Origin of the sequence: Arthrobacter sp. SLBN-122, assembly GCF_006715165.1 — a bacterium.
Taxonomy (GTDB): Bacteria; Actinomycetota; Actinomycetes; order Actinomycetales; family Micrococcaceae; genus Arthrobacter.
In genome coordinates, this window is sequence record NZ_VFMS01000001.1 from 2,158,415 (window position 1) to 2,215,456 (window position 57,042).

51 protein-coding genes and 1 pseudogene (1 of these 52 running past the window's edge) are annotated in these 57,042 nt (G+C 67.0%); 37 read left to right on the plus strand and 15 right to left on the minus strand.

Going from position 1 to position 57,042, the window contains the following annotated elements; translation table 11 throughout:
* The 3 genes in view from FBY36_RS10090 to FBY36_RS10100 are tightly spaced (at most 54 nt apart) and all read left to right on the plus strand, a layout consistent with a single transcriptional unit that may run on beyond the window.
* Positions 1-1,092 carry the 3' portion of an SLC13 family permease gene (locus FBY36_RS10090; RefSeq protein WP_142119047.1) on the plus strand. Its footprint begins 276 nt before the window's first position, so the window shows 1,092 of its 1,368 coding nt (coding positions 277-1,368); its start codon lies off the left edge, out of view; it ends in the stop codon at positions 1,090-1,092.
* A 54-nt stretch (positions 1,093-1,146) separates the two neighbouring features.
* A complete protein-coding gene (locus FBY36_RS10095; protein WP_142119049.1) occupies positions 1,147-2,355 on the plus strand; it encodes a CaiB/BaiF CoA transferase family protein in 1,209 nt (402 codons plus the stop codon).
* A 1-nt stretch (position 2,356) separates the two neighbouring features.
* A complete protein-coding gene (locus tag FBY36_RS10100) occupies positions 2,357-3,877 on the plus strand; it encodes a carboxyl transferase domain-containing protein (protein ID WP_142119051.1) in 1,521 nt (506 codons plus the stop codon).
* Between the two features lie 59 nt (positions 3,878-3,936).
* Here FBY36_RS10100 and FBY36_RS10105 read toward each other — a convergent pair whose 3' ends face one another.
* The 4 genes from FBY36_RS10105 to FBY36_RS10120 all read right to left on the minus strand — a co-directional run bounded on the left by FBY36_RS10105 (position 3,937) and on the right by FBY36_RS10120 (position 6,761).
* A complete protein-coding gene (locus tag FBY36_RS10105; protein WP_142119053.1) occupies positions 3,937-4,410 on the minus strand; it encodes a LapA family protein in 474 nt (157 codons plus the stop codon).
* Positions 4,411-4,636: 226 nt separating this feature from the next.
* On the minus strand, positions 4,637-4,840 hold the full coding sequence (locus tag FBY36_RS10110) for a hypothetical protein (protein WP_142119055.1): 204 nt from the start codon (positions 4,838-4,840) through the stop codon (positions 4,637-4,639).
* Positions 4,841-4,972: 132 nt separating this feature from the next.
* Positions 4,973-5,197, minus strand: coding sequence for a hypothetical protein (locus tag FBY36_RS10115; RefSeq protein ID WP_142029746.1), 225 nt, complete (start codon positions 5,195-5,197; stop codon positions 4,973-4,975).
* 154 nt (positions 5,198-5,351) lie between these two features.
* Entirely contained in the window at positions 5,352-6,761 is a 1,410-nt protein-coding gene (locus FBY36_RS10120; protein ID WP_142119057.1) for an amidase, read from the minus strand.
* A 213-nt stretch (positions 6,762-6,974) separates the two neighbouring features.
* On the opposite strand from FBY36_RS10120, the gene FBY36_RS10125 reads away from it, so the two are divergent.
* The 3 genes from FBY36_RS10125 (at position 6,975) to FBY36_RS10135 (ending at position 8,579) form a co-directional block, all read left to right on the plus strand.
* Positions 6,975-7,301, plus strand: coding sequence for a rhodanese-like domain-containing protein (locus FBY36_RS10125; protein WP_142119059.1), 327 nt, complete (start codon positions 6,975-6,977; stop codon positions 7,299-7,301).
* Positions 7,301-8,281, plus strand: a complete 981-nt coding sequence (pheA, locus tag FBY36_RS10130) for a prephenate dehydratase (RefSeq protein ID WP_142119060.1) — start codon at positions 7,301-7,303, stop codon at positions 8,279-8,281. Before FBY36_RS10125 ends, pheA begins: the two co-directional genes overlap by 1 nt.
* 94 nt (positions 8,282-8,375) lie before the next feature.
* Positions 8,376-8,579: a hypothetical protein gene (locus FBY36_RS10135; protein WP_056330619.1), complete on the plus strand. Its 204-nt coding sequence runs from the start codon at positions 8,376-8,378 to the stop codon at positions 8,577-8,579.
* A gap of 40 nt (positions 8,580-8,619) precedes the next feature.
* Here the strand turns inward: FBY36_RS10135 and FBY36_RS10140 are convergent, their stop codons facing one another.
* Positions 8,620-9,702: a diacylglycerol/lipid kinase family protein gene (locus tag FBY36_RS10140; protein WP_142119062.1), complete on the minus strand. Its 1,083-nt coding sequence runs from the start codon at positions 9,700-9,702 to the stop codon at positions 8,620-8,622.
* An 88-nt stretch (positions 9,703-9,790) separates the two neighbouring features.
* On the opposite strand from FBY36_RS10140, the gene serS reads away from it, so the two are divergent.
* The 3 genes from serS (at position 9,791) to FBY36_RS10155 (ending at position 12,884) form a co-directional block, all read left to right on the plus strand.
* A complete protein-coding gene (gene serS / locus FBY36_RS10145; RefSeq protein ID WP_142119064.1) occupies positions 9,791-11,071 on the plus strand; it encodes a serine--tRNA ligase in 1,281 nt (426 codons plus the stop codon).
* Between the two features lie 231 nt (positions 11,072-11,302).
* The gene (locus tag FBY36_RS10150) at positions 11,303-12,184 is read left to right on the plus strand and encodes an HAD family hydrolase (protein WP_142119065.1); all 882 of its coding nucleotides are present in this window, start codon (positions 11,303-11,305) and stop codon (positions 12,182-12,184) included.
* A 115-nt stretch (positions 12,185-12,299) separates the two neighbouring features.
* Positions 12,300-12,884, plus strand: a complete 585-nt coding sequence (locus FBY36_RS10155; RefSeq protein WP_142119067.1) for a histidine phosphatase family protein — start codon at positions 12,300-12,302, stop codon at positions 12,882-12,884.
* 58 nt (positions 12,885-12,942) lie between these two features.
* Here FBY36_RS10155 and FBY36_RS10160 read toward each other — a convergent pair whose 3' ends face one another.
* Together FBY36_RS10160 and FBY36_RS10165 are read right to left on the minus strand one after the other, a co-directional pair.
* A complete protein-coding gene (locus tag FBY36_RS10160) occupies positions 12,943-13,542 on the minus strand; it encodes a hypothetical protein (protein ID WP_142119069.1) in 600 nt (199 codons plus the stop codon).
* 146 nt (positions 13,543-13,688) lie between these two features.
* Positions 13,689-15,917: a catalase gene (locus FBY36_RS10165; protein WP_142119071.1), complete on the minus strand. Its 2,229-nt coding sequence runs from the start codon at positions 15,915-15,917 to the stop codon at positions 13,689-13,691.
* A 192-nt stretch (positions 15,918-16,109) separates the two neighbouring features.
* On the opposite strand from FBY36_RS10165, the gene FBY36_RS10170 reads away from it, so the two are divergent.
* Positions 16,110-18,548: a phosphoketolase family protein gene (locus FBY36_RS10170; RefSeq protein ID WP_142119073.1), complete on the plus strand. Its 2,439-nt coding sequence runs from the start codon at positions 16,110-16,112 to the stop codon at positions 18,546-18,548.
* An 8-nt stretch (positions 18,549-18,556) separates the two neighbouring features.
* Here the strand turns inward: FBY36_RS10170 and FBY36_RS10175 are convergent, their stop codons facing one another.
* The 3 genes from FBY36_RS10175 to FBY36_RS10185 all read right to left on the minus strand — a co-directional run bounded on the left by FBY36_RS10175 (position 18,557) and on the right by FBY36_RS10185 (position 21,307).
* The gene (locus tag FBY36_RS10175; RefSeq protein ID WP_142119075.1) at positions 18,557-19,309 is read right to left on the minus strand and encodes a DUF429 domain-containing protein; all 753 of its coding nucleotides are present in this window, start codon (positions 19,307-19,309) and stop codon (positions 18,557-18,559) included.
* Between the two features lie 6 nt (positions 19,310-19,315).
* Positions 19,316-20,641 (minus strand): carboxylesterase family protein, encoded by a 1,326-nt coding sequence (locus FBY36_RS10180; RefSeq protein WP_142119077.1) that lies wholly within the window; start codon positions 20,639-20,641, stop codon positions 19,316-19,318.
* 177 nt (positions 20,642-20,818) lie between these two features.
* Positions 20,819-21,307: an inorganic diphosphatase gene (locus FBY36_RS10185; protein WP_018762663.1), complete on the minus strand. Its 489-nt coding sequence runs from the start codon at positions 21,305-21,307 to the stop codon at positions 20,819-20,821.
* A 155-nt stretch (positions 21,308-21,462) separates the two neighbouring features.
* Here FBY36_RS10185 and dacB point away from each other — a divergent pair, with 155 nt between their 5' ends.
* The 15 genes from dacB (at position 21,463) to FBY36_RS10255 (ending at position 35,578) form a co-directional block, all read left to right on the plus strand.
* A complete protein-coding gene (gene dacB, locus FBY36_RS10190; protein ID WP_142119079.1) occupies positions 21,463-22,971 on the plus strand; it encodes a D-alanyl-D-alanine carboxypeptidase/D-alanyl-D-alanine endopeptidase in 1,509 nt (502 codons plus the stop codon).
* Positions 22,972-23,119: 148 nt separating this feature from the next.
* A complete protein-coding gene (locus tag FBY36_RS20560) occupies positions 23,120-23,266 on the plus strand; it encodes a hypothetical protein (RefSeq protein WP_160141886.1) in 147 nt (48 codons plus the stop codon).
* Between the two features lie 8 nt (positions 23,267-23,274).
* Positions 23,275-24,405 carry a zinc-dependent metalloprotease gene (locus FBY36_RS10195; RefSeq protein WP_142119081.1) on the plus strand — a complete coding sequence of 377 codons (1,131 nt, stop codon included), beginning with the start codon at positions 23,275-23,277 and terminating at the stop codon, positions 24,403-24,405.
* Between the two features lie 123 nt (positions 24,406-24,528).
* Positions 24,529-25,602 (plus strand): tRNA lysidine(34) synthetase TilS, encoded by a 1,074-nt coding sequence (gene tilS / locus FBY36_RS10200; RefSeq protein ID WP_200830573.1) that lies wholly within the window; start codon positions 24,529-24,531, stop codon positions 25,600-25,602.
* 30 nt (positions 25,603-25,632) lie between these two features.
* On the plus strand, positions 25,633-26,184 hold the full coding sequence (gene hpt, locus FBY36_RS10205) for a hypoxanthine phosphoribosyltransferase (RefSeq protein ID WP_056330651.1): 552 nt from the start codon (positions 25,633-25,635) through the stop codon (positions 26,182-26,184).
* 223 nt (positions 26,185-26,407) lie between these two features.
* A complete protein-coding gene (ftsH, locus tag FBY36_RS10210) occupies positions 26,408-28,471 on the plus strand; it encodes an ATP-dependent zinc metalloprotease FtsH (RefSeq protein WP_142119083.1) in 2,064 nt (687 codons plus the stop codon).
* A 9-nt stretch (positions 28,472-28,480) separates the two neighbouring features.
* Complete coding sequence (gene folE, locus FBY36_RS10215; RefSeq protein WP_142119085.1) at positions 28,481-29,122, plus strand: GTP cyclohydrolase I FolE; 642 nt, start codon at positions 28,481-28,483, stop codon at positions 29,120-29,122.
* A gap of 9 nt (positions 29,123-29,131) precedes the next feature.
* Complete coding sequence (folP, locus tag FBY36_RS10220; protein ID WP_142119087.1) at positions 29,132-30,070, plus strand: dihydropteroate synthase; 939 nt, start codon at positions 29,132-29,134, stop codon at positions 30,068-30,070.
* A 13-nt stretch (positions 30,071-30,083) separates the two neighbouring features.
* The gene (gene folB, locus FBY36_RS10225) at positions 30,084-30,476 is read left to right on the plus strand and encodes a dihydroneopterin aldolase (protein ID WP_142119089.1); all 393 of its coding nucleotides are present in this window, start codon (positions 30,084-30,086) and stop codon (positions 30,474-30,476) included.
* Positions 30,473-31,018 carry a 2-amino-4-hydroxy-6-hydroxymethyldihydropteridine diphosphokinase gene (gene folK, locus FBY36_RS10230; RefSeq protein ID WP_142119091.1) on the plus strand — a complete coding sequence of 182 codons (546 nt, stop codon included), beginning with the start codon at positions 30,473-30,475 and terminating at the stop codon, positions 31,016-31,018. The genes folB and folK overlap by 4 nt, the downstream gene beginning before the upstream one ends.
* Positions 31,015-31,563 carry a DUF3180 domain-containing protein gene (locus FBY36_RS10235; RefSeq protein ID WP_142119093.1) on the plus strand — a complete coding sequence of 183 codons (549 nt, stop codon included), beginning with the start codon at positions 31,015-31,017 and terminating at the stop codon, positions 31,561-31,563. Before folK ends, FBY36_RS10235 begins: the two co-directional genes overlap by 4 nt.
* The gene (locus FBY36_RS10240) at positions 31,544-32,056 is read left to right on the plus strand and encodes a PH domain-containing protein (protein WP_142119095.1); all 513 of its coding nucleotides are present in this window, start codon (positions 31,544-31,546) and stop codon (positions 32,054-32,056) included. Before FBY36_RS10235 ends, FBY36_RS10240 begins: the two co-directional genes overlap by 20 nt.
* Positions 32,053-33,762 carry a PH domain-containing protein gene (locus tag FBY36_RS10245; RefSeq protein ID WP_142119097.1) on the plus strand — a complete coding sequence of 570 codons (1,710 nt, stop codon included), beginning with the start codon at positions 32,053-32,055 and terminating at the stop codon, positions 33,760-33,762. Before FBY36_RS10240 ends, FBY36_RS10245 begins: the two co-directional genes overlap by 4 nt.
* Positions 33,755-34,648, plus strand: a complete 894-nt coding sequence (locus FBY36_RS10250) for a Rossmann-like and DUF2520 domain-containing protein (RefSeq protein WP_142119099.1) — start codon at positions 33,755-33,757, stop codon at positions 34,646-34,648. Before FBY36_RS10245 ends, FBY36_RS10250 begins: the two co-directional genes overlap by 8 nt.
* Entirely contained in the window at positions 34,649-35,578 is a 930-nt protein-coding gene (locus FBY36_RS10255) for a 4-phosphopantoate--beta-alanine ligase (protein WP_142119101.1), read from the plus strand.
* A gap of 69 nt (positions 35,579-35,647) precedes the next feature.
* Here FBY36_RS10255 and FBY36_RS10260 read toward each other — a convergent pair whose 3' ends face one another.
* The gene (locus FBY36_RS10260; protein ID WP_142119103.1) at positions 35,648-35,914 is read right to left on the minus strand and encodes a hypothetical protein; all 267 of its coding nucleotides are present in this window, start codon (positions 35,912-35,914) and stop codon (positions 35,648-35,650) included.
* Between the two features lie 35 nt (positions 35,915-35,949).
* Between FBY36_RS10260 and FBY36_RS10265 the strand changes: the two are divergent.
* Positions 35,950-36,300: pseudogene (locus tag FBY36_RS10265) on the plus strand (TetR/AcrR family transcriptional regulator); the annotation flags it as partial.
* 42 nt (positions 36,301-36,342) lie between these two features.
* Here FBY36_RS10265 and FBY36_RS10270 read toward each other — a convergent pair.
* The gene (locus FBY36_RS10270) at positions 36,343-37,917 is read right to left on the minus strand and encodes an HNH endonuclease signature motif containing protein (RefSeq protein ID WP_142119105.1); all 1,575 of its coding nucleotides are present in this window, start codon (positions 37,915-37,917) and stop codon (positions 36,343-36,345) included.
* A gap of 286 nt (positions 37,918-38,203) precedes the next feature.
* On the opposite strand from FBY36_RS10270, the gene FBY36_RS10275 reads away from it, so the two are divergent.
* Positions 38,204-38,770, plus strand: coding sequence for a type 1 glutamine amidotransferase domain-containing protein (locus FBY36_RS10275; protein ID WP_142119107.1), 567 nt, complete (start codon positions 38,204-38,206; stop codon positions 38,768-38,770).
* Positions 38,771-38,891: 121 nt separating this feature from the next.
* Positions 38,892-40,373 carry a DHA2 family efflux MFS transporter permease subunit gene (locus FBY36_RS10280; protein WP_142119109.1) on the plus strand — a complete coding sequence of 494 codons (1,482 nt, stop codon included), beginning with the start codon at positions 38,892-38,894 and terminating at the stop codon, positions 40,371-40,373.
* Positions 40,374-40,392: 19 nt separating this feature from the next.
* Here FBY36_RS10280 and FBY36_RS10285 read toward each other — a convergent pair whose 3' ends face one another.
* Positions 40,393-41,229, minus strand: coding sequence for an alpha/beta fold hydrolase (locus tag FBY36_RS10285; protein ID WP_142119111.1), 837 nt, complete (start codon positions 41,227-41,229; stop codon positions 40,393-40,395).
* A 60-nt stretch (positions 41,230-41,289) separates the two neighbouring features.
* Positions 41,290-41,961, minus strand: coding sequence for a TetR/AcrR family transcriptional regulator (locus FBY36_RS10290; protein WP_142119113.1), 672 nt, complete (start codon positions 41,959-41,961; stop codon positions 41,290-41,292).
* A 229-nt stretch (positions 41,962-42,190) separates the two neighbouring features.
* On the opposite strand from FBY36_RS10290, the gene FBY36_RS10295 reads away from it, so the two are divergent.
* The 5 genes from FBY36_RS10295 to atzF all read left to right on the plus strand — a co-directional run bounded on the left by FBY36_RS10295 (position 42,191) and on the right by atzF (position 50,879).
* A complete protein-coding gene (locus tag FBY36_RS10295) occupies positions 42,191-43,693 on the plus strand; it encodes an amino acid permease (RefSeq protein WP_142119115.1) in 1,503 nt (500 codons plus the stop codon).
* A gap of 70 nt (positions 43,694-43,763) precedes the next feature.
* Positions 43,764-44,639 (plus strand): urea amidolyase associated protein UAAP1, encoded by an 876-nt coding sequence (locus tag FBY36_RS10300; protein ID WP_142119118.1) that lies wholly within the window; start codon positions 43,764-43,766, stop codon positions 44,637-44,639.
* A complete protein-coding gene (locus FBY36_RS10305; RefSeq protein WP_142119120.1) occupies positions 44,636-45,313 on the plus strand; it encodes an urea amidolyase associated protein UAAP2 in 678 nt (225 codons plus the stop codon). The genes FBY36_RS10300 and FBY36_RS10305 overlap by 4 nt, the downstream gene beginning before the upstream one ends.
* The gene (uca, locus tag FBY36_RS10310; RefSeq protein ID WP_142119122.1) at positions 45,310-49,035 is read left to right on the plus strand and encodes an urea carboxylase; all 3,726 of its coding nucleotides are present in this window, start codon (positions 45,310-45,312) and stop codon (positions 49,033-49,035) included. Before FBY36_RS10305 ends, uca begins: the two co-directional genes overlap by 4 nt.
* Entirely contained in the window at positions 49,032-50,879 is a 1,848-nt protein-coding gene (atzF, locus tag FBY36_RS10315) for an allophanate hydrolase (protein ID WP_142119124.1), read from the plus strand. Before uca ends, atzF begins: the two co-directional genes overlap by 4 nt.
* Here the strand turns inward: atzF and FBY36_RS10320 are convergent.
* On the minus strand, positions 50,857-51,771 hold the full coding sequence (locus tag FBY36_RS10320; protein WP_142119126.1) for an alpha/beta fold hydrolase: 915 nt from the start codon (positions 51,769-51,771) through the stop codon (positions 50,857-50,859). The two genes, atzF and FBY36_RS10320, sit on opposite strands and share 23 nt — an antisense overlap.
* Positions 51,772-51,845: 74 nt before the next feature.
* Between FBY36_RS10320 and lysS the strand changes: the two genes are divergently transcribed.
* From lysS to FBY36_RS10335, 4 genes are all read left to right on the plus strand, one after another.
* Positions 51,846-53,378 (plus strand): lysine--tRNA ligase, encoded by a 1,533-nt coding sequence (gene lysS / locus FBY36_RS10325; RefSeq protein ID WP_142119128.1) that lies wholly within the window; start codon positions 51,846-51,848, stop codon positions 53,376-53,378.
* Positions 53,379-53,389: 11 nt separating this feature from the next.
* Positions 53,390-53,557, plus strand: a complete 168-nt coding sequence (locus FBY36_RS20695; protein WP_200830598.1) for a hypothetical protein — start codon at positions 53,390-53,392, stop codon at positions 53,555-53,557.
* A 129-nt stretch (positions 53,558-53,686) separates the two neighbouring features.
* Complete coding sequence (locus tag FBY36_RS10330; protein WP_056337539.1) at positions 53,687-54,019, plus strand: histone-like nucleoid-structuring protein Lsr2; 333 nt, start codon at positions 53,687-53,689, stop codon at positions 54,017-54,019.
* Positions 54,020-54,364: 345 nt separating this feature from the next.
* Entirely contained in the window at positions 54,365-56,857 is a 2,493-nt protein-coding gene (locus tag FBY36_RS10335; RefSeq protein WP_026266017.1) for an ATP-dependent Clp protease ATP-binding subunit, read from the plus strand.
* Positions 56,858-57,042 lie beyond the last annotated feature (185 nt).

Below are 57,042 nucleotides of genomic sequence, written 5' to 3' on the forward strand. Positions count from 1 at the left end.
CTCATCCCGTGGGTCATGTTCGCCATCACCGCCGTCATCACGGCCGTGGGCGCCCTGTCTCCCGCCGCCGTCGCCATTATTGCCCCCATCGCCCTGAGCTTCGCCGGCAAGTACAAGATCAGCCCGCTGCTGATGGGCATGATGGTGATCCACGGGGCGCAGGCGGGCGGCTTCTCGCCCATTGCCGTCTACGGCGTCACTGTCAACGGCATCCTGGCCAAGACCAACCTTGCCTTCAGCCCCACCGCGCTCTTCCTCTCGAGCTTCATCTTCAACCTGGTCATTGCCTTGGTGCTCTTCGTGGTCCTGGGCGGACGGAACCTCCTGTCCTCCAAGGTGGGCCACTTCGTGGAGCAGGCCGCCGAGGCCAGGATGGCCGTCAGCGTCGGCGCCAAGGCCGGCACCGATGTCCCCTTCAAGGGCTTCGGCTCCGGCATGTACGGTCCCCGGGACCCTGCGGGCGACGGCGTCGAAGCCACCAGGGAACGCAAGGAGCGGATTCCCCAGCTGGTCACCATCGCCGGCTTGATTGCCCTGGCCGTCGTGGCACTTGGCTTCAAGATGGACGTCGGCTTCGTGTCCATCACCATCGCCATCGTGCTGGCCCTGGTGTCACCCGCAGCCCAGAAGGGCGCCATCAACAAGATCAGCTGGTCCACCGTGCTGCTGATCTGCGGCATGCTGACCTTCGTGGGCGTGCTGGAGGAAGCCGGCACCATCGAATTCGTCTCCAACGGCGTGGCCGGCATGGGCATGCCGCTGCTGGCAGCCCTCCTCATCTGCTTCATCGGTGCCGTGGTATCCGCTTTTGCCTCCTCCACCGCCATCCTGGCCGCCCTCATCCCCTTGGCCGTTCCGTTCCTCTCCACCGGCGAGATCGGTGCCGTCGGCGTCATCTGCGCACTGGCGGTGTCCGCCACCATCGTGGACGTCTCACCGTTCTCCACCAACGGTGCCCTGGTCCTGGCCAACGCCCCGGAGGGCGTGGACAAGGACCAGTTCTACAAGCGGATCCTCGGGTACAGCGGCATCGTCATCGTGGCCGGCCCCGTCCTGGCATGGCTGGCGCTGGTAGTGCCCGGCTGGCTCTAGCCGCAGCTGCACCCGCCGGCGTTCCGCCACCCGTTCCAGAAAGGAAACCCAACCATGAGCACCGAAAACCGCCAAGGCCCGCTGGCCGGGCACACCGTCGTCGACCTCAGCCGCGCACTGGCCGGACCCCACGCAGGCATGATGCTGGCGGACCTCGGCGCCCGCGTCATCAAGGTGGAAAACCCGGGAACCGGTGACGACACCCGCGGGTGGGGGCCGCCCTTCGTCGGTCCCGAAGACGACCTCCAGTCCACCTACTTCATGTCCTGCAACCGCAACAAGGAGTCCATCAGCCTGGACCTGAAGAGCGGCGACGGGCAGGCGGTGCTCCGCGGCCTGCTGGAGCGGGCGGACGTGGTGATCGAGAACTTCCGCCCCGGGGTCATGGACCGGCTGGGCTTCTCCACCGCGGCCATGCATGAGCTCAACCCGCGGCTGGTGATCCTGTCCATCACGGGCTTTGGCCACGACGGGCCCGAGTCCCAGCGCAGCGGCTACGACCAGATCCTGCAGGGCGAGGCGGGCCTCATGTCCCTCACTGGGTCCGGCCCTGATGACCCCCAGCGCGTCGGTGTTCCGATTGCCGACCTGCTCTCCGGCATGAACGGCGCCTTCGGTGTGCTGGCCGCGCTGGTTGAACGCGAGCGGACCGGCCAGGGCAAGGTGGTGCGCACCTCGCTGCTGGCGTCGCTGATCGGAGTCCATGCGTTCCAGGGCACCAGGACCACGGTTGCCCGCGAGGTTCCGCAGGCCCAGGGCAACCACCACCCCTCGATCGCACCCTACGGCCTGTTCAACTGCAAGGACGGGAGCGTGCAGATCAGCGTGGGCAGTGAGAAGCTGTGGCAGTCATTTGCATCGGCCTTCGGCCTGGAACCCGCTGCGCCCGGCTTTGCCAGCAACGCCGAAAGGGTGCGGAACCGCGCAGGGGTGATTGCCGCCGTCGAACGTGCCTTCGCCGGCTACGGCGCGGTGGAACTGCTGGAAAAACTGAACGACGCCGGGATCCCGGCAGGCAAGGTCCGCTCGCTTGATGAGGTGTACGCCTGGGAACAGGTGGCGTCCCAGGGGCTCGTGGTGGATGTGGATCACCCGCTGCTCGGAAAAGTGAGCCTGCCCGGGCCGCCGCTGCGGTTTTTCGCCCCCGGGGATACGGCTGAAACCACCCTGACTGAGCACAATGCGCCGCCGCTGCTGGACGAGGACGGGCCGGCAATCCGCGAGTGGCTGGGCCTGGCTTCTGCAACGGCCGGGGCGAAATAGGATGCCGGTGAAGGAAAAGGTGCGGCACCTGAACGCAGCCGAACTCCTGGAGGCCGTGGTGGATGCGGGGTCGTTCGTCTCCTGGGACACGGAACCGGAACAGCCCGAGGTATCCGAGGAGTACGCCCAGGACCTGGCCAAGGCGCGCGAACGCAGTGGCGTCGATGAGTCGGTGATCACCGGCGCCGGCCTCATTCGCGGCCGACGCGTGGCCCTGATCGTCAGCGAATTCTCCTTCCTGGCCGGTTCCATCGGCCACGCCGCGGCACAACGGATCGTTGCCGCCGTCGAACGTGCCACCGCCGAGGGGCTGCCCCTGCTGGCCGGGCCTGCATCCGGGGGAACCCGGATGCAGGAAGGGACGCTCGCGTTCCTGTCCATGGTGAAGATCACCGGCGCTGTCCGGGCGCACCGCCAGACCGGCCTGCCGTACCTCGTCTACCTGCGGCACCCCACCACCGGCGGCGTCATGGCCTCCTGGGGTTCTTTGGGGCATGTCAACGTGGCGGAGCCGGGAGCACTGCTGGGATTCCTCGGTCCCCGGGTTTATGAGGCGCTGTACGGGGAGGCGTTCCCCGAAAATGTGCAGGTGGCGGAAAACCTCTTCAACAAGGGGCTCATCGACGGCGTGGTGGAACCGGGCCAGTTGGCCGACCTGGTGGGGCGGGCGTTGGACATCCTGTCCTCGGAGAATTCGGTGGCTGAAGGGGCACTGCCGGCTCCACCCGCAACCCTGGGCGTCCGGCCCTCAACCGTTGACGCCTGGACGTCCATCGGGATTTCCCGGCGGCCGAGGCGGCCGGACCTGCGCCAGCTGCTGAAGTTCGGCGCCACGGATGCCCTCCCCCTGAACGGGACCGGACAGGGGGAGAAGGACCCCGGGTTGCTCCTGGCGCTGGCACGCTTTGGCACCCAATCATGCATCGTGCTGGGCCACGCCCGCCCGCTGCGGAAGGAGGCCGCGGGAATGGGGCCGGGTTCACTGCGTGAGGCGCGCCGCGGCATGAAGCTGGCGGAGGAACTGCGGCTGCCGCTGCTCACCGTCATTGACACCGCCGGGGCCGCGTTGTCGCAGGAGGCGGAGGAGGGCGGACTTGCCGGGGAAATTGCCCGCTCCCTGCATGAGCTGATCGGCCTGGAATCGCCTTCGGTTTCCGTGCTGCTTGGCCAGGGCGCCGGCGGGGGAGCGCTTGCGCTGCTGCCTGCGGACAGGACTATTGCTGCCCAGCACAGCTGGCTCTCGCCGCTGCCTCCCGAGGGTGCCAGTGCCATTGTGCACCGGACCACCGGGTTCGCCCCGGCCATGGCCCAGGCGCAGGGCGTGAACGTCGCCGCGCTGTATGCGCACGGCCTGGTGGACCACATAGTGGATGAGCGTGATGATGCTTCGCTGGAGCCGCGCGAATTCTGCACCCGGATGGCCCGGGCCATTGAGTATGAACTCGGCTCGGTGGCCGGCATTCCGGTGCCGGAACTCGTGGTTGCCAGGGCCCGGAAGTTCGCAAGCCTCGGCGGCAGCTGACCGTGCCGAGCCCGGCTTCGGGACCGCGGCCAGGAACCTGGGGTGCCCGGCCGCCTGGCCTACCTCCGCTGCTGGGTGCGTGTCCGGTGGGCGTTCCTGCGAAGTTGCAGGATGCGTGCCCCGCCTGCTGCGGCCACCAGTACGCCACCTGTCACGGCGGCAATGAACAGTGCCATGCCCAGCGGGACTGCGCCCTCGAAGCCCAGGAATTTCACCAAGGCCTGTTCCTGGTTCTGCAGGATGAAGACGATCAGCAGAATGAGCAGCACCAAGGCAGCAACCACGGCTGCCCAGATGACGCCGGCGCGGGTGACCTTGCGATCGGCAGTGCCGCCGGCGGCGGGCCCGGGGGCCGTTGCGGTGCCGGATGTTCCGGTTGTTCCTCCCGTTCCCGGCACATCCGGTGCGTAGGACGGGGCGCCGCTGTAGCTTGCTGCCCGGTCTCCTGCCGGCTGGGCAGCGTTCGATGGCGTGGTGTTGAGGTCCGGTTCCGGCCGGCGGTCCGGTCCTGGCGTGTACTGTCCTGCGCTCATGTTCGTCCCCTTTCGCAGAATGCTAAGCATGCTTATTGTGCAACCATAGCCGTCCGCGTTGCTGTGGCACAACGAACGGTACAGCGGCCTGCCGTCAATTGGCCGTCCGCGATTGGACGGCTAGGGCCGCTTTCATGACGAAGGGGTCCTCATGTGAGAACCCCTCCTTTGGCACCTGCTGGGCCGGTGGCGCGGTCAATTTGCCCGCGTCATTCGGGCCCCGGTATCAGACCCTCTCCCTGCTCCGTTCGCCGGAGGGGGTGCTGGACGCAGATGTCCTGTGCCAGCTGGGGAAGGCCCAGAACGTAAATTCCTGTTCCTTGGCCGGCTTCTCCGGAGTTTCCGCAGGGGTTTCCGTTTCCGCTTCAGGCCGGCGCTGGGTTTCTTTCCTGGCGCCCCACCCGAAGTCCTTGCTCGATGCGTAGCACATCACAGACCTCCTTATGGTGACTGCCCTTTAATCGTCCTCCTGAATGGCGGGGGAGTCGATAATGCCAGCAAAGTTTAGAAGGGCGCCTTGAGCATGCAGAGAGAACGGCAGCCGGGGATCCTTTTCGGTCTGTCAGCCGCCGTCCACCATGTCCTGGGCCTCCTGCGGGCGGTGGAACTCGCAGGGCCCGGGATGCCGCAGGGGGAGGAGGCAGGTCCGGCCCGTAGGGAGGTGGACCAGTGCACACCGGCCGGTCATCGCCAGGTCTTCCCTGACGTTCGAGTTGCTCATGTCCGGACGTCCGTCGTCTGCCGTCATGGTGGTTTCGATGCTTGGGGCAGGGTGTTCAACGTTCATGGTGGGGCAACTCCTCATCGGGTGGAGGGCGAATGGAGGGCGCTGAAAAGGTGCTTTTCCAGTGTGCTCCACCGGGGTTACCAGTGGATTAAGCAGACGTTAGGAACAGGTCAACAACTTCCCTGGCCAACAAGTGCACCGGGCCCCCGTCCCTCTAGCAGCCCAACTGGTGCGCAACCTGCAGGAGGAGGGCTTCGGAGCCCATGGGGCCCACCAGTTGGATTCCCATGGGAAGTCCGCTGCCTGGCGCGCCGCCGGTCCAGTGCACGGGAAGGGCGATGGCCGGCAGGCCGCACACATTCACCATTGAGGACCAGGGGGCAAATTCGCACTGTTTCCGGTAGTCGCCGTCGGCATCCCCGGGCCACTGGGCCGACGGCCAGCGCTCAGTGCCGTGCGCAGTGCCGGTAAACCACCCCACCGGCCGCGGCGTCTGCGCCAGCGCAGACATCAGCATCAGGTCCCACTGTCCGTACTGCACCAGGGTGTCGTGCTGGAACTGCCGCAGGAATGCCAGAGCCTCGGCGAGTTTGGAGGGGCTGCGCTGCTGGGCCCGGCGCCTAAAGGTCCGGGTCAGGGGTGCCAGCAACGCTTCACGCGATGGGGTGATCCGGGCCGCGCCGACGCCGGCGGTCCAGGCTGTGGTGAAGGCATCCGGGTAGCGGTTGTCGTAGCGGATGGCAGCATCACTCAAGCTGTGGCCCGCATGTTCCAGGAGGGCTTCGCCGGCATGGAGGGCGTCCAGGGCGTCCCGTTCGGGCGTGAAGGGGAATGCGGCGGACCACGGGCTTTCCAGGGTGACGCCAATCCGCAGCCGCGGCGGCTTTCCTTGTTGCACTGCCCGCAGGTACTGGTTTCCCGGCACCAGGACGTCCATCATCAGTGCGGCGTCTTCCGCGTTGCGGGCGAGAGGGCCGGGTACCACCAGCCGCGCAGGATCGCCTGCACTTTCCCCGGCTGCCACCAGCCCCCGGCCCGGTTTGAGTCCCACCAGGCCGCATGCGGCTGCCGGGATGCGGACTGAGCCGCCGCCGTCGGTCCCCGGGGCGAAAGGCAGCAGGCCCGCCGCCACGGCAGCGGCACTGCCGCCGGAGGAACCTCCCGAGCTCCGGCTGGGTGCGTGCGGATTGCGCGACGGCGGCGCCACGCGGTTTTCGCTGTACGCCGTCAGCCCGAATTCAGGCACCTGGGTCTTGCCCAGCGAAACCACGCCGGCCTCCTTGAAGAGGGAGACCAGCGGAGCGTCCGTGGGGGCAGGTTTGTGGTCGAGGGCGGCGCTGCCGTGCGTGGTCACCACGCCGGCAACATCGGTCAGGTCCTTGAAGGCAAGTGGCATGCCGTGCAGCGGCGGAAGATGGCCGCTGCCGGCGCGCGCATGCAGGGCATCGGCCGCCCGCGCCTGCTCCATGGCCTGTTCCGCAGTCACGGTGATGAAGGCGCCGAGAAGGGGATTCTGCCGATCGATCCGGGCCAGGAAATGGGCGGCGGCATCCGTGGCGGACACGGTTCCATTCCGTAGGAGGTCCCGCAGGGCCAGCGCGGAGAGCTCATGGAGTTCAGCCACGGAACCGGGATTCCGTGTGGGCTCCGGCGTACCGTTCCGTGTCCGGATCCGCAAGGACCGGGCATGCGGGGACGGCGGCGGGCTGCTGGGACATGGAAACCTCCTTGGGCTTCACCAGCCTAACCCGTTGCTTTTGACGCAGCTGTTCCTGGCGTAAGGGGGCGGAAGGGCTAGGCTTAAACCTGACTCTGATCCCGCCAAGACAGGACTCCGATGAGTGACTTCGATACCGTCCCCGTGCATGACATTCCCGCTGATGCGATGATCCTGGACGTCCGTGAGGACTACGAGTGGGTTGCCGGACATGCTGACGGCGCACTTCACATCCCCATGGACCAGATCCCGGCCCGGCTGGACGAGCTCGATCCGGACGAGGACATCTACGTCATCTGCCGGACAGGCGGCCGGTCCTTCCGCGCCGCCCAGTGGCTCACCGGCCAGGGGTATACCGCCATCAACGTCTCCGGCGGGATGGATCAGTGGCTGGAATCCGGCAAGCCTTTGGTTTCGGACAACGGACTCAAGCCGTTGGTGCTTTAGTGCCCGGTACTTCCCGCACCTACACCTTCCTGGGGCCGGAAGGTACCTTTACCGAGGCTGCCCTCCTGCAGGTGCCTGACGCCCTCCAGGCAGTCCGCATCCCGGCGTCCAGCGTCCCCGCCGCCCTTGGCAAAGTACGTGACGGGGAGGCCGACGGGGCCATGGTCCCCATCGAGAACTCGGTGGAGGGCGGGGTCTCTGCCACCCTGGACGCCATAGCCACCGGCCAGGAACTGCGGATCATCCGCGAGGTCCTGGTCCCCATCAGCTTTGTTCTGGTGGCCCGGCCTGGGGTGCGGGTGGAGGACATCCGGTATGTTTCCACCCACGGCCACGCCTGGGCGCAGTGCAGGTTGTGGATGGACCAGCACATGCCCCATGCGGAATACGTTCCGGGTTCGTCAACCGCTGCTGCGGCCCTGGGGCTGCTGGAAGAGGACTGCCACTACGACGCGGCCATCTGCGCGCCACTGGTGGCCAGCACGCATGCGGGGCTGTCCGTGCTGGCGGAGAACATCGGTGACAACCCCGGCGCCGTGACCCGTTTCATCCTGGTCAGTCGGCCGGACGCCCTGCCGATCCGCACCGGCGCGGACAAAACCACAGTGGTTGTCCCGCTGCCCGAGGACCGTCCCGGGGCGCTGATGGAGATCCTGGACCAGTTCGCCAGCCGCGGGGTGAACCTCAGCCGGATTGAGTCACGGCCCACCGGGCAGTACCTGGGCCACTACTTTTTCAGTATCGACGCCGAAGGCCACGCGGGCGAGGCGAGGGTGGCGGACGCGCTGGCAGGCCTGCACCGGATCAGCCCGGGAACCCGCTTCCTGGGCTCATATGCCAGGGCTGACAAGCAGGAGACACCGGTGCCGGTGCACACCTCGGATGCAGCATTCGCGGCCGCCCAGTCCTGGGTTGAATCCATCCTTGCGGTCGGATCCTTCGCAGGTGAAACCGGTTCCGGAGCTTCGCCCAGAGCGTAGGTAAATGCCTGTTGAAGTACTTCCGTGGGTTGTGGACAATGCGTATGCTTGCTTGATCCACATGGGGTATGGCCCCTGACGAAGGGAGAGGGTCATGACCAGCAGCACTGACAACGACGGCCAGGGGATGATCGTCAACCCCAAGCCGACGGCCGACAACCAGGACTGGGACGGGGATGATGCGGACCGCGCGGACCGCCTGCGCTTCGAAGAGGAGCAGGCCATGATCCGGGAGCAGTCTGAAGCCCACGCTGCCGCCAAGGCCGCCGCGGACGCGAAGAAGCAAGCCAGCGCCTGACCCACGCGGCGCACCCTGCTTTTGTCACCTCACAGCCCTATCAGCGCGCTGCTTTGGCGCTGCTGCCGTGGACCTCTCGCCTGACCCGGACCACGAGTGACCGCGGCAAAACCTGGACGGTGAGCTGCGTGGCCTCGCCCGACGTGTCGCCGTCGAGCTGCGTGGGCATGGGTTCGGGGCACTTGATGACCACCCTGCCTGACCGGTAAACGGTCATAATGGGCAGCTTGCCGCTGTGCTTGAACATGATTTTCACGTACATCAGCAGCCAGCCCAGTGCGCTGCGGGGGCTCATCACCACCACGTCGAGCATGCCATCGTCGATCATGGCCTGCGGGATGAAGTCGATGCCACCGGGAACAAGGCCGCAGTTGGCGAAAAGCACGCTGCGGATGTTCCTTATCTGCTCCGGGCTGCCGTCCAACGCAATGGAAACCTTCTTGCGCCGGCCCGGAAGATGGCGCACGCCCGCCTCCGTGTACGCAAGCCAGCCCACCGCCCTCTTCAGTCCGGCGTTGGTGTCGGCCAGGACCTCCGCATCCATGCCGATTCCGGCGATCACCAGGAAGACATGCTCCGAATAGTGGCCGGTCCGGGAGTTCTCGATGGCCATCCGTGCGGTGTCGATGTACCGCTGGCGTCCAAACAGGGCTGTCTGGACGTTGCCGTGAAGGTCGTTCACATCCAGGTCCACGTTCCGCGCCAGCAGATTGCCCGTGCCCAACGGAATCAAACCTATGGCAACGTCTGTGTGCGCCAGGGCCTCCGCCACCACGCGCACCGTGCCGTCCCCACCACCCACAAGGACGACGTCGGGCTTGCCGGCCAGGGCTGCCTGCATCTGGGAAAAGCCGGGATCATCTGCCGTCGTCTCGAAAAAGACCGGCTCCTCCCAACCGGCTGCCAGGCAGGCGCGCTGGATGATTGCCTTGGCTTCACCGGCCCGGGCCTTGATCGGGTTGAGGACCACGGCCACCCGCTGTTGGGTCAGTCCCGAGTCGTAGGCTTCCCCTGCCATGGCACTGCGCACATGCATGGCTTTGAGGCGCCGTACCCCCCACCAGCTGGAGATGGCGAAGGCAAGCGCCACCGCAATCAGCAGGTAGAGAATCCAGTCGCTCATGGTGGTTCAACATTAGCCCGGCGCACGCCGGGCGGTCGCACTGGGGCCGCCGCCCGCCGTCGTGCAGTGAATTGGATACCCTTGTCTGGTGATCGACGTAAAAGACCTCAGCGAAAACCCTGACAAGTACCGTGCCAGCCAGCGCGCCCGCGGCGCGGACGAATCAGTGGTGGACGCGATCATCTCCGCGAATTCCGCCCGCCGCGAGGCCCTGCTCCGCTTCGAAAACCTCCGCGCCGAGCAGAACGTGTTCGGCAAGAAGGTGGCTCAGGCCAAGGGTGAGGAGAAGCAGGCCCTGCTGGCGGAGGTCAAAGAGCTGGCCAACTCCGTCAAGGCCGCCTCTGCAGAGGCCGACGCCGCGCAGACCAAGCAGGAAGAGCTCCTGCGCACCATCCCCAACCTCATCGAGGACGGCGTTCCCGAGGGCGGCGAGGATGACTACGTGGTGGTCAAGACCGTCGGCACCCCGCGCGAATTCCCGGACTTCGAGCCCCGCGACCACCTGGAGATCGGCGAGCTGATCGGCGCGATCGACATGGAACGCGGCGCCAAGGTTTCCGGTGCCCGTTTCTACTTCCTCCGTGGCGTCGGGGCACGCCTGGAGATGGCCCTGCTGCAGATGGCCATGGACCAGGCCATCGAAGCAGGCTTCGTCCCGATGATCACCCCCACGCTGGTGCGCCCCGAGACCATGCAGGGCACCGGCTTCGATGTAAAGCACGACGCCGAGATCTACCGTCTCGCCGAAGACGACCTTTACCTGGTGGGCACCTCCGAGGTGGCGCTTGCCGGATACCACGCAGACGAGATCCTCGACTTCTCCAAGGGCCCCGTCCGCTACGCCGGCCAGAGCTCCTGCTACCGCCGCGAGGCCGGCTCGCATGGCAAGGACACCCGCGGCATCATCCGCGTCCACCAGTTCAACAAGGTGGAGATGTTCATCTACACCACGGTTGAAGAGGCTGCCGCCGAGCACCAGCGGCTGCTTGCGTGGGAAGAGGAGATGCTGGCCAAGTGCGAGCTGCCGTACCGGGTGATCGATACCGCTGCCGGTGACCTTGGCACGTCCGCGGCCCGCAAGTACGACTGCGAAGCCTGGGTTCCCACCCAGGGCGCCTACCGCGAGCTGACCTCCACCTCCAACTGCACCACCTTCCAGGCGCGCCGCCTGAACATCCGTGAGCGCGTGGTGAACTCCGAGGGCGTCGCCAAGGGCACCCGGGCTGTGGCTACCCTGAACGGCACGCTGGCCACCACCCGCTGGATCGTGGCGCTGCTGGAGCACCACCAGAACCCGGACGGCTCCGTCAACGTGCCCAAGGCGCTGCAGAAGTACCTGGGCGGCCTCGAGGTCCTGCCGGTCCTCTAGGGTTCCACTTCTTGCCACAGCTCCCCCCTTGTGGACTATTCCTCCCGTAATGCACGGGGGTCCGGTCCACGGGGCGGGGACTTGTCTATTACTGGGGGACGACTGCTACAGGGGGACAGCTGCGCGACACAGGCACCCCCGGATGTGGGAACCCGCCGTCTTAACCAACAGTTCAATAAACCTGTGGCCCGCGTCCTAGCGCCTGTCAGTTACGTCTGGTTCACTATGTGGATGACTACGCTGACTGAAACCTCAGTCGCCGGCAACGATGACCGGCGAGACAACAACCGAGACAACAACGCCAACACCTTCACCGGCGTGGACCGGAAGTTCATGGTTGCGCTGGACGTGGACGGCACCCTGGTGAACCACGACGGCCACATGTCCCCCGGTGTGCGGGAAGCGGCGCAGGCCGTGGTGGCCGCCGGACACGAAGTGATGATCGCCACCGGCCGCTCCCTGAACGCCACGCTTCCCATCATCGAGAAGATCGGAATGGAGCGCGGGTACGCCGTCTGCTGCAACGGCGGCGTGACCCTCCGGCTCCATCCGGAACTGGAAAACGGCTACGAGGTGATTCACAAGGCCACCTTCGATCCCGCTCCCGCCCTGCGTGCGCTGCGTGAACGGCTGCCGTCCGCCAAGTACGCCCTTGAGGACGCCGACGGTAACTTCCTCTCCACCGAGCGGTTCCAGGATGCCAGCTTTGGCGTCGAGGCAGTGGGTGTGGACTTCCACACCATGCTCGAAGCCACCGCCGTGCGCGTGGTGGTCTTCAGCACCGAAAACACGCCGGAGGAATTTACCGAGGCCATCAACCACGTGGGCCTGGCGGGAGTGACCTACTCCGTGGGCTGGACTGCCTGGCTGGATATCGCAGCCGCAGGAGTGACCAAGGCCAGCGCCCTGGAAAACCTCCGCGTCCGCCTTGGTTTTGAAGAGCACCTCACCGTAGCTGTTGGCGACGGCCGGAACGACATCGAGATGCTCACCTGGGCCGGCCGCGGGGTGGCCATGGGGCAGGCCCCGGCTGAGGTGGTCGCCGCGGCGGATGAGGTCACCCACTCAGTGCATGACGACGGCGCCGCCCACGTGCTGCGCAGCCTCCTCTAGACAACACTGCGCGTTGCTCCATCAGATATGGCACCTAAACCCCGGTTTTGCCGACCATTGCTGATGGAGCAAGCGGGAATTCAGGGCCACCGGTCAGCCAAGGCAGAATAGAGGCATGACCCTTACGACGTTCGCCCTCGTCCGCCATGGCCAGACCGACTGGAATGCCGAGCGCCGGCTGCAGGGAGCTACGGATATCCCCCTGAACGACGTCGGCCGCGGCCAGGCGAGGGACGCCGTCGCCGTCCTTGCCCCGTACGAATGGGACGCAATCGTCTCCTCGCCCCTGAGCCGTGCCGCAGAAACCGCGGACCTGATTGCCGCGGGGCTGGGACTGTCTGTGTCCCGGCGCGTCCCTGAGCTCACGGAGCGCAGCTTCGGGCCGGCTGAAGGAATGCAGGCCGGTCCAGAGCTGGATGCACTCCGTATTCCCGGCGGATTCAAAGGCGCGGAAAGCGAAGAAGAGGCCGCCCACCGGGGCCTCGCCGCGCTGGAGGCACTGGCGGAGGAGTTCCGCGGCCAGCGGCTCCTGGTGGTCACCCACGGCACCCTGCTGCGCGTGAGCCTCAGCCGGGCCATCGGCCAGACCCTGTCAAGCGTGGACAACGCCGTGCTCAACCTGGCGCACCATCACGCCATCGACGGCTGGAAGCTGGAGTACTTCAACGGCGAACCCGTCATGGCGGCCACCGGCAGCTAGGCGGTCAGCCAAACAAGCCCCACCCGAAGGCCGTAAAAGACGGCAAAGGGTCGCCGGGCTACCGGGCCGCGAGGATCAGCGCCAGCAGCCTGGCAGCTGCCGGCCGGGCCGCATGTTCCTCGTTCCACTGCGCCCGTGCCACGGCCTTGCTGACGGCCTGGGTGGTGATGCCCAGTTCCTGTGCCACCGCTTTTTGCTGCCCCCGGACGCCGGGAGTCAGCAGGTCCAGCACCCGCCATTCCGCCTCTGACCGGTCCCGCACAATATGGCCGAGCAACCGGAGGATGGCCTCGGCGTCGTGGGCAACATCCGCCAGCGGCCCCTCCACCGCGACCGGGACCCGCTCCTTGCTGCTGCGGAGCCGGTCCACCGCCCGACGGGCATAGACCAAACCATGGCCGGACGCGTCCTTGATCTGGTTTGGTAGTGGCTCGTTCACTGGGCCCGCACCGATTCCCACGTACCAGTGCCCGCTGCGCAGCGCGATCAGGGCTGCATCCACGGCCTGGTGCGGGCACTCGACGATGCCCTGGACTTCGTCCTCCACAGACCTGTCAAAATCCAGGCGCGCAGGGATGTGCCGCAATGCCTTGAGCAGTTGCGGGACCTGGTCGCCGTCGCGCCGGCTGTCCGTCTGGTTGATGGTCAATGTGAACATTCTGGGTCCACACTACCCGGAAGTAGGAATTGCGAAACGGCCGGTAATGCAGGGCCAAGCTGCCCCATTCCAGAAACGGGAGAGGGCCCGCGTCACGTGGACGCGGACCCTCAACCGTGATCCGGCAAATGGATAGGGACCGGGCGTCAGTTCTCCTGCCCAGCTGCCCCGGTTGCCGGGAAACGCGCCCAGGCGCGGTGGGCGGCGAGCAGCCCCGAGACGGCGGAGGTCACCGAAGCTGCGGAGTCTCCTGCAGCTATGCCCGCCGCGTCCTGCGGGATGCCTGCCGCGTCCAGGACAGCCGAACCCGAACCCCAGAAGCCAATAGCCTTGGCGTGACGGTAAGCCTCAGACAACATCAGGGCGACGCGTGGGTCCGCCACTTCACCCGGTTCCCCGGCCTTTGCGTCGCGCCCTGCGGTGGCGTCGGGTGCGGGCTGCCGTCCGCCGGCGACGAGCAGCGCGTCGAACTCCGTGGACCGTGCCGTGAGGAACGTGCGCTGCACTGTGAGCGAGAGCCCGTCTGCGGAAAGCGTGCCGCCCGCCGGCGCGATGACTAACGGGACCATGCCCTCGTCGTCGAGCGTTTTGCGCGCGGCCCCCACCTCGGCAAGGTCGCTGGAAGAGTCGGCGATGATGCCCACCACGCGGCCCGCAACTGGCCACGTTTCGCCAACTTGGGACAGTGCCGGGCTGGGATCCTGGTCCGCCACCTGCTCGGTGGCCTCCGGCGCAGGCATTCCCAGGCCGGCGGCGACGGCGGCACAAAGCCGTGCGTCAATGTTGGCCAGGGCCTGGAGCTGGCGTTCGCGGACGGGCGTCTCGAAGCATTTGCCGAGTTCGAACGTGTACGCCTGGATCACGTGGTCCTGTTCCACCGCGCTAAGGCTCCGGAAGAACAACCGGGCCTGGCTGTAGTGGTCATCAAAGGAGGCCGGGTTGCGCCGTTCCTTCACACTTTCGGCGACTGCCTGTGGCACGTCCACAAAAGCCCCCATGTCTTCTCCAGCCAGGAACGGGCACCCGCCGTCTAGGGAATTGGGCCGGTACGGGGCAACCCCCGCATGGTCCGCCGTCTGGTGCATGCCGTCCCGGAGCATATCGTTGACCGGGGCGTGCGGCCGGTTGATGGGAATCTGCGCGAAGTTGGGCCCGCCCAGGCGCGAGATCTGCGTGTCCAGGTAGGAAAACAGTCGGACCTGCAGCAAGGGATCGTTGGTGACGTCGATTCCCGGCACCAGGTGCCCCGGGTGGAAGGCCACCTGCTCGGTCTCGGCAAAGAAATTCGTTGGGTTGGCATTGAGGGTCATGAGCCCGATCGGCTGCACCGGCGCCAGTTCCTCAGGGACGAACTTGGTGGGGTCCAGGAGGTCGATGCCTTCGAACATCTGGTCTTCTGTGTCCGGAAAGGTCTGGATGCCCAGCTCCCATTCAGGGTAGGCGCCGGCCTCGATGGCGTCGGCAAGGTCGCGCCGGTGGAAGTCCGGGTCCATGCCGTTGATGATTTGGGCTTCTTCCCAGACCAGGGAGTGCACACCCTGTTTGGGCTTCCAGTGGAACTTCACCAGGGTGGTGTCGCCGGTGGCGTTGGTGAGCCGGAAAGTGTGGACGCCGAAGCCTTCCATGGTCCGGTAGGACCGGGGGATGCCGCGGTCGGACATGTTCCACATGGTGTGGGCCTGCGCCTCGGTGTGCAGCGACACGAAGTCCCAGAAGGTGTCGTGGGCGCTTTGGGCCTGGGGAATTTCCCGGTCCGGATGGGGCTTGGCCGCGTGGACAATGTCCGGGAACTTGATGCCGTCCTGGATGAAGAACACGGGAATGTTGTTCCCTACCAGGTCGTAGGTGCCCTCATCCGTGTAGAACTTGGTGGAGAACCCGCGGGTGTCCCTGACGGTGTCCGCGGATCCCCGGGAACCGAGCACGGTGGAGAACCGCACGAACACCGGAGTCTCAACATCCGGGGCCAGGAAGCCGGCGCGCGTGACCTTCGAGGCGCTGCCGTAGGAACGGAAGACACCGTGCGCTCCGGCGCCCCGGGCATGGACAACGCGCTCCGGGATCCGCTCGTGGTCAAAGTGGGTGATCTTTTCGCGCAGGTGGTGGTCCTGCAGCAGGATGGGGCCGCGGGCGCCGGCCTTCAGGGAATGGTCAGTGTCCTGCAGCCGGAGCCCCTGGGCTGTGGTCAGGTACTGGCCGGACTGGGCGCGTGCCCCGGCCGGCGCCCCGGTGGGGCTTCCCGTGGGGGACACCGCCTCAGGACCGCGCTGGTCCGGTTTCGGCGGCAACGGCTCGCGCGGGGTGGTGGACTCTTCACGTGCCGGAGGTTCACTGGACGGAACCCCGGGAATCGCAACGTCGTCTTCGGCTGGCATATCTGGTCTCCCCGCAGTAGATTTTCCCAGCCCCGCCGAGCGGAAGCTAAGCTTGCTTACTGCCCTACATGCCGCCCGCAGCGCTGCGGCAAGAGCGGGAATGCGCGACGGCGGGGCTTGCCTGCCTGCCCCTCCATCTGTTGCGATGGGGGAACGGCCGCCTGCAGCGGCACACCCGACGTGAGGATGGTTATGCCCGGCAGCGCTGGACACGATGAACGGCGGCAGGATGACACGCGGCAGGACGGGCTGGGGCAGGACGAACTCAGCCTCGTCGACAAATGGTGGCGGGCCGCGAACTATCTCTCGGTGGGACAGATCTACCTGCGGTCCAACCCGCTGCTGCGCGAACCGCTGCAGGCTGAGGACACCAAGTCCCGCCTGCTGGGGCACTGGGGCACCACGCCCGGACTCAACTTCGTCTACGCCCATTTGAACCGCGTGATCCGCCGCGACTCCCTGGAGATGCTCTTTGTTGCCGGTCCCGGCCATGGCGGTCCCGCCGTCGTCGCCAATGCCTGGCTGGAAGGAACGTACTCGGAAATCTACGGCCATGTGGGCAATGACGAGACCGGCCTGGCCGAACTGTTCCGGCAGTTCTCCTACCCCGGCGGGATCCCCAGCCATGCGGCCCCGGAAAGCCCCGGCTCCATCAGCGAAGGCGGCGAGCTGGGCTACTCCCTGGCCCACGCCTACGGCTCGGTGTTCGACAATCCGCAGCTGGTCACGGCTGTGGTGATCGGCGACGGTGAGGCCGAAACCGGGCCGCTGGCCGCCAGCTGGCACTCCCACAACTTCCTGGACCCCGCGGTGGACGGCGCCGTCCTGCCCATCCTGCACCTGAACGGCTACAAGATCGCCAACCCCACCGTCCTGGCCCGGATGCCGCAGGACCAGCTGGAGCAGCTGCTGCGCGGGTACGGCCACGAGCCATACTTCGTCACGGTGACGGACCCGGACAACACGGAGCAGGCGCACCGTGACTTCGCCGCGGTCCTGGACCAGTGCCTGGCGGACATCAGGGCCATCCAGGACGCCCACCGGCAGGATGCATCCGGTGAAGAGTCCGGCGAGGACGCCACTCACCGCTGGCCCCTGATTGTCCTGCGCTCGCCCAAGGGCTGGACCGGGCCGCGCACCGTGGACGGGCTGCAGGTGGAAGGCACCTGGCGCGCCCACCAGGTGCCGCTTTCCGAGGTGCGCACCAACGGCGAGCACCTGAAGCAGCTTGAGGAGTGGCTGCAGTCCTACCGGCCGGAGGAGTTGTTCGACGGCGACGGCCGGCTCCGTCCCGACGTCGCCCAAGGAGCGCCCACCGGAGATTTCCGCATGAGCGCCACCCCGCATGCCAACGGCGGACTGCTGAGGCGCGCGCTGAAACTGCCCGCCTACCAGGACCACGCCGTCGAGGTTCCCAACGCCGGCATCGACCGGGTCAGCCCCATGATCACGCTCGGTTCCTGGATGCGGGACGTGATCGCGCAGAACATGGAGAACTTCCGGTTGTTCGGGCCGGATGAGACGGCGTCCAACCGGCTGCAGAGCGTCTACGAGGTCACCGACAAGGTGTGGCAGTACCGGATTGACGACGTCGATGAGCACCTGGCGCGCTCCGGCCGGGTCCTGGAGGTGCTCAGCGAGCACCTGTGCCAGGGCTGGCTCGAGGGGTACCTCCTCACCGGCCGGCACGGGGTCTTCAACTGCTACGAGGCCTTTGTCCACATCGTCGACTCCATGTTCAACCAGCACGCCAAATGGCTGAAGGTTTCCCGCAAACTGCACTGGCGCCAGCCGGTGCCCTCGCTGAACTACCTTCTGTCATCGCACGTGTGGCAGCAGGACCACAACGGGTTCTCGCACCAGGACCCCGGCTTCATCGACCATGCGGTGAACAAGAAGGCCGAAGTCATCAGGGTGTACCTGCCGCCGGACGCCAATACCCTGCTGTCCGTCATGGAGCACTGCCTGGCCTCCACCGACTACGTGAACATCGTGGTCAGCGGCAAGCAGCCCTCGCCCACCTGGCTTGGCCCCGCCGACGCCGCCAACCATTGCCGCCGCGGCCTGGGGATCTGGACGTTTGCCGGCTCAGAGGTGCCCGGCGAGGAGCCCGACGTCGTGCTGGCCTGCGCCGGTGACGTGCCCACCGTGGAGACCGTGGCGGCCGCCGAACTGCTCCGCGAGGGCGCGCCCGGCCTCAAAGTCCGGGTGGTCAACGTGGTGGACCTGATGCGGCTGCAGGACGAAAGCGAGCACCCGCACGGCCTCCCTGCCCATGACTTTGACGGCATCTTCACCGCGGACAAGCCCGTTATCTTTGCGTACCACGGCTATCCCGCACTGATCCACCGGCTGGCGTACCGGCGCACCAACCAGCAGGGCCTGCACGTGCACGGATACAAGGAGGAGGGGACCACCACCACGCCGTTCGATATGGCCATGCTCAACGGTATTGACCGCTTCACCCTGGCGATCGACGCGATCGACCGCGTGCCCGGTCTGGCGGAAAAGCACTCGCTGCTGCGCCAGGAACTGCAGGACCGCCGCAACCGCGCCCGCGAGCACACGCGCACCCACGGCGAGGACCCGGAGGAGATCCGGAACTGGAAGCTGGGGAACACTGCCGCTTAGCCGCTCCGTTAGCCCGGGAGCCCGTCCAGCATGCAGGACGGGAGGTGGATCCAGCCTTCGCTGCAGGCGGCTTTGGCCTGGGACTCGTCGGGCAAAAGCGTACGACGGCGGGCGGCGGCCCGGGCGGTGAGGGAGGCTATGACGGCGTCGAACAGGTCGTCCGAACCGGCGAGGCTGTCCCGGTGTCCGGCCAGGTCCAGCCACGGCGCCTGCTCTTCGAGGGCTGCCAGCAGGAGGCCGAGGCGTTCGGCTTCGGGGACGCCCCGGCCCTTATAGCCGCGTCCGTTGAGGCCCCAGATTTTTAGTGACGCTGCCGGGTACACCTCGGCCAGGCGGCCGGAGCCGTCGCGCGGCTGCGGACCATGCAGCGCAGCAATCTTTGCCTGGATCACCGCGCAGCGCATGGCCGGGTGCGCCAGCCGGTCCGCTGAGACGCTCAGCGGGATCAGCCCGGTCCGGCGCGTGACGAACCGGTCGGTGTCGCGGTAGGCAAGGAGCCTGCGGCCGGCGATCCCGTCGTACTCCAGGACCGGTCCGGCGTCGAAGTCCAGGTGGCCGGTGAGGAACGGGATCAGCGCGTCGGGCCAGCCCACCGGACAGTCCACGCCGGTCATGTCGCAGGCGCCGAAGAGCTCCACGATCTCCTGGTCAGTCACGTCTAGTGCCAGGTGGTCCAGCTGTGCGGAACCTTGGCCCCATTCGATGACCGCCGCAGCCGTCTTCTTGGTGGCCGCCGCCAGGTCCACGCCGAGGGTTTTCACGGCCTGTCAGGCCCGCCTGTAACGCAGTGCATCGTCAACAGCTCCCGCTTCACCGAGATCATCGCCGCGGGCGAAGCCGGCCCACAGGGCCCGCACTGACCGGCCCGTCATGTCCACGTCCTCCCAGCGGGCACCGTCAATCAGTCCCACGCCGTCCCAGGTCTTCCTGGTGCCGAGCAGCAGCGGCAGGTCCACCGTGTGCGCTGCGCCAAAGATGTTGCCGGGGGCGTGCCAGGTCAGGAGGTAGCGGTGGGCCTTTCCGCCCGCCTTGGCATGGCGCCGGGCGAACCGGCGGGTTGCCCGGCCGTACACGGTTTCGGTGACTACCCAGTCGATGGCGCGCACGGCGTGCGGCCCCACCACAGGGACCCCCGCCAGGCGCATCAGGTGCGGACTGCGGGGGAGGAACAGCCGGGCCTCCTCCGAGGTGTGGCCGATCAGCACCTCGATGGCGGGAGCCGTCCGGTCCCACGCCGCTTCGATATCGGATTCCGCCGGAAGGGGGCGGTGCCCGTACTGGGTGCCAAAGGGCATGGCGGCGAGCATGCCGAACTTTTTGGCCACCTGGGTGACCTGCTCCTCGAGCGCCACCACATCCATGGCCGGTGTCTGTTCGATGACGGATTCGGCCGCAATGCCCATGGCGTGGTTCATTTTGGCGCGCCCCCGGGTGATGCCGAGCGGTGCGCTCTGGATGATGGCACGCTGGAAAAGGGTGGGCGCCTCAGGAGTGGCCATCAGGTGGGCAATGGCATCTCCGCCGGCGGACTGGCCAAACGCGGTGACCCGGCCGGGGTCCCCGCCAAAGGCTGCGATGTTCCGCTGCACCCACCGGAACGCCTCCAGCTGGTCCAAAAGTCCCAGGTTGCCGGGGCGCCCGCCCGGTGTTGCCAGGAACCCGAACAGCCCCAGCCGGTAGGTTACGGAGACCACGATGACGCGGTTCTCGGCCACCAGCCGGACGGGGTCGAAGATGGCCAGGTCGCCGGATCCGGTGGTGTAGGAGCCGCCGTGGATCCAGACCATGACGGGCAGCTTTTCGTCCGGGATGAGGTCGGCCGGCATGGTGATGGAGAGGTTCTGGCAGTCCTCGATGCCCGGAAGTTCCCCATATCGGGTGCCCAGGACGTCGTCGAGGAAGGGGACAGGCGCCTGCGGGCAGGCGGGTGAGGGGGAGGTGGCGGATAGTTCGGAGGTCCAGTCCGGGGCCGGTGAGGGAGGCTGGAACCGGGCAGCATTGGCATAGGGGATGCCGGTGGCGCGGATAACGTCGCCGTCCCGCCAGCCGGTGACTGGACCGCAGGGAGGATTAAACGAAGGCTCGGAAGTCACAGGCCAACGATTCCACAGATTCACCGTGGCCGGACAACAGAAATCCCCGCCTCCCGGACCTTTCCCCGGCGAATAACGCGGGGTTTGGTCCAGGAGGCGGGGATTCTCGGTGGCTGGGCCCACGCCGTCAGGGTTCCCTGACCGAGCGGAGCGAGGTTAGGGGGACGGTGGGGAGGATCAGTGGCCGGTGGGCACGTAACGCTTGATGGAGGCTTCCAGTTCGGCCTCGGCGGCGGCGCGGTCGCCCCAGCCCTCAGCCTTGACCCACTTGCCCGGTTCCAGGTCCTTGTAGCGGGTGAAGAAGTGCTCGATCTCCTTGATCAGGAATTCGTTGACGTCGCTGACTTCCTGGATGTGGTCAAAGCGGGCATCCACCGGAACGCAGAGGATCTTGGCGTCTCCGCCGCCGTCGTCGGTCATGTTGAAGACGCCGATGGGGCGGGACTCCACGATGACGCCGGGGTGCAGGTCGAAGTCCTGCAGGAGCACCAGTGCGTCCAGCGGGTCGCCGTCCTCGCCGAGGGTGTTTTCGAAGTACCCGTAGTGCGTGGGGTACTGCATGGAGGTGAAGAGGACGCGGTCCAGGCGGACGCGGCCGGTCTCGTGGTCAACTTCGTACTTGACGCGCGATCCCTTGGGGATCTCGATGGTGACGTCGTGCTTCATGGAATGCTCCTCGGCAATTGCAGGGGGTGCGCGGCACACTTGACGGGCCCACAAAAAAGAGTGTCGGTGCCGCCGACTACTATTGAGGATATAGCGAGAGGCCCTGGAATCAGGAACTTGTGGGGATATTTCAGGACTTGAGGACCAGCACCAGCATGACCAAAACAACCGGCCAGGAACCGTTGCGCGCGCATCGCTCCGGGCCCCGCGGCGGCCTCGGCCGGGTGCCGGGGGAAGGGCCGAGCGGGCCTTGGCCGCTGGTCCTGGCGGCATTGCTCCTGCTCGTCCTCGCCGTCCCGGGAGCCGTGCTGGTGGCCCCCGGCTTCATCGGCCCCGACGCCCCTCAACCCAAACCGGCGCCCCCTGCCTGGCAGCAGGCCCCCGCCACCCTCTCCGCCCCGCAGGTTCTTGCCCCGCTTCAGGCGTCCGCCCCGGTGCCGCTCCAGGCAGCGGTGACGGCACAGGTGGAGCCTGCGTTAAAGGTCGACGGCGGCGGTACTTTCACCGGTATGGTGCAGGACGCACTCACGGGCCAGGTCCTCTTCGACCGGGGCGGGGCAGAAGGCCGGGTGCCGGCGTCGAACCTTAAGCTGCTGACGGCGGTGGCCGCGCTGCGCACACTGGGGCCGGACCACCGTTTTACCACCAAAGTTGTCCCCGGCACTGCCGCCGGGCAGGTGGTGCTGGTGGGCGGCGGCGACGTCCTCCTGGCGGCAGGAGAGTCGCAGCCGGAACAGGTTATGGGCCACGCCGGCCTTGCCACCCTTGCCGCCCTCACGGCGCAGGCCCTGCAGGCAGCGGGCACTACGGGAGATATCAAGGTCCTGGTGGATGACTCCCTCTTCACAGGGCCGGCGCTGAATCCCAACTGGCAGAGCGGCGACGTGGAAGCCGGCGAGATAGCCCCGCTGTACCCCCTGGCGCTCAACTCTGCGCGCTTTGATCCCGCCGTCACCACCGGCTCCCGGCCCCAGGATTCCGCCCGGGCGGCAGCGGAGGAGTTTGCAGCCCGGCTGCGTGCGGAAGGTGCCGGGGCGGGACTCACGGTGGCGGCCGGCGTCGAACGTTCACCCGGGGCTTCCCCGCCCAACGCCGCGGCCCTGGCGGCCGTTGAATCGGCCAGCGTGGCAGAGCAGGTAAACCTGATGCTGCAGGTATCGGACAACTACCTGGCCGAAACCATGGGGCGGATGGCGGCTGTCGCCACCGGCCGGCCAGGGAGCAATGAGGGTGCCACGGCTGTGGTCTCCGCCGAGCTTGCCGCCGCCGGCATACCCACCGCCGCGCTGAAGCTGGCGGATGTGTGCGGGCTGGCCATGGGCAACCAGGTTTCGGCCCGCCAGTTCACGGAGGTGGTGCGCGCCATCACCATCGGCGCCGATACCAGGCTTCGGGCTGCGCTGGACGGCTTTCCGGTGGGCGGACTCTCCGGAACCCTGGACGCCCGCTACGGGGATGCCACCACGTCGGGCGGAGCCGGCCTGGTCCGCGCCAAGACCGGGACACTGAACACCGTGCTCGCACTGAGCGGGTACGTTGTGGACGCCGACGGACGGCTCCTGGTCTTCTCCTTCATCGGCAATGGCCTCACGCCCGGCGCTGCCGGGAACAAGGAAGCCCTGGACCGTGCCGCCACGGCGCTGGCAGGCTGCGCCTGCCGCTAGCCGGAGTTCCTCCGGCGGCGGGTACTCCTGCTGTTGGTGCTACCGGGGCTGGATGCCCAGCAGCCCAGCCATGACGACGGCGGCAAGCACGGACGCCCAGCCCTTGCGCGGGCCTGCGGTCAGGGGAGGAATGGGACGGTAGGGGATCATGACGGCCTCCTTCTTGGGGGGATTCTTCCTGTCCTTCGAGAATGCCGCTCCGGACTGGGACGCTGCTTTCGCCCTCCTGTGCGGCGGCTGTGGAAGTTCGCCGGTCAGCGAACTTAAGGACGATCCCCAGCCTGCTGTGTTCTGATGGGAACCATGGAGTCCACTGCGCGCGAGTCCGCATCGACGTTGTCCCCAACAGCCCAGTCCCTGATCAACTGGGACCTTGCTGCTTCTGCCGCAGCGCGGCTGGCTCCCGCCGGGCCCGTGCTCGATGAAAAGGCCATCGGCGAGGCGGTGGACAGCCTTCGCAAGCTGGCGGATGCATCTGTTCCGCACGTCCACGAAATCACCGGGCTGGAGGCGGCGCGGGACCTGCGCGATTCCTCCGTGCTGGTGGTGGACCGGGCGTCCTGGGCCAAAGCCAACACCCAGAGCTTCGCGGTGATGCTCAAGCCTGCTATGCAGAAGATGCTGGACAGCCGCCGCGGAACCCTCAGCCCCGCCGCCGCCCAGGTCAGTGGCGCGCTCACCGGCAGCCAGTTGGGCGCCGTGCTTGCCTTCCTGTCCAGCAAGGTCCTGGGACAGTACGATCCCTTCGCGGCGCTGGCAGAAAACTCGTCCGCGCCCGCGGCCGGCAGGCTCCTGCTGGTGGCCCCCAATATCGTCTCGGTGGAGCGTGAACTCAACGTCACGCCGGAGGATTTCCGGCTCTGGGTCTGCCTGCACGAGCAAACCCACCGGGTCCAGTTCGCGGCGGCACCCTGGCTGCGGCACCACATGCTGGAACAGATCGATGAACTCAGCGGCCACCTCCTGGGCAACGTCGACACCCTGATGGAGCGCGCCACCGCCGCTGCCCGCTCCCTGAAGGACCGGTCCGCCACCGGCAATACGCCCGGCCGCGGCGCCATCCTGGACCTGCTGCAGGACCCTGAGGAAAAGGCTGCCATCTCGCACCTCACCGCCGTGATGAGCCTCCTCGAAGGGCACGCGAACGTGGTGATGGACGCCGTCGACGCCAGCATTGTCCCCTCCGTGAAGACCATCCGGCAGCGGTTCAACGACCGCGGCAAGGACCGTGGGGTCATCGAAAAGTTCATCCGCAGCCTCCTGGGCCTGGACGCCAAGATGCGCCAGTACTCCGACGGCGCCCGCTTCGTCCGTGCCGTGGTGGAGGTGGCCGGGATGGAGGGCTTCAACAAGGTGTGGGAGTCGGTGGACCACCTGCCCACCGAGCCTGAGATCCACGACGCCAAGCTGTGGCTTGAGCGGATGGGGCTCTGATTGACAGACGCCCCCTTGTCCGGAATACCCGTGCCTGACCTCCCGTCCGCCGGCGCCGTGGGGATGCGCAGCGGACGACGCCGGCCCGGAAGGCTCGCACCCGTCGTCGGGACCGCGCGCAAAATGCTGCAAAACGCGCTGGCCGACGCCGGATACCCCCGCCACGTCCTGGTGGCGTGCAGCGGGGGGCCTGACTCGCTCGCACTCGCCGCCGTCGCCGCATACTTTGCCCGGCGCGGCCACGTGGACGGGCATCCGCTGACCGTGGGTGCCGTGGTGGTGGACCACCAGCTGCAGGAGGGATCCGCGGACGTTGCCGCACGCACTGCCGGGAGACTGGAGGAGCTGGGCCTGTCACCCGTGGAAATCCGCACGGTGACGGTGGCCGGTGCCGGCATGGGCCCCGAGGCCGCGGCACGCGAAGCCCGGCACGCGGCGCTCGAAGCGGCCGCTGAGGCCCAGGGCGCGGACGCCATCCTGCTGGGCCACACCCTTGACGACCAGGCGGAGCAGGTACTGCTGGGCCTTGCCCGGGGCTCCGGCTCCCGTTCCCTCGCGGGCATGCGGCCCGCCAGGGCTGGTGCCGGGAACAGTGTCCTCCTGCGCCCGTTCCTCGGCCTGCGCAGGGCGGACACCGAGGAGATCTGCGCAGTGGAGGAACTGGATCCGTGGCACGATCCCACCAACACCGATCCCGCCTTCGCACGCTCGCGGACCCGGGTTGAAGTCCTTCCGCACCTCGAGGAAAACCTCGGTCCCGGCGTCGCCGAGTCCCTCGCCCGGACCGCCGCCATCCTGCAGCTGGACGCCGACTACCTGGAGGCTGTGGCGGAAAGCACGTTCGCATCCCTCGTGGAGCGGGACGGCGGCACGCTGGCCCTGCCGGAGGAGGCGTTGCGTGCCCTGGCCCCGGCCATCAGGTTCCGGGTGATCGCCAAGGCAGCGGCCGACGTCGGCGGGCAGCAGCCCAGCTACCAGCGCCTTTTGGCGGCGGAAGCGCTGCTGCGGCGGCAGGGTTCGGCCGGTCCCGTGGAGCTTCCCGGCGGCGTCAGCGTGTACCGGCTGTCCCTGGCGCAGCTGGAGGGATCGAACGCTGCGGGTGTGCCTGGGGCCAAGGGCGGCCCCGGTTCTGTTCCCCGCGAACCGGCACGCTGTGGGAAGCTAGTATTCCGGCCTCAAAAACCGCCCGCAAAATAGTCGCACCCCGCATCTAAACAGGAGCCATTGGTGGATTCAAACGACGTCCAGGCAGATCTCAAGCACGTTCTCTACACCAAGGAGCAGATCCAGCAGCGGATCAGCGAGCTCGCTGCGCAGATCGACAAGGACTACGAAGGGCGCGAGATCCTCCTTGTGGGTGTGCTGAAGGGCGCCGTGATGGTCATGGCCGACCTTGCCCGCGCACTCCACAGCCACATCTCCATGGACTGGATGGCCGTCTCCTCCTATGGTTCGGGAACCCAGTCCTCCGGTGTGGTGCGCATCCTGAAGGACCTGGACACCGACCTGATGGGCAAGGACGTCCTGATCGTTGAGGACATCATTGACTCCGGCCTTACCTTGTCCTGGCTGAAGACCAACCTGGAATCCCGCGGCACCGCCTCGGTGGAGATCTGCACAGCGTTCCGGAAGCCCACCGCCGCCAAGGTGGAAATCGACGTCAAGTACGTGGGCTACGACATCCCCAACGAATTCGTGGTGGGCTACGGCCTGGACTACGCCGAAAAGTACCGCAACCTTGATTTCGTGGGAACCCTGGCCCCGCACGTCTACGAGTAGGCCGCGCGGCAGGCTCCGCCGCCGCCGTGCCCCGGCAAAACCCCGCCACGCAGGCAGCTCCTGCACTGTCCCGGCGCAGCTACGCCCACAGGGAACTTTTGCTTTTCGCTATGCGTGATGTACTCCGGACGGTGTATAGCTAGAAGCTGACGCAGCACCATCACGCGCGCAGACTACTCGCCGTGAAGCACTACCGGAAGGGACGGGGCCAGCCCCCGAACAGATGAAAGCTAAGAACTTCTTCAAAGGCCCGGGCATCTGGATCGTCGTTGTGGTCGGTCTGCTCCTCGTGGCTTTTGCAACGCTCGCCCCCGGCGGTGCGGCCCGGATCGATACGGACAAGGGCCTGGAACTGCTCTCCGGCAACAAGGTGGAGCAGGCCAAGATCTTCGACGGTGAAAACCGCGTTGACCTCACGCTGAAGGACAACCTGCAGGTGGATGGGCAGGACAAAGGCAAGAGCGTCCAGTTCTTCTTCGTGGACGCCCGCGCGCAGGACGTGGTGAAGGCCGTCACCGATGCCAAGCCAGCCCAGGGCTTCACTGACCAGCCGATTGAAAGCAACTGGTTCTCCGGCCTGCTCTCCCTCCTGATCCCCGTCATCCTGCTGGGCGCCCTCTTCTGGTTCCTGATGACCCGCATGCAGGGCGGCGGCTCCAAGATCATGCAGTTCGGCAAGTCCAAGGCCAAGATGGTCAGCAAGGACATGCCGCAGGTGACTTTCGCGGATGTCGCAGGCGCCGACGAAGCCGTGGAGGAACTGCAGGAGATCAAGGAATTCCTGCAGGAACCGGCCAAGTTCCAGGCCGTTGGCGCCAAGATCCCCAAGGGCGTGCTGCTGTACGGCCCCCCGGGTACCGGTAAGACCCTGCTCGCCCGCGCCGTGGCCGGTGAAGCCGGCGTCCCCTTCTTCTCCATCTCCGGCTCGGACTTCGTGGAAATGTTCGTCGGCGTCGGCGCTTCCCGCGTCCGCGACCTTTTCGAACAGGCCAAGGCCAACTCGCCCGCCATCATCTTCGTGGATGAGATCGACGCCGTTGGCCGCCACCGCGGTGCAGGCATCGGCGGCGGCAACGACGAACGCGAGCAGACCCTCAACCAGTTGCTGGTGGAAATGGACGGCTTCGACGTCAAGACCAACGTGATCCTCATCGCGGCCACCAACCGGCCCGACGTCCTGGACCCCGCACTGCTGCGTCCGGGCCGCTTCGACCGCCAGGTCTCGGTGGAAGCACCGGACCTGATTGGCCGCGACCAGATCCTGCAGGTGCACTCCAAGGGCAAGCCGATGGCGCCCGGCGTAGACCTGAAGGCCGTGGCCAAGAAGACACCCGGCTACACCGGTGCCGATCTGGCCAACGTCCTCAACGAGGCCGCACTGCTCACGGCGCGTTCCAACGCCAACCTGATTGACGACCGCGCCCTGGACGAGGCCATCGACCGTGTCATGGCCGGTCCGCAGAAGCGCAGCCGGGTCATGAAGGAACACGAGCGCAAGATCACCGCGTACCACGAAGGCGGCCACGCCCTGGTGGCGGCGGCCCTCCGGAACTCCGCCCCGGTCACCAAGATCACCATCCTCCCGCGCGGCCGGGCCCTGGGCTACACCATGGTGGTTCCGGAAAACGACAAGTACTCCGTAACCCGCAATGAGCTCCTGGACCAGATGGCCTACGCCATGGGCGGGCGCGTTGCCGAGGAGATCGTGTTCCACGATCCTTCCACCGGCGCCTCCAACGACATCGAGAAGGCAACCGGCACCGCACGCAAGATGGTCACCGAATACGGCATGAGCGAACGCGTCGGCGCGGTCCGCCTGGGCCAGGGCGGCGGCGAACCTTTCCTGGGCCGCGACGCAGGCCACGAGCGCAACTACTCGGACCAGATCGCCTACGTCGTGGACGAGGAAGTGCGCCGCCTGATTGAGCAGGCCCACGATGAGGCCTACGAGATCCTCACCGAAAACCGCGACGTCCTGGACCTCCTGGCCCTGGAGCTGCTGGAGCGCGAAACCCTCAACCAGGCCGAAATCGCCGACATCTTCCGTGACGTCCGCAAGCGCGACTTCCGCGAGGTGTGGCTGTCCAAGGAAACCCGTCCGGTACAGATGGCAGGCCCGGTGGAGAGCCGCCAGGAGCGCGCCGAACGGGAAGCGCAGGAGGAAGCCAAGAAGGCCCGGCTGGATGAGCCGCTGGACGCCCAGCCCCCTCATTCGCAGGGCGTTCCGGAGGACGCTCCGTTTCACGGCGGAACCCCCGACTCGGGGCCTGACACCCTTCGCGGCTAAGCTTTCCCTGTGACTTCTTTCGACGACGACGTTCCCGCCTACGCCGCACATCTGGCGGAGGACGGTTCCCACCATTCGAAACACGAAAAGGTGGACCGGCCGAGGATCGAGGCGGCCGTCCGTGAGATCCTCCTTGCCATCGGCGAGGACCCGGACCGCGGCGGCCTCCTCGACACCCCGAAAAGGGTGGCCAAGGCGTACGCCGAAATGTTTGCGGGACTGCACCGCGACCCCGCGGAGGTGCTGTCCACCACCTTTGACCTGGACCATGAGGAACTGGTCCTGGTCAAGGACATCCCGTTCTACTCCACGTGCGAGCACCACCTGGTGCCGTTCCACGGGGTGGCCCACGTTGGCTACATTCCCTCGCACGACGGCAAGGTCACCGGGCTGAGCAAGCTGGCCCGCCTGGTGGACATCTACGCGCGCCGCCCGCAGGTGCAGGAGCGCCTCACCACTGAAATCGTCGAAGCGATGGTCCGCCACCTCAAACCCCGTGGCGCCATCGTGGTCGTTGAATGCGAACACATGTGCATGTCGATGCGCGGTATCCGCAAGCCCGGAGCGAAGACCGTCACCAGTGCGGTCCGCGGGCAGCTTCATGACCCGGCCACCCGTGCCGAAGCCATGAGCCTCATCCTCGGAAGGTAACAACAGACCATGGATTCACTCGCTGCAGCCCCTGGAACGGGGCCCGCAACCTCCCCGCTGCCCATCCTGCGCAAGCCGCGCCCGGCAGCGCGCTTCGCCGACCTGCCCACTGACCGCACCCTGGTCATGGGAATCCTGAACGTCACCCCGGACTCCTTCAGCGACGGGGGAAAGCACGCCACCGCGGACACTGCCATCGCTGCCGGCCTGCGGATGTTCTACGCGGGCGCAGACATCATCGACGTTGGGGGCGAATCCACCCGCCCGGGAGCTGAGGATGTCACGCCGGACGAGGAACAGCGCCGCGTCCTGCCCGTGATCGAGGCCCTGGTCAAGGCAGGGGCACTGGTCAGCATCGACACCACCCACGCCTCGACGGCTGCAGCAGCGGTAAAGGCCGGTGCAGCAATCATCAACGACATTTCCGGCCTGAGCATCGAGCCCGAAATGGCCGAGTTCGTGGCGGCCTCCAAAGTGCCGTACGTGCTCACCCACCGCCGCGGGGATGCCCGCACCATGAACTCGCTCGCCGAATACGCGGACGTAGCCGGAGAAGTGGTGGCGGAGCTGGCAGGAGTGCGGGACAAGCTGTACGCCGCCGGCGTCAGCCAGGAACAGATCATCATCGACCCGGGCCTGGGGTTTGCCAAGAACGACGCCCAGAACTGGGAACTGCTGCAGAACCTGGACCAGCTGGACAGCCTGGGCCACAAGGTCCTGGTGGGCGCCTCCCGCAAACGTTTCCTCGGCACCCTGCTCACCGTGGCCGGCAAGGCCGCAGCCCCCGAAGAACGCGATGGTGCCACAGCGGCGATCACAGCCATCAGCGCCTACCGCGGGGCCTGGGCGGTCCGCGTGCACGAGGTCGGGTCCAGCCTTGACGCCGTCAAGGTGGCTGCACGCATGGCCGCAGCATCCACAGCACAAGCCGTACCCCAAAAACAATAGGGCCGGGGGACCCATGGACAGGATTACGCTGACCGGAGTGACGGCCGTGGGCCATCACGGCGTCTTCGATTTCGAACGCCGGGAGGGCCAGCCATTCGTCGTGGACGCAGTGCTCCACCTGGACTTCACCGAAGCGGCGCAGTCCGACGACGTCCGGGACACCGCCCACTACGGCGAGGTGGCACAGCGTATTACCGAGTGGATCGCCGGTGAGCCCCTCAACCTCATCGAGGCACTGGCGGTGCGGATCGCCGACAGCCTCCTGTCCGAATTCAAGCTCCAGGCCGTGGACATCACGGTGCACAAACCACAGGCCCCCATCGAGGTCCCCTTCGGAGATGTGGCGGTCACTGTCCACAGGGAACAGGTCCCCGCAGGCTCCGCCATGTCCGGGGCACAGACGTGACCGGGACCTACACCAAAGCCGTGCTTGCCCTGGGCAGCAACCTTGGTGAACGGAACGAAACCCTGACGGAGGCCGTGGCCGACCTGGTGGACCCGCCGGAGGTCCGGCTCCTTGCCGTCTCACCCATCGTCCAGACCAAAGCCGTTGGCGGACCGCCCGGCCAGCCCGACTTCCTGAACATGGTCATCACGGTGGAAACCAGCCTGACCCCGCAGGAACTGCTTGAACACTGCCAGGCCGTGGAAAACAAGCACCACCGCGTCCGCGAAGTCCACTGGGGGCCGCGGACGCTCGACGTCGACATCATCACCTACGGCGACGTCCGCAGCGATGATCCCACTCTGACTATTCCGCACCCGCGCGCCGCCTCGCGCGCTTTCGTTCTCTACCCCTGGTCGCTCATCGAACCCGCCGCCACGCTGGACGGTGAACGGATCAGCACCCTGGCAACTCGGGCTGCGGATTTCGGGGACCTTGCCCCGTTTGACGGGTTCGGCGACTTCGACGGCATGCCCACGGCGGGAGCGGTGGAGGAGCGATGAAGCCGATCAACCCGCTGCGCCTGCTGCTGATCTGCGTCATCCTTGCGGTGGCTGGGTGGTCGGCCACGGTTGTCACCAGCCGGTACAGCATGGCCACTCCGGTCCTGCCTGCTACGGCGCTTGCCACCATGGGCGTCATCGTCATCATCACGCTGATCCTGGGCATCCGGGTGCTGAGGTGGCGCAACAGCGTCAAACCCAACAGCACGGCCAGGAAAGCCGTGCTTGACCCCCTGCTGGCCGCGCGGACGTTGGTCCTGGCCCAGGCATGCGCCTACGCCGGAACGGTTCTGCTGGGCTGGCACGTGGGCATCTTCCTGGACCAGTTGCGGATCTGGAGCCTGCGCAGCGACCAGGGCATCACCTGGCTGGCCCTGGCCATGGCCGGCGGCGGACTGGTGATGATCGTGGTGGGGCTCCTGGTGGAGCGGTTCTGCAAAATTCCCCCGGAGGACGGGGACACCACCAGCGCGGACGGGAAGAAGGGCCGCCCAGCCCGCGGGGAAGCCGCCGGGGAAGGCGAATATGCATACCGAGGCGATTGACCCGCCGGGTATCGCCTGGCAGCGGGTGTCGCCGAAATACATCACGGTCCGGCTGGTGGAATGGGCTGTGGCCAACCTTGTCACCGTATTGGTCCTGTCCGCTCCGCTCCTGCTTGTCCTCCTGGGCTGGTGGCGGTGGCCGCCGCTGTGGCTTGCCATCACCGTTCCAGCCGCCACGCTGCTGGCTGCCTTGTGGCGGCTGGTGCTTATCCCGCGGCAGGTCCGGGCCATCGGCTATGCCGAGCGCCACGACGACCTGCTGATCAGGGGCGGTATTTTCTTCCAGCGCACCATGGCCGTTCCCTATGGGCGGATGCAGTACGTGGACATTGCCGTTGGGCCCGTGGAACGCGCACTGGGTCTGTGCACCGTGAAGCTCCACACCGCGTCACCCGGCACGAACGCACGCATTCCCGGCCTGCCGGCGGCGGAAGGCGCGCGGCTCCGCGAACAGCTGGCCGCCCGCGGTGAAGCCAGGCTGGCAGGACTGTGACCACTGACGGCCAGCTGCCCGGTCCGCCCGTGGTCCCGCCTGAGCTTCCGCCTGCGCCTCCAACTGCCCAGGGCAGCCCGGAAAGCAACAGAACGTCCGACGGCGAGTGGCTGCGGGTGCATCCTGCCTCACCTTTCGTTCGCGGCTGGGTTGCCCTGGCCGCCATCACCTTCTTCTTTGGCCGGGACCTCTTCGAGCGGACGCTGCAGGGCCAGCCCGTGTTCGAGGACGGCTTTGCCAGGCGCGCACCATGGCTCCTTGGCGGCGGCGCGGTGGTGCTGGCAGTGGCGGTGCTGGGGTTCGTCCTCACCTGGTACTTCACCAAGTACCAAGTGTCCGGCGGCTATGTCAGAGTCAACAGCGGGCTGATCTTCCGCCAGCACCGGCAGGCGCGGCTGGACCGGGTGCAGGCCATTGACATCGTGCAGCCCCTGCTGGCCCGGATCTTCGGCCTGGCGGAACTCAAATTCGAGGTAGCCGACGCCGGGGAATCAGCGGTGCGCTTGGCCTACCTGAAGATCGGGGAAGCCCGGCAGCTGCGTGCCACCATCCTGGCGCAGGCGTCCGGAGCATCCGCCGGTGCTGTTACAGGTGCCCACGTTGATTCCGCGGCAGGTGCCAGTTCCGGAAGCCCGGCAGGACCGGAGCGCCTTGCCCGGCCCGCACCCGAGGCGCCGGAAATCACTGTCCTGGCCGTGCCGCCGTCGCGCCTTCTCGGATCGCTGATCCTGAGCGAGCAAAGCGTCTTTATAGTGGTGGGCGGGATCGCCTCGGTGGTCCTGTCGGCGCTGACGGACAACCGCGCCTTCTACTTCTACCTGGTGCCCGCGGCCCTGGGCCTGGCCGCCGGCTACTGGAACTTCTTCAACAAGGGGTTCAACTTCACCGCAGCGGTTTCTCCCGACGGCATCCGGCTGCGGTACGGGCTCCTGGACACCCAGGCGCAGACGCTTCCACCAGGCCGGATCCAGGCGGTGAAGGTTGCCCAGCCTCCGCTGTGGCGGCCCTTCGGCTGGTACCGGATGCAGGTGAATGCGGCCGGCTACGGGGTTTCCGGCAACGCCGCCGAGGGCAACACTCGAACCACCCTCCTGCCGGTGGGAAAGCTGTCCGACGTCATGGCCATGCTTTCGCTGGTCCTGCCGGACCCGGGGACCAGCCAGCCCGAGCTGGTTTTTAGCGCCGGCCTTAACGGCAGGGATTCCGACGGCGGATTCGTCACCACGCCGCGACGGGCCCGCCTGATGGCACCCCTCGCGTGGCGCCGCAACGGGTTCACCGCAACTGACACGGCCCTGTTGATCCGCTCCGGGCGCTGGTGGCGGGAACTGGTGCTGGTTCCCCACCAGCGGACCCAGTCACTGGCATTGCAGCAGGGACCCCTGGCGCGCAGGTTCCGCGTGGCGGACCTGGTCCTCCATACGACGGCAGGGCCGGTGGCCCCCCGGCTGGCCCAGGCCGGGCTGGACGAAGCCCGGCAGCTCTTCGACGACCAATCGGCACGTGCCCGGCTGGCGCGGAAGCGGCAAACCACCGAACAATGGTTGCGGCAGGTTGTTCCGGCGGTCGCGCCCACGCCGATGGGTGCCCTGCAACTGCCCGGCTCCGCAGTGTCTGACGCGCCGGTGCCTGAGGTGCCGGCCCGTGGGGATGGAACCGGCGATGCACGAGACCATTACCAACAGGAAGGCCAGCAGCATGGCTAAGCCCGGACGCCTCGGCGTCGGAATCATCGGTGCCGGCAAGGTGGGAGCCGTGCTGGGCGCTGCTTTGCGCGCTGCCGAGCACGCCGTCGTCGGGGTGTCAGCCGTGTCCGACGCAAGCCGCGAACGGGCTGAAACACTGCTGCCCGGCGTGCCCGTCCTGGAAGTGCAGGACATTGTCGAGCGGTCGGAGCTGGTGTTGCTGGCCGTGCCGGATGACGCCCTGCCTGGCCTGGTGGGCGGGCTGGCGAAGCTGGGGGCATGGCAGCCCGGCCAGCTCGTGGCGCACACCTCAGGGCGGTTCGGGGTGGGCGTGCTGCATCCCGTGCGCGCTGCCGGGGCCGTTCCCCTGGCGCTGCACCCGGCCATGACGTTCACCGGCATGAGCCTGGACCTCACCCGGCTGCTGGACTGCACCTTCGGGGTCACGGCGGATGCCGCCATGCTGCCCATCGCCCAGGCGCTGGTGGTGGAGATGGGGGCGGAACCCGTTGCCATCGCCGAGGCCGACAGGACGCTTTACCACGCAGCCCTGGCACACGGCTCCAACCACCTGGTGACCCTGGTGGCGCAGGCGTCGCAGCTCCTGCGTGAGGTTGGGGTGGAGGCGCCCGAACGAATGCTTGGTCCGCTGCTGCGCGCCACCCTGGAGAACGCGCTGGCCTCGGGGGAATCGGCGCTGACTGGCCCGGTGGCCCGCGGGGACGTGGGGACGGTCGGTGCCCATGCCGAGGCTTTGCGGGAGTTCGACGGCGGCAGGCATGGCGATGTGCTCGAGGCGTACCTTGCGATGGCCCGGGCCACTGCCCTGCGGGCAGAAGGGCGGGGACTGCTGAAACCTGACCAGCTGAAGGGGCTGCACGAGGCCCTCGATCCGAAGGAGGACTGAATGTCCATTCAACTCGTCAAAACCGTTCTCGAACTGCACGCGGAAAGCGCCAGGCTCCTTGGCGCCAGGCGCGGTACATCGCAGGGCCTGGTGCCCACCATGGGGGCACTCCACGAAGGCCATGCCGCACTGGCGCGCACCGCCGTCGAGCACAACGACGTTGTGGTGGCCAGCATCTTCGTTAACCCCCTGCAGTTCGGCGACGCCGTGGACCTGGACCGCTACCCCAGGACGCTGGACGCCGATCTTGCGCTGCTGGAGGAGCAGGGCGTCGATCTGGTGTTTGCGCCGTCAGTGGAGGAGGTCTACCCCGGCGGGGAGCCCCTGGTGCGGGTGACGTCCGGCCGGCTCGGCGAAAAGTGGGAAGGTGCATCCCGGCCCGGACACTTCGACGGCGCCCTGACCGTTGTGGCAAAACTGCTCCATTACGGCATGCCGGCCGCAGGTCTTCCTGCCGGTTCCGCCGATGACGCTTTCCAGGCCGGCGGCCTGGCCGCGTACCGGGCCTACTTCGGGCAGAAGGACGCGCAGCAGTTGGCCCTGGTCCGGCGGATGGTTGGCGATCTGAACTTTCCGGTCGAGATCGTCGGCGTGCCCACGGTCAGGGCAGAGGACGGGCTGGCGTTGTCCAGCCGGAACCGCTTCCTGTCCGACGCCGAGCGGGACGCCGCGCTGGTCCTCTCCCGGGCGCTGCGGCTGCTGGAGGAGCGGGCAAATGCCCACGAGCCGCTGGACCTGGACTCCGCGCTGGCACTGGTTGAGTCCCAACCCCTGGTTGAACTGGACTACTTCGAAGTGGTGGATCCGGAAACACTTGAACCGCTGGCTGAGAACTGCCGGGAGACTCCTTTCCGCGGCGATGCCCTGGCGCTTATCGCCGCCAAGGTTGGCCCGGTGCGGCTGATCGACAACATGCCGCTCAGTTCCTGACTTTCGCTACTCCCAGGTTTCCTGATTCTTCCCGGCTGCCCGGGGGAGGGTCTACGGGTAGGACGGAAGTTAGAGGTCCAGCCCGTCCTCGCTGGCCACCAGCTGCTCCAGGAGTGCCTTTTCGGGGCGGCCCGGGTTGCGCGCCACGCATTGACGAAGCCGTGCCCTGGACAGTTCTTCGGCCGGATCCGTGCTCGAAAGTTGTTGGTCGATAATCTCCTGGGCCTGCCATCGAAGCGATTCAATGGCGAACTGGCGGATCTCCTCAGGAGTGTCACTGGGAATCCACGGCTCGGGAACCGGGGGCACGCTTTGGACCAACCGCTCTACTGTCATAGTGGCCTCCTTGCATGAAGCCGCAGTGGCCGGGGAAGGCCCGGAGCCGCGGCCGCACCTCCATTGAGCAGTTACTGGCAATTTTCGACGTCTTCGGCGACTGGTTCCAACAGGACGATTTCGAAGGCAGTCCCTTTATCAATGTCTTGCTGGAGATGGGTCCGTCCCACCCCTGGGGCCAGGCGAGCATCGACTATCTGGCCAAGGTCCGCGGGCACGTCCGAGGGTTGGCGGAAGAAGCCGGCTTGGTGCGCCCGGAGGAATTTTCGCGCTCCTGGCACATCCTGATGAAAGGCTCCATTATTTCCGCCACTGAGGGAGACCTGCAGGCGGCCAAGCGCGCCCAGCAAATGGCGCGCTGGCTCATCGAGCACCACAGGGCATAGTGCGGCGGTTGCTTCACCTCGCGATTGCTAACCCCGCAGGAGCTACACCCCGGCACCAACCGAGCCCGGGAACAGCGCAAACGGCATCCTGTAGAAGTCAGCCCAGAGCGGGTCCTCGGGTGAGAGGTCGTTGAGGTCTATGAGTTTGTCGTCGTCCGGTTCCCACTGCGGGAGGTCTTCCGGGCTGGGATCTACACCCTGGGTTACGGCGGGCATCGGAAAAAGTCCCGCCGGCCAGTGGGTTGGTTCGGGGTCTGGGTGTTCGGGTTTGTAGTGGCGGCCGGTGGGTGAGGTCCAGCCGGGTGGTTCGTTGTCGGTTGCGGGGTCCGGGATCCATGGCCGGGTGTGTTTGAGCCGGTGATGTTTCGGGCAGAGCTGGGCCAGGTTGCTGGTGCCCGTGGTGCCGCCGTGTTCCCAGGCAGTGAGGTGGTCGGTGTCGTTGTCCGGGGTGCGGTTGCTGCAGCCAGGGAAGCTGCATTTCCCGTCCCGCATGCGAATCCATTGTTTGATGGTTTCGGGTAGCCGGTAGCGGGTGCGGCCGATCTCCAAGGGGGCCCCGTCGCGGGGGTCGACCAGGACCCGGTAGAACGAGTCCGCCCCGTCCGCGACGAGTTTGCGGGCCAGGGATGCCGGGATGGGGCCGTGGCCGTCCAGTTCTGCGGGTTCGTCGGTGATGCCGAGCAGGGCGCACACCGGCACCATGACCAGGACATCCGCACGCGGGGTGAGGACCTTCCCGATCTCACCGGTGCTTCCGTTAGCCTGGGCTGCCTCGTTGGTGCTGCTTGCGCCGAGGAGGAGTGATGCTGCGATGTCGGGGCGGAGTTGGGTGAGGGTGCGGGGTTCGTCGGGGACTTGGAGGCCGCGGGCGGTGGCGGTGGTGCGGTTCCAGATCGCCGAAGCGGTGTGCCCGGGGAGGTGGAGGGAGATCCAGGCCCTGCCGTCGCGGTCCGGGGTGTATTCCATCCGCCGGTCCGCAACACCTTTCGCGTGGCGCTTCTGCAGGCTTTCGGGGTGGTGGCGTTCGCGGCAGGAACGGACTTTGACCCGGAACCGGGAGGGAATGAGTTCGCCGGGTGCGGCGCCGCGGGCCGGCTTCGGGGCATCGGGGTCGAAGAAGTGCGCCACCAGGGCGGCGGCACCGTCCGGGGTGAGCCCCTCGGTCTCGTCGGCAACAATTCTCGCGTGCTGCCATGACAGGTCCCCGGCAGACAAGGCTGCAAGGACGGGCGGCAGGGAACACACCTGCCGGAACTGTTCCACGAATGCCCCGGCAGCGCCGAAACTGATGGTCAGGACCCCGGCGATTTCCTCCACCGCTGGCATCTCCGCGTAGGTGCGTTCACGCACGGGCGCGTCGGGGGCGAGCAGCGCATGCTGGATCTCAACGACCTCGGCAACATCACGGGCTTTCACTGCAGCGAGCTGCGCCTCCAGCCGCTTCACCGCTTCCAGTCGTTCCAGCCGGAGCTCATACCGCCGCTGCAAAACGTCCACACCAGCCCCAATACCCAGCCCGGCAGCCAGGAAAGCATCCTCAGCGGCCAGCGCATCAAGGGCAGCAACAGAGGAGTGGACCCCTTCCAAAACCACCCCGCCACCGCTGCTGATTTCCATACGGACATCATCCAACGAGGCACTGACATTCGAAGCGGCCAGCCAAACCTGCCCCAGCCAAGCGTCTGCCCAGGCGCCTCCAGCTGCGCAGCCGCGTGCCGTCGTCGTGCTTGAAGCTCCCTGCAAACCTCCCACCCGCCTTATCCAAAAAGAGCAACACAGGGGCAGTAATAGTCAGCTTGCTTATTACTTTCAGCTTTCCTAGGCTGGAAAGCGTCAGGCAATCAACTCTCGAAGCGGGACCCCGCGCGCCAAGAGCGCGCAACCGCAAGCATGAGGAGGAACAATGTCAGAGCACAGCATCGCAGGCAAGAAGGTGGCATTCCTGCTGACTGACGGAGTGGAGCAGGTGGAGCTCACCAGCCCCTGGCAGGCCGTGAAAGATGCCGGCGGTGAACCCACCCTCGTGGCACCCAAGAGCGGCAAGCTGCAGGGCTACAACGGCACGGAAAAGGGCGACACCTTCGACGTCGACCTCACGGTGGCTGAAGCAAATGCCTCGGACTTTGACGCCCTGGTCCTTCCCGGCGGCGTCGTCAACGCGGACCACCTGCGCGTGGACAAGGATGCCCAGAGTTTCACCCGCAGTTTCTTTGAACAGCACAAGCCGGTGGCCTCCATCTGCCATGGCCCGTGGCTGCTGATCGAGGCTGGAGTCATCAGGGGCCGCAACGTCACCTCCTACTTCACTTTGGAAACAGACCTGAAGAACGCCGGCGCCAACTGGACGGACCAGGAAGTGGTGGTGGACCAGGGCCTGGTCACCAGCCGCAACCCGGATGACCTCCCGGCCTTCAACGAAAAGTTGGTGGAAGAGATCTCCGAAGGGGAGCACGCGGGCCAGACCGCCTGACCCCTAGTGTTCCCTCAGGGTTGAAAAACCCGTATGGAGGAATTACTCCAGCGGGTAGAGTGTTTGCATCTGCAGCGGCGCCGGCCGTGCATCATTCACAAAAACCCTTGAGGGAACACCCATGTCTACCGAGACCTCGCCCAACTCCAGCGGCCCGTCCGTCCAAGCGCCCGGACGGGACGCCCGGTCCGCCGCACCGGAGAAGATGTCCCGGGAGTCCGTGACCATCATCAGCACGCTGCTGGTGGCGACGTTCGTGGTGATCCTCAACGAGACCATCATGAACGTCGCCCTGCAGCGGCTCATGGTGGACCTCCGTGTGGACGCTCCCACGGTCCAGTGGCTGTCCACGGGGTTCATGCTCACCATGGCCGTCGTCATCCCCACCACGGGCTTCATCCTGCAAAGCCTGTCCACGCGCGCCGTCTTCATGCTTGCCATGGGCCTGTTCGCCGGCGGAACAGCCCTTGCCGCGGTGGCGCCGGGGTTCGAAGTCCTGCTGCTGGCGCGCATTGTCCAGGCGGGCGGCACCGCCATCATGCTGCCGCTGCTGATGACCACCATCCTCACCCTGGTCCCGCTGGCCAAGCGCGGCGCCGTCATGGGCAACGTCAGCATCGCCATTTCGGTGGCCCCGGCCATGGGTCCCACGGTCTCCGGCCTGATCCTGGAGCATTTCACTTGGCGCTTTATGTTCGTCTTCGTGCTGCCGGTGGCCCTCGTGGCGCTGGCCATTGGGGCGAAATACCTCACCAACGTGGGCGAGCCTGAAAAGGCACGGCTGGATGCATTGTCCGTCATCCTCACGGTCCCCGCATTTGGTGGCCTGGTCTACGGGCTGAGCCAGATCGGCGGCGGCCATGGTGGCCAGGCCGGTCCCAGTGCCGGGGCCATCGCAGCCCTGGTCATCGGCGTCGCAGCCCTGACAGTTTTCGTCCTCCGCCAGGTCCGGCTCCAGAAGGCAGCCGCGCCCTTGCTGGACCTGCGCGCCTTCAAGCTCCGGATGTTCACCGTCTCGGTCCTGCTGATGGTAGTGGCCATGATGGCCCTGTTCGGCGGCGTCATCCTGCTGCCGCTTTACCTCCAGGAAGTCCGTGGCCTGGGCTCGCTCGAAACCGGTCTTGCACTGCTTCCCGGCGGCCTGGCCATGGGCCTGCTGGGCCCGGTCATCGGCCGCGCGTTCGACAAGGTGGGTCCGCTGCCGCTCACCATCACCGGATCCATCCTGATGGTGGTGGCCCTCTGGCAGTTTTCAATGCTCGACGCCGGCACCCCGGTGTGGTGGATCGTGACCTTGCATGTGGGGCTGAGTTTTGGCCTGGCGCTGCTGTTCACGCCCGCCTTCACCACCGGCCTGAACCCGCTTCCGCCGCACCTCTACTCGCACGGGTCAGCGATCATGAGCACCACCCAGCAGGTGGCCGGCGCCGCGGGAACGGCACTCCTGGTGTCCATCTTCGCTGTGGTGAGCGCCGCCTCGGGACTCGTCGCCGGGATGAGCGCAGCCTTCCTGACGGCTACCGTCATAGCCCTTGCCGCCGTCGTACTTTCCGCGATGATGCGCAAGACCGAAGGTGCCGGCGCGGGCCACGGCGCGCACTGACCCAACTACTTACTGGGGGTCAGCCGGCGAAGAACTCGCTCAGTTCCTTGATCAGCCTGTCCGGAGCCTTGATGGCGCCGTCGTGGCCGAGGCCGGGCAGGATGGTGTAGCTGGAGCCGGAAAGCACGTCGTGGATCTGGCCGCAGGCGATGCCGAAGTAGGCGGGGCTCTTTTCGCCCACCACAATCAGGGTCTCCAGGGGAAGCGCCTGGAACGGCTCGGCGGGCATGTCGGCGGCAATGATGGCTTTGATTTCGCGGACGCCGGTGCGCATCAGCTCGCGCTGCTGCTTTCCTTCGGTGGTTCCGGCCGTCAGCTTGTTGGCCAGGGTCAGCATGGACAGCGGCATGCGCGATGAGAAGGAACCGCCGGCTTCAAGGCCCCGCTGGATCACGGCGAGGGCGCGGTCATGGTCTCCAGCGGCGATGGCGCGCTCGTACTCCGCGATCCAGTCGGCCGTGACGCTGCCGTTCACGGAGACGGCGGGGTCGTAGACGGCGAGCCGTTCCACCGGCAGTGTCCGGGCCGCGTGCAGGGCCACGGCGCCGCCGAAGCTGTGCCCAAACACATCGGTGCTGGAGGTGTGCTTCATGACCGTATCCAGGTCGCGGATGTCCACGTCCAGGGTGTAATCGTCGGGCTGCGGGGACGAGGATCCGCGCCCGCGCCGGTTGAAGGTGTGCACCGGGCGGCCCAGGGCGGCGCTCAGTTTCTGGGCGAACTTGGTGTAATCCGCAGCCGTCACCATGGAAGGCGGCACAACCACCACGCCCGAGCCCGCAGAAGCAAGGTCAGCGCCGGTGGAGAAGAGCTCCACAGTGCCGCCGTCGGGGGTCCTGATGTTCTCTCGCGTCATGCTCCGAGCCTAGCCGAGCAAGCCCGGGTGGGGCATCCCGGCGGCCGGAGGCACGCAGGGTCACGCCAAGCGGTTGATGAGGGCCTGGCTCGCCGCGCGGATGGCCGGCAGCCCGTCCCCGAGCCCGCACAGGATCAGCCCGGCGTCGGCAGCCTGCATGGCGGAATCGGTACCGGCGGCGCCGTCCGCGCGGAGGTAGATCAGGGATTCCACCAGCCGGAAGGTGAAGTCGCCGCCGTCCGGTCCGCCCGGCGCGGCTGACGTCCCCGCGCCCAGTTCCCCGTACAGCCGCCTGAGCTCCTGGCGGTGGTTGTGGAACCTGGCGAAGCGGGTGCTCCTGACCTCGGGCAGGTGGTACAGCACGCCAAGGTTCCACCGCGCGCTGCACAGCTGGGTGCCGTCATAAAGCCCGACGGCGTGAAGGCGGCTTCCAGCCGGAGTTTCGGTTTCCGGGTCATCAGTGGGCAGCGCGGACACGGCACGTGCGAACCTCAGCCCGCCGGACACCGTCCCCTCAAGCAGGTCCTCGAGGATATCGTCCTTCGTTTTGAAGTGGTGGTACAGGGAGGACTGCCGGATGCCCACGGCGTCCGCGATGGACCGCGTGGAGGTGCTGGCGAAGCCCTGGGTGGTGAACAGCTCCGCGGCGGCGTCGAGGATTTCGTCGCGGGCGGTGGCGCCCGGCCGCGAGGGCTGCTGGTGGCGGGGGCGGCCCGGTCCGGCGGAAGTCACGGCCCCATTCTTGCACTGCCGGGTGCGCCGAAAACGACCGCCGGGCATTGTGAGGCGACGGAAATCTGCCCGAAACAAGATGTCTATCCGCCTTTTACAGAGGTGAAACTGTTTGGGGACATCCCGCTGGAAAACTATCAAGTGACCGGTAATCAGCAGCCTTCGGCCGAGCGCTGCAGTACCGGGAGGCTTCGCCCCCAAGATCCCTTTCCAGTTCCGGAGATTCCCGATGACATCCACCGTTCTCCCCACCGTCCACCAGGACGATGCAGACCTGACGTCCCTTGGCTACCAGCCCACCCTCCACCGAAAGCTCGGCCGCTACGCTTCCTTTGCCGCCGGCTTCTCGTTCGTTTCCATCCTCACCACCATCTTCCAGCTCTTCGCGTTCGGCTACTCGTTCGCCGGGCCCGCGTTCTTCTGGACCTGGCCGGTGGTCCTGGTGGGCCAGCTGCTGGTGGCCCTGAACTTCGCCGAACTCGCCGCCCGCTACCCCCTGTCCGGTGCCGTGTACCAGTGGGCGCGGCGCGTCGGCGGGGAAGGCGTGGGCTGGTTCGCCGGCTGGTTCATGGCAATCGCCCAGGTGGTCACCGCAGCCGCAGCCGCCATCGCCCTGCAGGTGGTCCTGCCCCAGCTCTGGGACGGGTTCCAGGTGGTGGGCGGCGACCCCGCCCTCAACACGGTGACCGGTGCTTCCAACGCCGTGGTCCTGGGCGCCGTCCTGCTGGTGGCCACCACCATCATCAACTCCCTGGGCGTGAAACTCATGGCCCACGTCAACTCCGTCGGAGTTACCTGCGAGATCGTGGGCGTCGCGGCCGTGATCCTGGCGCTCATCAGCGCCGCCCAGCGCGGCCCGGACGTGGTGGCGGACACCACCGTGCTGCAGGGATCGGACCTCGGTGCCGTGGGAGCCTTCCTGGTCTCGGGGCTGATGGCCGCGTACGTCATGGTGGGCTTCAACTCCGCCGGCGAACTGTCCGAGGAAACCAAGGACCCGCGCCGCACCGCCCCCCGGACCATCCTCTCCGCCCTGCTCATCTCCGGCGTCGGCGGTGCGCTGATGATCATCACCGCCCTGATGGCGGCCCCGAGCCTCGACGACGGCCGCCTGGCCACCGAAGGCCTGCCGTACGTCCTCACAGCGGTCCTGGGCACCTTCTGGGGCAAGGTCCTGCTGGTGGACGTGGCCATCGCCATCTTCGTCTGCACCCTGGCGATCCAGACTGCCGGTTCCCGCCTGGTCTTCTCCATGGCCCGCGACGGCAAGCTCCCGGCGTCGGCCCTGCTCTCCTCCGTTCACCCCACCCGCGGCACGCCCATGTGGCCCTCCATCGTGATCGGGGCCCTTGCAGTTGGAGTGCTGGCCATCAACGTAGGCAACGCCGCCCTGTTCACCACCCTGTGCAGCGTCTGCATCGTGATGGTCTACCTTGCCTACCTCCTGGTCACCGTCCCGCAGTTGCTCAACCGGCTCCGCGGCGACTGGGACAGGGTGGGGCAGACCATGCCGGCAGGCCTCTTCTCCCTGGGCCGCTGGGGCCTTCCGGTCAACGTCCTGGCCGTCCTTTACGGCGGCGTGATGGTCGTCAACCTGGCATGGCCCCGGCCCGAGGTGTACGACCCCTCCGGCGAGAACGGCCTCCTGCTGTGGTCCGCGCCCCTGATGGTCACCGCCGTGCTGCTCCTGGGCCTCTGGGTCAGGAGCCGGAACCTGGCCGCCAAGGCCTGATACGCGCCGTCCTTACTCAATAGCAGACCCAACAGCTTCCAGAAGAACCCCAAAGACCTACAGGACTGACATGACACAGACCATCGAAACGCCAATCACGGGCACCGCCACCACAGCCGGCGCCCGCGCCCACGCCAGGGAACAGCACGGCAAAACCGCGGAGACCATGCGCCACGTGCCGGCAGCTTCCGCACCGGCCCACCTTCTGGCCGGAATGCCCGACGGCGCGTCCCCCACATGGGCCGAATCCCTCGCCTTTGGCCGCTACACCACCATGTCCCTGGCCCGCGGCACCCGGATCCGGCTCACGGACACCGCCGGCGACGCCTGCGTGCACACCCTCCTGTACCGCGCCGGCGCCAGTCACGAACGCCTCAACGTGGCCGACACCGTCAAGGTCCCCTGGCAGGCATACCCCGGCGCGGGCCACCCGCTGCTGTCCGACGCCGGGCGCCTGATGGCAACCATCGTCGCCGATACGTCCTCCCGGCACGACGCACTGACCGGCGCCACCACCCTCGCCGGCAACACCACAAAGTACGGCGCCGGAACCGTCCACAGCGCCGCACCGGCGGCACGCGAACTGCTCACCCTGGCCGCCCTCAAGAACGGCCTGGGCACCCGGGACGTGGCGCCGTCGCTCTCCTTCTTCAAGGGCATCACCGTGAACCCGGCCGGGAGCATCACCTTCACCGGCAGCGCCGGACCGGGTGCCGCCGTCGAACTCCTGCTCCAGATGGACGCGGTACTGGTCCTGGCCAACACCGCCCACCCGCTGGACCCGCGCGCTGACTTCACCGGGACGGCCGTCGACATCCTCGCCTGGCACGCGCCGCAGGACCTCGCCGCACTGGAAGCCGGCAGCGTGGCCGGACCATTGGCCCCGGAACACCTGCAGGCCCTCCGCAACACCGAACACGACCTCGCCGCTAGGAACGCCCGATGAACACTGCAATCGATACCAGGTCAACCCCTGACGCAGCCGACACTGCCCTCGCTTCCGGCGCCGTGGTCCTTGACGAATTCGTTGAAGCCCGCGGCCCCTGGTCCGCAGTGGTGGCAGCCGGCGACGTGCTGACCATCGTGGACCTGGAAGGCAACCAGGCGGTGGACTGCCTGCTCTACGCCGCGGCCGACACCGCCGTCCGCTACTCGGCGGCGGCCACCATCGCCGCACAGCAGTCAATCGTCCTCACCACCGGTTCGGTCCTCCGGGCAGACAGCGGCGCGCCGCTGATGACCGTCGTGGCGGACGAAGTGGGCGTGCACGACACCATCGGCGGCGCCTGCTCCCAGGAATCCAATACCCTCCGCTACGGCCAGCACACCCGCGAACAGCACGCCTGCGTGGAGAACTTCCTGATCGAGGGTTCCCGCTGGGGCCTGGGCAAGCGGGACCTGGTGTCCAACATCAACTGGTTCATGAACGTCCCCGTGGACCCGGACGGCGCCCTGGGCATCGTGGACGGCCTGTCCGCCCCCGGAAAACGCGTGGCACTGAAGGCCGAGGTAGACACCCTGGTGCTCGTCTCCAACTGCCCGCAGATCAACAACCCGTGCAACGGCTTCAATCCCACACCCGTCCGCATGATCGTCACCCGGCCGGAGGCTGCACTGTGAACACCCCAAACCTTTTCGACACCCTCCTGATCGCCAACCGCGGTGAGATCGCCTGCCGCATCATCGAATCCGCCCGCAAGCTGGGGCTCCGGACCGTCGCCGTCTTCTCGGAGGCGGACCGCGGCGCCAAGCACGTTCGGCTCGCCGACGAAGCCGTGCTGCTGGGGCCCGCGCCGGCCAAGGAGTCCTACCTCCGGGTGGACGCAATCCTTGCCGCCGCCAAGGAAACCGGCGCGGGCGCCATCCACCCCGGCTACGGTTTCCTATCCGAGGACGCAGCCTTCGCCGAGGCTGTGGAGGCAGCCGGACTGGTGTTCGTGGGCCCCACTGCCGAGCAGTTGCGCATCTTCGGCACCAAGCACACAGCGCGCGACGCCGCCCGGGCGGCCGGGGTGCCCATGATCTCCGGTTCCGGGCTGCTTGAGGACGTGGACGCCGCCGTCGCGGCCTCCGCCACGATCGGCTTCCCGCTGATGCTCAAGGCCACCGGCGGGGGCGGCGGAATCGGCATGACGGTCTGCCGCTTCGAGGCCGAACTGGTGGAAAGCTTCCCCCGGGTGGCGCGCCTGGCCGGTGCCAGCTTCGGCACCGCAGGGGTTTTCGCCGAGCGTTACGTGGAGAACGCGCGGCACGTGGAGGTACAGATCTTCGGCGACGGCGAAGGCCGGGTGGTCAGCCTGGGCGACCGGGATTGCTCCCTGCAGCGCCGCCACCAGAAAGTCCTCGAGGAAGCACCCGCCCCGGACCTGCCGGCAGAGCTGCGGGAGGAACTGCACCGCAGCTCGCGCGCCCTCTGCGCGTCCCTTAACTACCGCTCCGCCGGCACCGTGGAGTTCGTCTATGACTCCGCCCGCAAGGAGGCCTCCTTCCTGGAAGTCAACGCCCGGCTCCAGGTGGAGCACCCGGTCACCGAGGCCGTGACCGGCGTGGACCTGGTGGAATGGATGCTCCGCCTGGCTCAGGGCGGCAGCGAAGCCCGGGCAGTCCTGGCAGACGTTCCGGACGCATTGCCGGTGGCCGGGCACGCCGTGGAAGCCCGCGTCTACGCCGAAGACCCTGCGCGCGGGTTCCAGCCCAGCGCCGGAACCGTCACCAACGCCGCCTACCCCACGGCAGCAGAAGCCCGCGTGGACGCCTGGGTGGAAACCGGCACTGACGTCTCCACCAACTACGATCCGCTCCTGGGCAAGGTCATCACCTCCGGCACAAGCCGCACCGACGCCTTCGACCGGCTCGCCGCAGCCCTGGAAAACACCCGGATCGACGGGATCGAGACCAACTTGGGGCTGTTCCGCGCCGTGAGCGGCATGGACGTGGTCCGCGCGGTCCAGCACTCCACCAGCACCCTGGACAATGTGGGGGACCCGGAGCCGCGCATCACGGTGGGCCGCCCCGGCCTGCAGACCAGTGTGCAGGACTGGCCGGGCCGCACCGGCCTCTGGCAGATCGGTGTCCCGCCGAGCGGCCCCATGGACGACCTCTCCTTCCGGCTTGGCAACACCGCCCTTGGCAACCCCGAAGGCGCGCCGGGGCTCGAGTTCACCATGACCGGACCCAGCCTGATTTTCACGCACGCCACCACGGTTTGCGTCACCGGCGCGAAAGTCACGGTGACGGTTGACGGAACAGAGGTGCCCGCCTGGACCCCAGTGACTGTCCCGGCAGGGGGAAGGCTCGACGTGGGCACGGCTTCCGGCAAGGGCCTGCGCGGCTACATCCTGTTCCAGGGCGGCCTGGACATTCCCAAGTACCTGGGCAGCGCCTCCACCTTCACCTTGGGCCAGTTCGGCGGCCACGCCGGCCGGGTGCTGCGTGCGGGGGACGTGCTGCGCGCTGTCCGGCAGGCCGCAGGGCAGGAAGTACCCACGGCAGCCGTCCCCCTCGACAGCCGTCCCGCCCTCACCACAACTTGGGAGCTGGCTGTGGCCGAGGGCCCGCACGGCGCCCCGGAGTTCTTCCAGCGCGAGGATATCGAGGAGCTGTACAGCGCAGAGTACGAGGTCCACTTCAACTCCGCCCGCACCGGCGTGCGCCTCATCGGCCCCAAACCGCGCTGGGCACGGACCGACGGCGGCGAAGCAGGCCTGCACCCCTCCAACATCCACGACACCGCCTACTCGGTGGGTGCCCTGGACTTCACCGGCGACACCCCCATCCTGCTCGGCCCGGACGGACCCAGCCTGGGCGGCTTCGTTTGCCCCGTCACCGTGGTGACGGCCGAACGCTGGAAGCTCGGCCAGCTGCGCCCCGGGGACAAGGTCCGGTTCGTGCCCATCAAAGCCGGCCAGGCGCCGTCGGCCAAGGACCTGGGACCCGGCCGCCAGCTGGTCCTCCCGAGCGACGCTGATTGGTCGTCAAGCCCGTCTGTGGCAGCCACGGCGACCAACCGCGGCTTCCGCGGCGATGGCGACGACGGCGTGCTGGGCCGGGTGCCGGAAGGTTCCGGCCGGCCCGCGGTCACCTACCGCCGCTCCGGCGACGACAACCTGCTGGTGGAATACGGCGAGATGGTGCTGGACCTTGGTCTGCGCGCCCGGGTGCACGCCCTGCACCAGCACATCGAGCAGCTCCGCGTGCCAGGCGTCGTTGACCTCACCCCGGGAATCCGGTCGCTGCAGATCAAGGTGGACCCATCGGTCCTGTCCACCACCAGGCTGCTCGACCTGGTCCAGGAAGTCGAGGCCGCGCTGCCCGCCAGTTCCGAACTGGTGGTTCCCAGCCGCACCGTCCGGCTGCCGCTGTCCTGGGACGATCCCGCCACCCGCGAGGCGATCGAACGCTACATGGCCGGTGTCCGTGATGATGCCCCCTGGTGCCCCTGGAACATCGAGTTCATCCGCCGGATCAACGGCCTGGACTCGGTCAACGACGTCTTCGACACCGTCTTTAACGCCGAATACCTGGTGCTGGGGCTGGGGGATGTCTACCTGGGCGCGCCGGTGGCCACCCCGCTGGACCCCCGCCACCGCCTGGTCACCACCAAGTACAACCCGGCCCGCACCTGGACACCGGAGAACGCCGTGGGAATCGGCGGCGCCTACATGTGCATCTACGGCATGGAAGGTCCCGGTGGCTACCAGTTCGTGGGCCGCACCACCCAGGTGTGGTCGCGCTACGCGGACTCGGCCCCGTTCGAGCCCGGTTCACCCTGGCTGCTGCGCTTCTTCGACCGGATCTCCTGGTACCCGGTCAGCCCGGAGGAACTCCTGGACCTGCGCGCCGACATGGCTGCCGGGCGTGGCCGGGGCGTCGAGATCGAGGAAGGCACCTTCTCGCTTGCCGAGCACGAAAAGTTCCTGGCGGAGAACAGCGGGTCCATCGAGGCATTCCGGGAAAAGCAGGGAGCCGCCTTCGCCGTCGAGCGGCAGGCATGGGCCGACGCCGGCGAGTTCGACCGCGCGGACGCGCTGGCCGCCGTCGTCACTCCCGTAGTGGATGACGTGGAGGTCCCTGAGGGCGGCTCGCTCGTTTCGGCGCCCTTCGCGGCGAGCGTCTGGAAGGTGGACGTGGCGGCCGGGGACCGGGTGGTGAAAGGCCAGCCGCTGGTATCGCTGGAGGCAATGAAGATGGAAACGGTCCTGGAAGCTCCCTGCGACGGCGTGGTGCTCCGCGTCCTGCCGGCGGCCGGGGGCCAGGTAGTGGCGGGCGAGGCAGTGGTGGTGCTTGGCGCAGCCGGACCTGCAGGGCTGGAAGAGCTGGAACTGGAAGAGGCAGCAGTATGAGCGCGGCAAGCAGTGGCAAGGCAACCGGGCGCGTAAAGGCGGCGCTCGCGGCACTGGAAACAGTGGACCGGCCGGAAATCTGGATCACGCTCCGCAGCGGGGAAGACCTCCTGGCCGAGGCGGCGTCCATCGATGCCGCCCTGGGGGCCGGCGCGGACCTTCCGCTGGCCGGGCTGCTGCTGGCCGTCAAGAACAACGTTGACGTGGCAGGCATCCCCACCACGGCCGCGTGCCCGGGCTTTGCCTACACACCGGACAAGGATGCCGAAGCGGTGGCCCGGCTCCGCGCCGCCGGCGCCCTGGTCCTGGGTGCCAGCAACCTGGACCAGTTCGCCACCGGACTGGTGGGGACGCGCAGCCCCTACGGCGCCGTCCGCGACTCGCGCCGGCCCGAGTACATCTCCGGCGGATCCAGTTCCGGCTCCGCGGTGGCCGTGGCGCTGGGGCTGGTGGACATCGCGATCGGTACGGACACGGCAGGCTCCGGCCGTGTTCCGGCCGGGCTGCAGGGCATCGTGGGCATCAAGGCAACCCTGAACGTCGTCTCCACAGCCGGGGTGGTTCCCGCCTGCAGGTCCTGGGACGCGGTCACCATCTTTGCCCGGCACCTGTCCACCGCCGAGCTCGCCATGGGCGTCATGGCAGGCAACTCCCGGGAGTGGCCGGCGGACATCCGTTTGGCTGCACCGGAACGGCCCCGGGTGGCCTATCCGGTCAGCCTGCCCGCGTTGCCTGATGCTTGGGCCGCCGAATTCCACCGCAACGTGGACCGGCTTCAGTCCCTGGGTGTGGAGGTGGAAGCCATTGAATTCGGTGCCTTCCTCGAAGCCGCCCGGCTGCTGTACGACGGTGGGCTGGTAGCCGAGCGCTACGCCGCCGTGGGCAGCTTCCTCGAAGAGTACGACGCCGGCACGGCTGGCCAGGCGGGCATCGACCCCACCGTGGAACGCATCATCCGCGCGGCCGGGACAGTGCCCGCGCACCGGTACGTCAACGACACCGCCAAGCTGGAAGCACTGAAGCAAAAGGCGATGGCGCAGCTCGAAGGGTTCGACGCCCTGCTGATCCCCACCACGCCGTTCCACCCCACCCTGGCCGAGGTGGCTGCGGATCCGGTGGGGGTGAATTCGCTGATGGGCACCTACACCAACTTCTGCAACCTGTTCGATCTCTGCGCCGTGGCAGTGCCGGCCGGCGAAGTGGACGGCGCCCAGTTCGGGCTGACGGTGGTGGGCAGGACCTTCGATGATGCCGTGGCGGCGGATATCGCCCGCCGCCTGGAGGTCACCCCGGAAGCTCCCGCCCTTTTCGCTCCCGGGGCGGCAGCTGAGGTTGACGGCAACGGTGCCCAACCGTCGTCGTCCGTGCCATGGCCGCTGGCAGCCGGTGCAACGGCCGTGCCGCTGGTGGTGGTGGGTGCGCACCGAAAGGGCCAGCCGCTGGCGCCGCAGCTCGAAGTCCTCGGCGCCGCCTGGGTTGGCCCGGTCCGGACCGCGGCCCGCTACCGCATGGTGGCGCTGGACACCGTGCCGCCCAAGCCAGGGGTGTACCGGTCCGAGGACGGCGCGGAACTGGTGGGGGAGAAGTGGCTGCTGTCGCCGGCGGCCCTGGGGACGTTCCTGGCCTCCCTCCCCGAACCCATGCTGCTGGGATCCGTGCGGATGTCAGACGGCTCCACCGCCGTCGGGTTCGCCTGTGATGCCGTTGCCGCCGCGGGCGGTGAGGACATCACCGCCTGGGGTGACTGGCTGGCGGACCGGAGCGTGGAGCCGAAGCCCCGGACGGTGTGGCGGGACTTGGGGGAGGCCGCCCTGGCGGGGTTCAGCCGCGGGGAGCGCGGATAGCGTCAGCTGCATCCGGGCGGGACTCCCCGTCCTGACGTTCTTCCGTGAAGTACGCCGCGATGTCCGCCACCAGTTCCTTTACCGCTGCCGGGATGGAGCCGTGGAAGCACTTGGGGGAGAGCAGGTAGGTGCTGCCCGGAACTGCCTGGTGCAGCCGCTGGGCTGTTTCCTTGTAGTAGGCAGGACTCTTGCCGCCGGCCATGAAATGGGTGTTTGCAGGCAGCACGCTGAAGTCCCGGGCATGGTCCTTCTCGTCGTAGGCCGCGCGCAGTTCGCCCACCCCGCTGGGCATGACCTGGCGGAACATTTTGTTGATCCTGGTCCTGGACAACACGGCCATCAGGCCGGCCAGGACGGGTTCGGGGATCCTGGCCATGGTTGAGCCCGGGCTGGTGGCCTTCTTCATGTGCGCCAGCGCATGGCCCACCCTGCCCTGGTTCACGGCATCCTCGAATCCGTCCAGCCAGGCGGTGTCGATGCTGCCGTCGATGTTCACCGCCGCGTCATACACCGCCAGCTTGTCCGGGACAAAGGCGGTTCCGGTGAACTCCTGCACCGCATTCAGGGCCACCGCTCCGCCAAGGCTGTGGCCCAAAATGTTCCGGGCGCCGGTGGCGCGCAGGACCGTCCGGACATCCTCGATTTCGGTGGCCATGGAGTAGTCCGCCGGTTGTTCGGACGAGTTTCCCCGGCCCCGCCGGTCATAGACGTCTACCGCCCAGCCGTCCCCCAGGCCCTTCGCCAGGGCAATCGAGAACGGGCGGTAGATCAACGCCGTCAGGAACGCGCCGCCAATCAGCAGCACCCGCCGGTCGCCGGGCGCCTCTTCGGTGCCGTAACTGTACAAAGCCAGCCTGCCGCCGTCGTGCGTTGGAAGTACGCGTTCTTTCACCAGCCCATCCTAGGGTGCACACCTGCGCGGCAACTGGGAGCCCGGGTACCCAATGCCCGGTAAACTTGTGGATTGTGACTTCCCAAAACACCCCCTCGCCCAAGAACGCCCCTGAGCCCGTCGATGCCAGCGAGCAGATGCGGATCCGGATGGAAAAGCGCGCCAAACTCCTGGAGCGCGGCGCTGAGGCGTACCCGGTGGGTGTGGAGCGGACGCACTCGCTCGCCGAGATCCGGGAAAAGTACGCCCACCTCGAGGCGGACGATACCACCGGCGACACCGTGGGCGTTACCGGCCGCGTCGTCTTTATCCGCAATACCGGCAAGCTCTGCTTCGCCACGCTGCAGGAAGGCGGCACCGACGGGAAGGCCACCCGCCTGCAGGCCATGCTGAGCCTGGCCAACGTCGGTGAGGAAGCGCTCGCCGACTGGAAGGCACTGGTTGACCTCGGTGACCACGTGTTCATCAAGGGCGAGGTCATCTCCTCCCGCCGCGGAGAGCTGTCCATCATGGCAGATTCCTGGTCCATGGCCTCCAAGGCACTGCGCCCGCTGCCGGTCCTGCACGCGGACCTGAACGAGGAAACCCGCGTCCGCCAGCGCTACGTTGACCTGATGGTCCGTGACGAGGCCCGCGAAATGGTCTACACCCGCGCCGCCATCACCCGCTCCATCCGCGAAACGCTGTTCCGGCACCGCTACGTGGAAGTGGAAACCCCCATCCTGAACCTGGTCCACGGCGGTGCACTTGCCCGCCCGTTCGAGACCCACATGAACGCCTTCGACCAGAAGATGACCCTGCGCATCGCCACCGAGCTGTACCTCAAGCGCGCCGTGGTGGGCGGGATCGACCGCGTGTACGACATGGGGCGCGTGTTCCGCAACGAGGGCGTGGACTCCACCCACAGCCCCGAATTCACCACCCTTGAGTGCTACGAGGCCTGGGCGGACCAGTTCGTCATGGCCGAGCGGATAAAGGAAATCATCCTCGACGCCGCCGACGCCGTGGGTGCCGGCCGTGTCCTGCAGACCGAGGCCGGCGAGATCAACCTCGACGGCGAGTGGGCATGGCTGGCCGTCTACCCCGGACTTTCCGACGCCGTTGGGCAGGAAATCACGCCGGACACGCCCGCTGAGGTGCTTCGCGGGATCGCGGAAAAGCACGACGTCAAGGTGGACCCCAAATGGGACGCCGAGAAGCTGGCTGTTGAGCTGTTCGGCGAGATTGTCGAACCAACCCTGCTGAACCCCACCTTCGTCTACGACTACCCGCCGTCTGCCCAGCCGCTGGCCCGCCCGCACCGCGAGGACGGCCGGCTGATCGAGGCCTGGGATCTGATTATCGGCGGCATGGAACGCGGCACCGCCTTCTCCGAGCTGATCGACCCCGTCATCCAGCGCGAACGGCTTACCGAGCAGTCCCTGCACGCGGCCGCCGGTGACGTGGAGGCCATGCAGCTCGACGAGGACTTCCTGCGCGCCCTTGAATACGGTGCCCCGCCCATGGGCGGCATCGGCCTGGGCATCGACCGGCTGGTCATGCTCTTCACGGGCGCCGGCATCCGCGAGACCATCCTGTTCCCCCTGCTGAAGCCCGAAGGGCACTGATCATGGAATACGTGGCAGTTATTCTTCCCTCGTTGGTGGTGGGCCTGCTGTTCTGGTTCGCCATGAAGGCAATTTTTAACGCGGACAAGGCCGAGCGGCAGGCGGAGGCCCGCGCGCAGGCCGAAGCCGATTCCCTCCCGGCGCAGCCAGCGGACCGTCCCGGCCCGGAATCCAAATAGATAAAACCCCCTTCTTTCCGGATTTATCCCCAAGGAACCAATAGGCGCTTTGACGCGTTGCCAAGATAAGAGTCATAATTTTTTTGGGAAACATCCTGCTTTTCTGAAAACCCAAGAGGAAGACCTTTAATGGCACAGAAAGTAAACATCATCCTCGTTGATGATCTGGATGGGGGATCCGCAGACGAGAATGTTAAGTTCGGCCTCGATGGGGTCAACTACGAGATTGACCTGTCGGCAGGCAATGCCGCTGAACTTCGGTCTTCACTGGAGAGGTTCATTAACGCTGCACGCAAGGCATCCGGTGGCCGCAGCACCCAGAGGGCGAAGGCTCCAACGGGAGGCCGCAGCCACGATTCGGCACAAATCCGGCAATGGGCCCGGGATAACGGCTACACCGTTAACAGTCGGGGCCGAATTCAGGCCGAAATCCAGGAGGCCTACCAAAAGGCAAATTCCTAGGACTGCCTTTAGCTTCACGGAAACCCCGCTTACCGCCGCCAGGCGGGGCGGGGTTTTTCAATTCCCGGCATAAGCCTGCTATGGAGCGGCAGGCCGGGCGGCCCAATTGGCCAAAATAAGGAGGTGCTCTAAGCGCACAGCGCCGTCGATATTTCGCGGCAGTGGACAGCCGGGGATGCCGGTTCCAGCCGAAGGCTGCTTTCATCCGGGCCCTGTTCACGGTGCCGCAACCCACCGCTGTCCTGATTCCCGCAAGGGCACGGGTTTCCCCTGTGGCGAACACGCTCCACAACTCAGGAGCGGCCACGTAGCATCAAAGTACGTCGTAGCTAGGAGTGTGGCGAAATGTTTGAGCGATTTACGGACCGTGCCCGTCGCGTAGTTGTGCTTGCCCAAGAAGAGGCACGCATGCTGAACCACAATTACATCGGTACCGAACACATCCTCTTGGGTCTGATCCATGAGGGTGAGGGCGTTGCCGCCAAAGCTCTTGAGTCCTTGAGCATTTCGCTCGACGGCGTTCGCGAGCAGGTGCAGGAGATCATCGGGCAGGGCCAGCAGGCCCCCTCCGGCCACATCCCCTTCACCCCACGCGCCAAGAAGGTGCTGGAGCTCTCGCTGCGCGAAGCCCTGCAGCTGGGCCACAACTACATCGGCACGGAGCACATCCTGCTCGGCCTCATCCGCGAGGGTGAGGGCGTTGCCGCCCAGGTTCTGGTCAAGCTCGGCGCGGACCTCAACCGGGTCCGCCAGCAGGTCATCCAGCTCCTCTCCGGCTACCAGGGCAAGGAAACCACCGGCGCAGGCGTTGGCGGCGGACAGCCCGAAGGCGCACCCGCCGGTTCCGTGGTCCTGGACCAGTTCGGCCGCAACCTGACCCAGGCTGCGCGCGAGAACAAGCTGGACCCGGTCATCGGACGCGAGCAGGAAATGGAACGCGTCATGCAGGTCCTTTCCCGCCGCACCAAGAACAACCCCGTCCTCATCGGTGAGCCCGGCGTCGGCAAGACCGCCGTCGTCGAAGGCCTGGCCCAGGCAATCGTGCGCGGCGACGTCCCGGAGACCATCCGCGACAAGCAGCTGTACACACTGGACCTCGGTTCCCTCGTGGCAGGCTCCCGCTACCGCGGTGACTTCGAAGAGCGCCTGAAGAAGGTCCTCAAGGAGATCCGCACCCGTGGCGACATCATCCTGTTCATCGATGAGATCCACACGCTTGTGGGTGCCGGTGCCGCCGAGGGCGCCATCGACGCAGCCTCGATCCTGAAGCCCATGCTGGCCCGCGGCGAGCTGCAGACCATTGGTGCCACCACACTGGACGAGTACCGCAAGCACATTGAGAAGGACGCCGCCCTGGAGCGCCGCTTCCAGCCGATCCAGGTCAAGGAACCCTCGGTGGCACACGCCATCGAGATCCTCAAGGGCCTGCGCGACCGGTACGAGGCACACCACCGCGTCACCATCACCGACGGCGCCCTGGCCTCCGCTGCAAGCCTGGCCGAGCGCTACATCTCGGACCGCTTCCTGCCGGACAAGGCGATCGACCTGATCGACGAAGCCGGTGCCCGGCTGCGCATCCGCCGCATGACCGCTCCGCCGGAGCTCAAGGCCATGGACGAGCGCATCGCCAAGCTGAAGATGGAGAAGGAATCCGCCATCGACGCGCAGGACTTCGAAGGCGCCGCTTCGCTCCGCGACAAGGAACAGAAGATGATTTCCGAGCGCGCGGAGAAGGAACGCCACTGGAAGTCCGGCGGCATGGACGACATCTCTGAGGTGGATGAGGATCTCATCGCCGAGGTGCTGGCCAACTCCACCGGCATCCCCGTCTTCAAGCTGACCGAGGAAGAATCCTCGCGGCTGCTTAAGATGGAGGACGAACTGCACAAGCGCGTGGTGGGCCAGGACGAGGCCATCAAGGCACTCTCGCAGGCCATCCGCCGCACCCGTGCAGGGCTCAAGGACCCCAAGCGCCCCGGTGGCTCGTTCATCTTCGCCGGCCCCACCGGCGTCGGCAAGACCGAGCTCGCCAAGGCACTCGCGGAGTTCCTGTTCGGTGAAGAGGACGCCCTCATCACGCTGGACATGTCCGAGTACTCCGAGAAGCACACCGTCTCGCGGCTCTTCGGTGCCCCTCCGGGCTATGTTGGCTACGAAGAGGGTGGCCAGCTGACCGAGAAGGTCCGCCGGCGTCCGTTCTCCGTGGTGCTGTTCGACGAAGTGGAAAAGGCCCACGCGGACCTCTTCAACTCGCTGCTGCAGATCCTGGAAGACGGCCGCCTGACCGACTCCCAGGGCCGCGTGGTGGACTTCAAGAACACCGTCATCATCATGACTACCAACCTGGGTACCCGGGACATCTCCAAGAGCGTTGCCACCGGCTTCCAGTCCGGCACCGACACGCAGACCGGCTACAACCGCATGCGTGCCCGTGTCACCGAGGAGCTCAAGCAGCACTTCCGCCCGGAGTTCCTGAACCGTGTTGACGACGTCGTGGTGTTCCCGCAGCTGACGCAGGACGAGATCATCGAGATCGTGGACCTGTTCGTCACCCGCCTGGAGAAGCGCCTCAAGGACAAGGACATGGGCATCGAGCTCACCAAGGCCGCCAAGGTGCTCCTGGCAACCCGCGGCTACGATCCCGCTATGGGTGCCCGGCCGCTGCGCCGCACCATCCAGCGCGAGATCGAGGACCAGCTCTCCGAGAAGATCCTCTTCGGCGAGATCCACCCCGGCGACATCGTCGTAGTGGATGTCGAAGGCGAAGGCGACGACGCGAAGTTCACTTTCGCCGGCAACGCCAAGCCGCGCATCCCGGAAATCGCCCCGAGCGTCTAGTCTCCACAGCCAAAGCCCCGCCCCTCCGCAAGGAGCGGCGGGGCTTTCGCTTTGCCCTCCGTCCCGTCAAAGCGTTGGCATCCGCGCCCACGGTCACCCCGCTGCGGCACCGGAGCCATTTGCCGCTTGCTGCTCCTCCGTCGCTTTGACGCAAGCTACACAAATGACCCCGGCCCCTCCGCTTC

What these genes read in the sequence shown, in the direction of transcription:
- FBY36_RS10330 (WP_056337539.1), top strand. Translation starts at nt 53,687, where the DNA reads ATGGCACAGAAAGTAAACATCATCCTCGTTGATGATCTGGATGGGGGA.
- FBY36_RS10125 (WP_142119059.1), top strand. Translation starts at nt 6,975, where the DNA reads ATGAGTGACTTCGATACCGTCCCCGTGCATGACATTCCCGCTGATGCG.
- FBY36_RS10270 (WP_142119105.1), bottom strand. Translation starts at nt 37,917, where the DNA reads ATGGAAATCAGCAGCGGTGGCGGGGTGGTTTTGGAAGGGGTCCACTCC.
- FBY36_RS10275 (WP_142119107.1), top strand. Translation starts at nt 38,204, where the DNA reads ATGTCAGAGCACAGCATCGCAGGCAAGAAGGTGGCATTCCTGCTGACT.
- FBY36_RS10300 (WP_142119118.1), top strand. Translation starts at nt 43,764, where the DNA reads ATGACACAGACCATCGAAACGCCAATCACGGGCACCGCCACCACAGCC.
- FBY36_RS10250 (WP_142119099.1), top strand. Translation starts at nt 33,755, where the DNA reads ATGGCTAAGCCCGGACGCCTCGGCGTCGGAATCATCGGTGCCGGCAAG.
- FBY36_RS10115 (WP_142029746.1), bottom strand. Translation starts at nt 5,197, where the DNA reads ATGAACGTTGAACACCCTGCCCCAAGCATCGAAACCACCATGACGGCA.
- tilS (WP_200830573.1), top strand. Translation starts at nt 24,529, where the DNA reads ATGCTGCAAAACGCGCTGGCCGACGCCGGATACCCCCGCCACGTCCTG.
- dacB (WP_142119079.1), top strand. Translation starts at nt 21,463, where the DNA reads ATGACCAAAACAACCGGCCAGGAACCGTTGCGCGCGCATCGCTCCGGG.
- FBY36_RS10255 (WP_142119101.1), top strand. Translation starts at nt 34,649, where the DNA reads ATGTCCATTCAACTCGTCAAAACCGTTCTCGAACTGCACGCGGAAAGC.
- FBY36_RS10110 (WP_142119055.1), bottom strand. Translation starts at nt 4,840, where the DNA reads ATGTGCTACGCATCGAGCAAGGACTTCGGGTGGGGCGCCAGGAAAGAA.
- FBY36_RS10185 (WP_018762663.1), bottom strand. Translation starts at nt 21,307, where the DNA reads ATGAAGCACGACGTCACCATCGAGATCCCCAAGGGATCGCGCGTCAAG.
- FBY36_RS10195 (WP_142119081.1), top strand. Translation starts at nt 23,275, where the DNA reads ATGGAGTCCACTGCGCGCGAGTCCGCATCGACGTTGTCCCCAACAGCC.
- FBY36_RS10335 (WP_026266017.1), top strand. Translation starts at nt 54,365, where the DNA reads ATGTTTGAGCGATTTACGGACCGTGCCCGTCGCGTAGTTGTGCTTGCC.
- FBY36_RS10165 (WP_142119071.1), bottom strand. Translation starts at nt 15,917, where the DNA reads ATGCCAGCCGAAGACGACGTTGCGATTCCCGGGGTTCCGTCCAGTGAA.
- FBY36_RS10280 (WP_142119109.1), top strand. Translation starts at nt 38,892, where the DNA reads ATGTCTACCGAGACCTCGCCCAACTCCAGCGGCCCGTCCGTCCAAGCG.
- folP (WP_142119087.1), top strand. Translation starts at nt 29,132, where the DNA reads ATGGATTCACTCGCTGCAGCCCCTGGAACGGGGCCCGCAACCTCCCCG.
- FBY36_RS10170 (WP_142119073.1), top strand. Translation starts at nt 16,110, where the DNA reads ATGCCCGGCAGCGCTGGACACGATGAACGGCGGCAGGATGACACGCGG.
- FBY36_RS10155 (WP_142119067.1), top strand. Translation starts at nt 12,300, where the DNA reads ATGACCCTTACGACGTTCGCCCTCGTCCGCCATGGCCAGACCGACTGG.
- FBY36_RS10295 (WP_142119115.1), top strand. Translation starts at nt 42,191, where the DNA reads ATGACATCCACCGTTCTCCCCACCGTCCACCAGGACGATGCAGACCTG.
- FBY36_RS10235 (WP_142119093.1), top strand. Translation starts at nt 31,015, where the DNA reads ATGAAGCCGATCAACCCGCTGCGCCTGCTGCTGATCTGCGTCATCCTT.
- ftsH (WP_142119083.1), top strand. Translation starts at nt 26,408, where the DNA reads ATGAAAGCTAAGAACTTCTTCAAAGGCCCGGGCATCTGGATCGTCGTT.
- FBY36_RS10095 (WP_142119049.1), top strand. Translation starts at nt 1,147, where the DNA reads ATGAGCACCGAAAACCGCCAAGGCCCGCTGGCCGGGCACACCGTCGTC.
- FBY36_RS10100 (WP_142119051.1), top strand. Translation starts at nt 2,357, where the DNA reads ATGCCGGTGAAGGAAAAGGTGCGGCACCTGAACGCAGCCGAACTCCTG.
- FBY36_RS10240 (WP_142119095.1), top strand. Translation starts at nt 31,544, where the DNA reads ATGCATACCGAGGCGATTGACCCGCCGGGTATCGCCTGGCAGCGGGTG.
- FBY36_RS10105 (WP_142119053.1), bottom strand. Translation starts at nt 4,410, where the DNA reads ATGAGCGCAGGACAGTACACGCCAGGACCGGACCGCCGGCCGGAACCG.
- FBY36_RS10260 (WP_142119103.1), bottom strand. Translation starts at nt 35,914, where the DNA reads ATGACAGTAGAGCGGTTGGTCCAAAGCGTGCCCCCGGTTCCCGAGCCG.
- FBY36_RS10135 (WP_056330619.1), top strand. Translation starts at nt 8,376, where the DNA reads ATGACCAGCAGCACTGACAACGACGGCCAGGGGATGATCGTCAACCCC.
- FBY36_RS10285 (WP_142119111.1), bottom strand. Translation starts at nt 41,229, where the DNA reads ATGACGCGAGAGAACATCAGGACCCCCGACGGCGGCACTGTGGAGCTC.
- atzF (WP_142119124.1), top strand. Translation starts at nt 49,032, where the DNA reads ATGAGCGCGGCAAGCAGTGGCAAGGCAACCGGGCGCGTAAAGGCGGCG.
- FBY36_RS20560 (WP_160141886.1), top strand. Translation starts at nt 23,120, where the DNA reads ATGACGGCCTCCTTCTTGGGGGGATTCTTCCTGTCCTTCGAGAATGCC.
- FBY36_RS10305 (WP_142119120.1), top strand. Translation starts at nt 44,636, where the DNA reads ATGAACACTGCAATCGATACCAGGTCAACCCCTGACGCAGCCGACACT.
- folB (WP_142119089.1), top strand. Translation starts at nt 30,084, where the DNA reads ATGGACAGGATTACGCTGACCGGAGTGACGGCCGTGGGCCATCACGGC.
- FBY36_RS10150 (WP_142119065.1), top strand. Translation starts at nt 11,303, where the DNA reads ATGACTACGCTGACTGAAACCTCAGTCGCCGGCAACGATGACCGGCGA.
- FBY36_RS10160 (WP_142119069.1), bottom strand. Translation starts at nt 13,542, where the DNA reads ATGTTCACATTGACCATCAACCAGACGGACAGCCGGCGCGACGGCGAC.
- FBY36_RS10140 (WP_142119062.1), bottom strand. Translation starts at nt 9,702, where the DNA reads ATGAGCGACTGGATTCTCTACCTGCTGATTGCGGTGGCGCTTGCCTTC.